Origin of the sequence: Ramlibacter sp. WS9 (genome assembly GCF_003797765.1) — a bacterium.
Taxonomy (GTDB): Bacteria; Pseudomonadota; Gammaproteobacteria; order Burkholderiales; family Burkholderiaceae_C; genus Ramlibacter.
Map to the genome: position 1 here is coordinate 507,714 of NZ_RKMB01000001.1, position 57,671 is coordinate 565,384.

Genomic DNA, 57,671 nt, shown 5'->3' on the forward strand with positions numbered 1-57,671 from the left:
TCAACGGCGCCCATGTGCTGCGCGTGACGATCGAAGGCGGCAATGCGACGGGCGTCGAATACCGCCGCAGTGACGGCAGCACCGTGAAGGCGCGTGCCAACCGCGAAGTCGTGCTGAGCGCGGGTGCGCTGGCATCGCCGAAGCTACTGCAGGTGTCGGGCATCGGCCCCGCTGACCTGCTGCGCGACCTGGGCGTCACGGTGCATCGCGATCTGCCCGGCGTGGGTGAGAACTTCCAGGACCATCTCGAGATCATCGCGCACGGCCGCTGCAAGGAACCGATCAGCCTGCTCGGGCAGGACAAGGGTCTTACGGCCTTGAAGCACGGCATCCAGTGGGAGCTGTTCAAGACGGGCCTGCTCACATCCAACGTGGTGGAGAGCGGTGGCTTTGTCGACACAGCCGGGACAGGTCGTCCCGATGTGCAGTTCCACGTGCTGCCCGTGCTGGTGGGCGATGTGGACCGTCCGATGCCAGAGGTGCATGGCATTTCCATCGACCCCTGCTTCCTGCGCCCGAAGTCGCGAGGCCGCGTTCGGGCCATCAGCGCGAACGCGATGGACCCGGCGCAGTTCGATGGCGGGTTTCTGTCGGAGCAGGAAGACACCGATACGCTCGTGCGCGGCCTCAAGCTGGCCCGCCGCATCATGCGGATGCCTTCGCTGCGCAAGGTCGTTGCCGAAGAGCTCTATCCAGGCCCCCAGGAGCACATGCCCGACAGCGAACTGGAGCAGTTCGTGCGCCAGTACGCCAAGACCGTCTATCACCCCGTGGGCACCTGCCGCATCGGGAACGACCCGTTGGCCGTCGTCGATTCCCAACTGCGCGTGCACGGCGTCGGCCGTCTGCGCGTGTGCGATGCGTCGGTGATGCCCACCATCTGCAGCGGCAACACCAACGCGCCCACCATCATGATCGCCGAGCGCGGCGCCGAGTTCATGCTCGGCCGCTGAGCGGTGCGAGTTTCTCTTCCCCCAACCCATCCCGCACCATGAACCCCAAAGACCTTTCCCAACAGGAGCTGGCACGCATCAGCTTCCTTTCGCGGCGCAGCTTCGGCAATTTCATCGACGGCGAGTTCCGCGAATCCCGCAGCGGCAAGCGCATCGATGTCATCGATCCGGCTTCGGAAATGATCGTGGCCGACACGCCCGACAGCGACCAGGGCGATGTGGATGCCGCCGTCGCCGCCGCGCGCAGGGCGCTGGAAGATTCGGCTTGGTCCCGCATGCGCCCAGCCGACCGCGAGCGCGCGCTGTTCCGCCTTTCGCAACTGATCGAAGAGCACGGCGACGAGCTGAGCGCGATGGAGACGCTGCAAAGCGGCAAGCTGCAAGGCGTCGCACGCATGATCGACGTGGGTTTCTCCGCCGAGTTCGTGCGCTACATGGCAGGCTGGGCCACCAAGCTCGAAGGCAGCACGCTGCAGCCTTCGATCCCGTTCCCTCCGGGCGCCCGCTACCACACCTACACGCAACGCGAACCGGTGGGCGTGGTCGGCGCGGTGGTGCCCTGGAACTTCCCCTTGGCCATCGCGCTGTGGAAGATCGCCCCGGCGCTTGCGGCCGGCTGCACGGTGGTGCTCAAGCCCTCGCCCGAAACGCCGTTGACCGCGCTGCGCCTGGCCGCACTCGCGCTGGAAGCAGGCATCCCTGCCGGTGCCTTGAACGTCGTGTGCGGCGGCAGTACAGCTGGCGCCGCATTGTGCGCACATCCCGGTGTCGACAAGATCAGCTTCACCGGCAGCACCGCAACGGGGCGAGCCATCGGGCACACCGCCGTCGACCGCATGGCGCGTTTCACGCTGGAGCTCGGCGGCAAGTCACCCATGATCGTTTTGCCCGATGCAGATCCTGCCGCAGCCGCGGCCGGCGCCGCCATGGGCATCTTCTTCAACCAGGGCCAGGTCTGCGCCGCGAGTTCGCGGCTGTATGTCCACCGCAGCCTGTTCGACCAGGTCGTGAACGAGGTCGCACGCCAGGCAGAGGGAATGCGTATCGGCTCGGGCTTCGACGCCGCCGCGCAGTTGGGGCCCGTCGTCTCGCGCAGGCACTTCGACCGCGTGATGGGTTTCATCGACGGCGCGCGTCGCGAAGGCGCTACGGCCCTGACCGGTGGCGCCCGCGCACGCGATGCCGGCTGCTTCATCCAACCGACCGTGTTCGTCGACGTGAATCCCGGCATGCAGGTCGTGCGCGAAGAGGTGTTCGGCCCCGTGCTGGTCGCCATGCCGTTCGACGACGTGGAGGACGCCATCCGCCAGGCCAACGATTCACCCTTCGGGCTGACCGCCAGTGTGTGGTCGAACAACCTCTCGGCTGTACACCGGATCATTCCTCGCATCAAGGCCGGAACGGTGTGGGTCAACACCCACAACCTGCTCGACGCGAATTTGCCCTTCGGTGGCTACAAGCAAAGCGGTTTCGGCCGTGACCTCGGCCGCGCGGCGGTCGAGTCCTACACGGAACAGAAGAGCGTCTGCATGTCGGTCTGACGCACCGGCTCAATCTTAAAAAACTGAGGAGACAACATGAGAAAAATGGGAACGCCCACCGCGGCTGCGGTGTTGGCGCTGGCTTGTATCGCGTCCGTGGCGCAAGCCGGCGAAGGCGGCGGCTCCAGCTACAACGGCGGAGTCGAGAACTTCATGGCGGGGGCGGCGCCGCCCCCCGGCTTTTACGTGCTGGAGTACGGCAATGTCTATCACGCCAGCAAGCTGAAAGACAACGCGGGCAATGATGTGCCGCTGCCGACGTTCAAGGTCGGGGCCGTTGCCGCAGCGACCCGCTTCGTCTGGTCCACGCCAACCATCATCGGCGGTGGCAACGTGATCTGGCATGCGATCGTGCCCATCGTGAACCTGGACGTCGAGGTGCCGGGCGCATCGCAGAACAAGACGGGCCTGGGCGACATCACGTTCGGTCCGGCGCTGTCGTTCCACCATTCCCCCAATTTGCACAGCGTGCTCGCGCTCGACTTCGTTGCGCCCGTCGGCAGCTATCGCAAAAACGACCTGGCGAACATCGGACGCAACTATTGGTCCGTGCAGCCGCTGTACACGATGAGCTACCTCGATAAGGCCGGCCTCAATGCCGACTTCAAGCTCACCTTCAACTTCAGCCGCCGCAACTCCGATACCGACTACCGCTCCGGCAACGAGGTCTATCTGGACTATTCCGCCGGCTGGGGCATGGGCAATGGCTGGGTGTTGGGTGTCGGCGGCTATGCGATGCGCCAATTCTCCGACGACGAGAGCGCCGGCGTCTCCTTGCCCGGAAGCAGGGGGCAGGCCTTCGCGATCGGCCCCTCCCTGAAGTACGACAACGGCAAGGGCTGGTTCATTACGGCCAAGTTGCAACGCGAGATGTCTGTGCGCAACCGCCCCGAAGGCAGCGCGCTGTGGATCAAGAGCACCGTTCCTTTCTAACCCGGAGATCACCATGAAGCAGATTTTCAAGACAGTTCTTGTTGGCGCGGTCCTGGTGGCCGCCGGCAGCGCGATGGCGCAAGGCAAGCCCGTTTGCGGCCTCAACAATGGCAAGGCGGCCACGGGCGAGCCGATCGCGGTGGGCGCCGTGGTCGGCAAGACCGGCCCGGACGACTTCAGCGCCTCGGCGCTGGCGGCCCAGGCGTACTTCAAGTGCGTCAATGCCAACGGCGGCATCAACGGCCGGCCGATCGAGTTCACGATCGCCGATGACCAGTGGAATCCCGAAGTTGCGGCCCAGGTCGCGGCCAAACTCGTGAAAGACCGCAAGGTCGTCGCGATGGTGGGTAGTTCCAGCTTCGTCGAGTGCGGTGTCAACGGCAAGATGTACGCCCAGGAAGACGTCATGGTGATCGCCGGCGTCGGCGTGCCGCGCGAGTGCTTCTTCGCGAAGAACTACGTTCCGGTGAATGCCGGGCCGCGCGTTTCCGCCACCGTCGCCGCGATGTACGCCGCACAGCAATACAAGGCCAAGCGCATGGTGTGCGTGATCCCGAACATTCCGAGCCTGGGCAACTGGGCCTGCGACGGCGCGAAGGATTGGGGCAAGGTGAACGGTGTCGAGGTCGACGTGATCACCATCGACCCGGGATCGCCTGATGCAACGTCAACGATGCTGCAGGCCGCGGCGAAGAAGCCGGACGTCATCGTGCTCAACGTTCCCAAGGGCATCATGGTGCCGATGCTGGCGGCTGCGGAACAGCAGGGTCTTGCCAAGAAGATTCACTTCGTCAGCAGCACGCCCGCCTACAACTTCGACGTGCCCAAGACGATCGGCCCGGCATGGAATGGCAACTTCGACATCCACCTGGAGTTCATGCCCGTCGAGTCCGCAGGCAAGGACAACATGAACTGGAAGGCGACGATGGAAGCCTTCGCCGGCAAGAACGATCCGCGCGACTCTTTCGCGCAGGCGGGCTACCTGGCTGCGCGGATCGCGACCGAAGCGCTGCTCAAGCTCGATCCGAAGAAGATCGACCGCGCGACTGTCAGCACGGCGCTGCGCAACGTGAAGGGCTTCCAGAGCGACATCCTGTGCCGGCCGTTCTACGTCGGCACCGGTCCACGCCACAACGCCAACAGCTCGGGCCCCATCGCCCAGGTCAGCGGCAACGGCTTCAAGCAGGTGAGCAACGGCTGCCTGATGGCCGCGGACCCGGAACTGGCCGACCTGCGCGCGCAGGAAAAGCAGATGGGCCTCTGATCCCAACTCGGAACCGCCATGTCTGAAATGCTGCCCTTCCTGGTCTCCGGCCTCGGCGTGGGCGCCGTGTACGCGATGTCGGGCGTGGGCCTGGTGGTGCTGTACCGCTCGTCGGGGGTGCTGAACTTCGCGTTCGGCGCGCTCGGCGCAATCGCCGCGTACGTGGCGTGGTCGGCGCTGGACCATGAATGGCCGCTGGCGCTGGCCGCGCTGGCGGCAGTCTTCACCGCCGTTGCGATCTCTTTCGCCTACGGCCGCTTGCTCGCGCCCGGCCTGGCGGAAAGCGACCCGACGGTGCGCTCGGTTGGCACGCTGGGCCTCGCGCTGGTGCTGCTCGGGTTCACCGAGTGGTTCTGGGGCGAGCAGCCGCGCCGGCTGGTACTGCCGACCGACAGCGGGGCGATCGAGCTCGCGGACGTGCGCCTGACCTACACGCGCGTCGTGGGCTTGGCTCTGGCCATTTCGATGATGACGGCGGTGGGCCTGCTGTTGGCGCGCACCCGCATCGGTCTTGCCATGCGCGCCTTGGCCGACCAGCGCGGACTGAGCGCCATCCTCGGCATCCGCGTGCTGCAGGTCGATACCGCGGCCTGGGTGATCTCAGGCGCGTTCGCGGGCGTCTGCGGCTTGCTGCTGGGCAACATCGTCCGGCTGCAAGCCACCGTGCTGACCTTTCTCGTGATTCCTGCGTTCGCCGCCGCCATCATCGGCCGCCTCTCTTCGTTGCCCGCGACTGTTGCCGCGGGCCTGGCAATCGGGATGCTGGAGGCCGTCGCCGTGCTGGTGCCCGGATTCTCGCCATTCAGGACAGCCACTCCCTTTCTTATCGCGCTCGCCGCCATCGTGTTGTGGCGCGACGCCTCCCGCAAAGCATGACTCCCGATTCTGTCCGGCTCGAGCGGCGTGCCGCCCGCCTTTCGCTCGTTCGCATGGCGCTCCTCGTGCTTGTGCTCGGCGCGCTGCTGCCGTGGATAGCGAACGCGTATTGGGCCAAGACACTGACCTCTTCGCTGGCACTGGCCATCGCTGCCGCGGGCGTGGCCTTGCTCTACGGCCAGCTCGGCCTGGTGAGCCTGTGCCAGTACGCCTTGCTGGGTGCGGGCGGCTGGGTCGCGCTGCGTGTGGGCCATGGACTGCAGTGGCCGTTCGAAGCCTGCGTGCTCGCGGGTGGGCTGTCGGCAGGAGTCCTGGGAATGCTCGCCGGACTACCGGCCTTGCGCTTGAAGGGCCTCTACTTGGCGCTGGTCACGCTGATGCTCGCCGGGGGCTTCCAGGTGGTGATCAGCGCCACGGGGTTTCCCGACGGCGGCCCGGGTTGGCTCGGACGCATCGCCGGCAGTGAAAGGCTGGTGATGCCCCGGCCCGCGATCGCGCAGGAGGAGGGCGCTTACCTCGCCTACGTCGCGGCCTGGCTGGCGACCATGCTCACCGTGATCGAGCTGCACCGCCGCACGCGCGCCGGCCGATCCTGGGCGCTGATTCGCCGGGGCGAAGCAGTCGCCGAGGGCGCGGGGGTCAACGTGCTGCTCTACCAAACATGGGCCTTTGGTCTCGCCGGTGTCTGCGCCGGCGTGGCGGGCGCGCTGCTCGCGGGCGCGGTAGGCCAGCTGGACGGCCGCGCTTTCGCGGCCAGCGAGTCGGTGATGCTCTTTGCGCTCACGCTGATCGGCGGTGCCTATCATTGGGCCGGCGCGCTGGTGGCCGGGCTGCTCCTGCGGGCAGTGCCGTCGTTGCTGGTCGACCTCGGCGTGAACGGTTACCTCGCCATGATCTTCTTCGGCGCGGCACTGCTGCATGCCCTCATCACGGCGCCGCGCGGTCTCGCCGGCCAGTGGATGGCGGCATTCGCCCGCGTGCGTGCGCGCAGGAGAGCGCCATGATCGACATCCGTGGGCTCACCGTCGCTTTCGGCCCCGTCACCGTCATCGATGGGCTCGACGCGGTGTTCGACGCACCGGTATGCGGGCTCATCGGCCCGAACGGCGCGGGCAAAACGACGCTGGTCAATGTGCTCAGCGGTTTTGTTCCTGCCAAGGCCGGTGAGGTGCGCATCAACGGGACGTCCCTTCTCGGCTTGAACACGGCGCGCCGAGTCCGCCTCGGCCTTCGCCGCTCTTTCCAGACCGAGCAGGTGGTCGAAGACCTCAGCGCGTGGGACAACGTGCAGGCCATGCTCGATCACGTGCCGCATTCGCTTGTGGACGCCCAGCGGCAGGTCTATCGCGCGCTGGAGCACACCGGCTTATTGGACTGCGCGGCCACGCCTGGCGGAGAGCTGGATCTGTTCCGGCGCCGCATGGTCGAAGTGGCGAAGGCGCTGGTCGGCAAGCCGCGGCTCATCCTGTTCGACGAGCCGGGCGCCGGGCTGGACGAGCGCGAATCGCGCGTGCTTCGCGACGCTATCGCCGCCATCCCTGAACAGTTCGGCGCACAGGTCGTGCTGATCGACCACGACGTGGACCTGATCGCGAACCTGTGCACGCAGACGCTGGTGCTCGACTTCGGCAAGAAGCTTGCGCTCGGGCCGACGCGCGCCGTGCTCGACGACCCTGCCGTGCAACGGGCCTATCTAGGAAGCTGACCCGCGATGCTCGAAGTTCGTCAACTCCACATATCCCGCGGCGGCAAGCCCGTCGTCCATGGCGTCGATCTCGACGTCGCGCCCGGCGAGATCGTCGCCATGCTCGGCCCCAACGGCGCCGGCAAGTCCAGCATCGTGCTCGCGCTGGCCGGTGCCATCCCGCGGTCGCAGGGGAAAGTCCGCCTGGGTGACCTGACGCTGGATGGCCTCACGCCCGATGCGGTGCGCCGCGCGGGCCTCGCCATCGTGCCCGAAGGCCATCACGTGCTCGGCAACCTCTCTGTCCACGACAACTTGCGTGCCGCGGCCATGGTGCTGCCGGCCAAAGAAGTCGAGTCTGCGATCGAACGCGTGCTGGTCACGTTTTCCGAGCTGAAGCCGAGGCTGGAACATCTCGGGCGCTCGCTCTCCGGCGGGCAGAAGCAGATGGTCTGCATGGCACAGGCACTGCTCGCGCGGCCTCGCATCCTCGTCGTCGACGAACTGTCGCTTGGCCTCGCGCCCTTGGTGGTCAAGCGGCTGGCCGACGTCTTGCAGAGCGTCGCGGCGGACGGCGTGGGCGTGTTGCTGATCGAGCAGTTCACCACGCTGGCGCTGAGGCTGGCCCAACGCGCTGTGGTCCTGCAACGGGGACGGACCGCGTGGTCAGGCCCCGCGCAGACGCTGCGCGACCAGCCCGAAATTCTGCAAGCGAGCTATCTGGCCTGACCGAGAGATCAGTTTTCATACGAACCACCAGGAGACCGAGACATGCCCACCCGCCGGAAATTCGCGAGCCAGCTCGCAGGGGTCGCAGCCTTGACCGCTGCCCCCTTTCACTACGCGCATTCGCAGAGCATTCAGCTCGCAAAGATACTCGTTGGCTTCCCGCCGGGCGGCGCGACCGACACGGTCGCACGGCGACTGGCCGAGAAGATGCGGGGCAGCTACGCCAACACCGTCGTGGTGGAGAACAAGCCGGGCGCGGCGATGCAGATCTCCATTTCGACGCTCAAGGACAGTGCGCCCGACGGGAGCACCTTGTTGCTGTCGCCCACCGCGCCGTTTTCCATCTATCCCTTCACCTACCGCAAGCTTCCTTACGCCCCTGAGGACGTGCTGCCGGTTTCGTCGGTTTGCTCGTTCGCGTTCGGCTTGGCAGTCGGGCCCGCAGTGCCTTCCAACGTTCGCGGCATCAAGGACTTCCTCGCCTGGTGCAAGGCCAATCCGGGCAAAGGCAACTTCGGTTCGCCGGCGGCCGGTTCTACGCCGCATCTGCTGGGCATCCTGCTGTCCAAGCTTTCAGGCACGGAGTTGACTCACGTCGGCTACCGCGGAGATGCGCCCGGCCTGCAAGACCTGATGGGCGGCCAGGTGTCTGCCTATTCGTCGACGGTGGGCAGCTTCCTGCCGCACCTCAAAAGCGGCAGGCTTCGAATCATTGCGGTCTCCGGGAAGGGTCGAAACACGTTCGTGCCTGATGTGCCCACGTACCGTGAGCAGGGATACCCGATCACCGCAACGGAATCGTTCGGCTTGTTCCTTCCGGGGAAGACTCCGCAAAATGTGGTGCGCCGGGCAGCTGCGTACCTTCAACCCGTCTTGGCGCAGCCAGATGTCGTCAGTGCGCTGGGCGACGTCGGCATGACGGCGAAGTCCAGCACCCCGCAAGACCTGGCCGACCTCATCAAGGCCGATACCGAAGAGTGGCGCCGGCTGATCAAGATGATCGGATTCACGGCGGAGTCTTGATGCCAGTGTGCGCTCGTCCACCGGGGCGGCAACGCCGTGCATGGCCGGGCCGCGGCGCGATGGCTACGGCGTCCGGCATCGCTTGCTTTCGCAAGCTCCTGCCGGAGTCCCCGCGCTGAACGGTCTTGCGGCCCCGCGCAAAACAACTCACTCCGCCTTGCTCCGTTCAAACAAGTTTTGCGAGCATGAGACGGTCGCGTCGCAAGCGACGCTGGGCCGCAAGACCGTCCACCGCGGGCGCCTGGGCTTTATTCGCGCCGCGGCCCGGCCATGCACGGCGTTGCGGTGAGTGAGTGGCGTTCCACTGGGGCTCGCCGATGTTGGGGCGGACCCGTGAAGCGTTGGCACTCCACCGGTGGCGCGCCTCGATGGTTTGCGAAGCTGTGCGTGGGCGGGCTGCGGCGCGAATAAAGCCCAGGCGCTTGCGGCGGGTGACTCCGCGACCCAGCACGGCTTCAGCCGTGCGACCGTTTCATGCTCGCGGCACCTGTTTGAGCCCGGAGCGAAGCGCAGGCGAGTTGTGCCGCGCGGGTCGCGGGGTCTCCCGGCGCAAGGAATTCGGCAGGAGACTCGCGAAGCGAGCGATGCCGAACGCCGTAGCCATCGCGCCGCAGCCCGCCCACGCACAGCTTTGCCGCGCGGCCTCAGAACACCAAAAATGAATTCGGAGTCATGGATTGCGGGTCAAGCCGGCAATCACAGCTGTCAAAGGCCAGCACGCATCGCGTGCTAACTCTCAGCTAAGCCAACGCTAAGCCTCGCCTAAATGGCGGCGCCTACAGTTCATTCACGGTTGATGCTGAAGACAAACAAAGACACCAACCGCAAATTTTTTCAACCAAGTCTCTCTTCGCTCACTTTGAAAGGTTCCATCATGAACACCAAGTCCATCCTCGCCGTCGCCGCTTTCGCCGCCATCGCTTCCACCGGTGCTTACGCCGACGAAGCCGACTCGTCGCAATTCGCAGTCAAGTTCGAAGGCAACCGCACCCGCGCTGAAGTCGTCGCCGAAGCCTCCACCGTGTCGGCCACCCGCAGCACCGAGCCGGCCGGTTCGCGCATCGCCGCACCGCTGAAGTCCGGTACCGACGTGAAGGTCGTGCGCGCTCAAGCCGCCGAGGCCGTGCGCCTGGGCCAGATCTCTTTCGGCGAAGCCCGCCCGCTGTAAACAGCGCCGCATTCCTCCAGAGAAACAAAAGCGCTCCTCGGGGCGCTTTTTGCGTTGGGGCGCAACGAACTTAGAAAGCGATGGTGAGCGCCGCGCCGCAGCCCGCCCACGCACAGCTTTGCCGTGCGGCCTCAGAACACAAAGACAGGGTCATGGATTGCGGGTCAAGCACGCGATGACAGCCCCGGGGGGCGGCGCGAGCGGCGTTTACTGAAGCACCGCGCTGCGCCGCGAAGCGACTGCCGATCGCTGGCATTCGCCCGGCGTCACGCCGTACTGCTGTTTGAAAAGGCGGCAGAAGTGGGCGCTGCTCTTGAACCCCCAGGCATAGGCGATCTGCGCTGCGGATCGACCCGCGTTGGCCTCTTGCGTGAGGGCGCCGTGGCAGCGCTCGAGCCTTGCTTGCCAGATGTGCCGCTCGAGGCCGACTGTGTCGTCTTCGAAGACCTTGTGCAGATAGCGCTTGGAGCAGCGCAATGCATCGGCGATGCCTTGAATGCTTAGGTCTGGATCACTGATGTGCGACTGGATGTACTGGCGCACGCGCAGCTTCAAGACGGACGGCAGGGGCACCGGCTCGTCGGTGCGGCGGAAGCTTTCGGTGAGGGTCGAGGCCAGCAGGCCCATCACCGATTCGCTGATCGCCTGGCCGGTGCCATCGGGAAGGCTGGGCAATTGCTCGCTGAGGGCCCGCAGGTACGTGCCGAAAACGCCATGCAGCCCCGCCACATTGCCGTGGCCCGTTTGCCCTGCGAGCGGGCCGGAAAGCTTCAGCCCCGAAAGCAGGGTGCGCGGTACCTGGGTGACGAACAGGCTGCAACGTTCGGGGTTGGTGATCGCGTACGGCGCGCGGGGGTCGTAGAGAATCCATTGGCCTGGCGAAAGGTCGACGCGGCAGTTCTGCTGCTCGACGATTCCATGCCCGGACACCTGCAGAACGAGCTTGTAGAAATCGTCCGTCGGGAGATCGCCACAGGTGCTGTCGCGCTCGACGTGATGCGCCGGCGCCGTGATGCTGATCATGCGCAGGGCGCCAACTTCGTAGGCACTGAGGGATGCATCGAGCGGCGAGTCGCTCAGGCTGGAAACCCTCAGCCGGCCGAAGTACCGCGTGTTGATGCTGCTCCATGCGGCCGCACGCTCGCAGACGAAAACACGGTTGGTGGACCAGTGGTTGTTGTGCATGGTGATCTCCAGGGATCGGGAACGAGGCGGGCTATGTCGCCGGGCGGTGGCCCAGCTGCGTGGATATCTCCGCCGCCGCGCGCTTGACGGCGACGGCCATCGGCGACGACCAGGCGGAGGGCACGTGGTCCTGGTGGCCGAGCACGGTGATGACCAGCGCCGCTTCGCCGTCATGGCCGAACGCCGGCGCGCTGAAGGCGTTGACGCCGGGGATCGGGCGGCCCACCGCACGCGCGCAACCGTGGTTGGCCAACTCGTCGCGCGCAGGCTGCAGCTTGGTGCGCAGACTCGCCGCGCTCACGCGAGCAGGCGCGCTGTTCGCGCCCAGCGCATCGCCGGCCAGCGCGTCGGCGACGCGTTCCGTGCGCAGCACGCCGGCGAATGCCCGGCCGGTGGCCGTGTCGAACATCGACATCACCGTGCCGGCGCGCATCGTCACGTGAAGCGGCTGGCGCGCGTCGATCATCCTGATCACGGTGGGGCCGAAGTTGCCCCAGACCGCAAGCGCCACGGCTTGCCCCGTCTCGGCGGCGAGCGCCTCGGCAACCGGACCGGCGGCGCGCACGGGGTCGTATTGATGAAGGGCGGTGAGACCGAGCTGAAGGGCCGCGGGCCCCAGCGCATAGCGGCCACTGGCGGTGTCCTGGTGCACGAGGCCCAGCCGGCCATAGCTCACGAGATACGGGTGCGCGCGCGAGGGCGGCAGCGCCGCGCTCGCAGCCAGGTCCTTCAACGACATCGGCTCCAGCCGGTGGGCCAGCGCCAACAGCAGGCGCCCGCCCACCTCGACCGATTGAACGGCTCGCTGGGCCTTGTCGCCCGCATCTTCTTGTGTCTCCATGGATGTGCATTCTGACAAATTGATTTGACAATAGCAAATCAGCCCATAAAATGCAAACGCGTTAGTCAATGACAAATTCCATTTCGAATGCCCATGAACACAAAGACCTTTGCCAGCCACGCCGACACGCAGGAGAAGTCGGTCACCTTCGAACAGCTCTCCGAACATGCGTGGGCCTACACGGCCGAGGGCGACCCGAACACGGGGATCGTGATCGGCGACGACGCGGTTCTGGTGGCGGACACGCAAGCCACGCCGGCGATGGCGGCCGACGTGATCCGGCGGATCCGCGAGGTCACCGACAAACCGATCAAGTACGTCGTGCTCACGCACTACCACGCGGTGCGCGTCCTCGGCGCTAGCGAGTACCGCGCAGAACAGGTGCTGGCCAGCCAGGACACCTATGACCTGATCGTCGAGCGCGGCGAGGCCGACAAGGCGAGCGAGATCGGCCGCTTTCCGCGTTTGTTCCGCGATGTGGAGAGCGTGCCGGCCGGCTTGACGTGGCCCACCATGACGTTCACCGGCAAGATGACGCTCTGGCTGGGCAAGCTGGAAGTGCAATTGCTCCAGTTGGGTCGTGGCCACACCAAAGGCGACACGGTCGTCTGGCTTCCGCAGGAGCGCACGCTGCTCTCGGGCGACCTGGTCGAGTTCGACGCAACGCCCTACGCGGGCGACGCGTACTTCAGCGACTGGCCGCAGACGCTGAGCAACATCGCGGCGCTGGAGCCGTTGGCCTTGGTCCCCGGACGAGGCCCGGCGCTCAAGGGTGCTGACCAGGTGAGACAAGGTCTGGACTCGACACGCGCGTTCGTCTCGGATGTTTACGCCAGCGTCAAGGCGGGCGCCGCCGCCGGCAAGGACCTGAAGAGCGTGTACCGCGAAACCTATGAGAAGCTCAAGCCCACCTACGGCGACTGGGTGATCTTCGACCACTGCATGCCTTTCGATGTGACACGGGCCTATGACGAGGCCACGCAGTATCGGGACCCGCGTGTGTGGACGGCTGAGCGCGACCGCCAGATGTGGGAAACGCTGGAAGGTTGAAGCGATGTCCCTCGCGTATGACAGCGGCGGCGCCGCGATCCAGAGCCACGCGTTCGCGTACCAGCGGCATCCGGACCAGGATGCCGCCGCACCGGCACGTCACCCCGTCGTGGTGGTCGGCGCCGGCCCGGTCGGCCTGAGCCTGGCGATCGACCTGGCCCAGCGCGGCCAGCGCGTGCTGCTGCTGGACAACGACGACCGCCTTTCCACCGGATCGCGCGCGATCTGTTTTGCCAAACGCACGCTGGAAATCTGGGACCGCCTCGGCGTGGGCGACGCCATGTGCGCCAAGGGCGTGGAGTGGAATGTGGGCAAGGTCTTCTTCAAGGACGACCTGCTGTATTCCTTCAACCTGTTGCCTGAGCCCGGCCACGAGCGGCCCGCCTTCGTCAACCTGCAGCAGTACTATGCGGAGGCGTACCTCGCGTTGCGCGCCGCGGAGCTGCCGAACATCGAGATTCGCTGGCGCAATACGGTGGCCGCGTGCGAGCGGCAGCCCGAGGGCGTGCTGCTCGGCATCGACACTCCCGACGGGCGTTACAACCTCATGGCCGACTACGTGGCCGCCTGTGACGGATCACGCTCGCCGCTTCGTGCGCTGCTCGGAGAGGAAAGCAAGGGCCGTGTGTTTCGCGACCGCTTCCTGATTGCCGACGTTCGCATGGCAGCAGACTTCCCGGCCGAGCGCTGGTTCTGGTTCGACCCGCCGTTCCACCCGAATCAGAGCGTGCTGCTGCACCGCCAACCCGACGGGGTGTGGCGCATCGACTTCCAGCTCGGCTGGGACGCCGACCCCGAAGCCGAGAAGCAGCCCGAACGCATCAAACCCCGCGTGGACGCGATGATGCGTGCGGCGCTCGGTCACGAAGTGCCTTTCGAGTTGGAGTGGGCGAGCGTCTATACGTTCGCGTGCCTGCGCATGGAAAGCTTCGTGCACGGTCGCGTGTTCTTCGCGGGCGATTCTGCGCATGGTGTGTCGCCTTTCGGCGCCCGCGGCGCCAACTCCGGCGTGCAGGATGCCGAAAACCTGGCCTGGAAGTTGGACCTTGTGCTGCGCGGCGCCGCACCTCCCGCACTGTTGAACACCTACGGGGCCGAACGCGAATACGCGGCCGACGAGAACCTGCTCAACTCCACCCGCGCCACCGACTTCATCACGCCCAAGAGCGCGATCTCGCGCCTGTTTCGCGATGCTGCTCTGGACCTCGCGCGCGCGCACCCATTCGCACGGCGCATCGTCAACAGCGGCCGGCTCTCGGTGCCGGCGACGCTGCACGGCTCGGTGCTCAACACGCCGGACTGCGACAGCTTTGCCGGACCGATGGTCCCGGGCGCACCGGCTTCGGACGCGCCGTTGGGCGACGGTTCGTGGCTGCTTCGCCAATTGCCCGGCCAGCACTTCTCGGCGATCTTGTTCGGCGCCGGCACCAAGGCGGCCGGCCTCGTTCACGCCGGCGCGCAAGGCATCGCACCCATCCAGGTGCTTTCCCTCCCGGCAGACGGCGCGGCGGCCGAACGCTACGACGCCAAGCCGGGCACCGTCTACCTGCTGCGCCCCGACCAGCATGTGTGCGCCCGGTGGCGCTCGCCCAATGCGCAAGACATCGCCGCGGCGCTGAAGCGTGCGCTGGCACAGAGCTGAGGAGACGCGAAGCCATGCCACTGACGATCGATGCGAACCTCGATTCCGCCGACTCCTTCTACGAAGCGCTCATCGACACCCACCGCGACCTGGATGAAGCACAGAGCCACGCGTTGAACGCGCGCCTGCTGCTGCTGCTCGCCAATCACATCGGGCGGATGGACGTGCTGCAGCAAGCGCTGCAAGCCGCGCGCGACAGCGCCCGCCCCACGCCGCAACCGCAACCCTGACACCACTGGAGACAACCATGACCGCATTCAATGCGCGCCGCCGCGCGCTGGCCTTACTCGCCCTGGCCGTCCCGCTCGCCAGCCTCGCCAATGACAAACCGATCGAGTGGGTGGTTGGATACGCCGCCGGCGGCGGCAGCGACGTTGTCGCTCGCACCGTGGCCGAGCAGATGGGACGCACGCTGGGCCGCGCCGTCATCGTCAACAACAAACCCGGCGCGGCCACCAACATCGCCGCCGACTACGTCGCCAAGTCGAAAGACTTCGGCAACGTCATGCTGACCGCCGACTTCGCGACGCTGGCGGCCAACCCGGCCCTGTTCGCGAAGCTGAGCTACAACCCCGAGAAGGACTTCGTTCCTGTCGGACTGCTGGCGCGCTTTCCCCTCATCCTCGTGGTGCCGGAAAAGTCCCCTGTGAAGAACTGGAAGGAGTTCGTCGCCTGGGCGAAGGCGGCGCCGGAAGGCGTGAACTACGCGTCGGCCGGTCTCGGCAGCCCGCACCACCTGGCGACCGAACTGCTGCGCGAGCGTTCCGGCCTGAAGTTCACGCACGTTCCCTACAAGGGCGCAGCGCCGGCGGTGCAAGACCTCATGGGCGGCCAGATTGCGTTCGGCCTGATGGACAGCGCCAGCGTGCAGCAATACATCGCCGCGGGCAAGCTGCGCGCGATCGGCGTGGCCAGCGGCAAGCGGCTCGCCACCTTTCCGCAGATTCCGACGCTGGCCGAACAGGGCGTTTCCGGCTTCGAGGCGTATGCGTGGCAGGGATTGGTGGTGCCTGCGGGCACGCCCGCACCACAGGTGGCCCAGCTCGCCCGGGCGCTGCAGCAAGCGCTGGACTCGACGCCGGTGAAGGCGCGTTTCCAGACGCTCTCGCTCGAAGCCCTGCCGGGGACTCCCGCACAGATGACGGCGTTTGCCAAGGCGGAGCGCGAACGCTGGGGCAAGCTGATCCGTGACAACGGCATCCGGCTGGATTGACGACGCCATGGCCTCGCAAGGGTTAATGCACAAATGAGAATTATTCTCATATAGACTGCCTCCATCAGCGAGCCAGATTCACCTGCCCATCACGCGATCGGGCCCGGCGGACCAGCCAGCGGTTGTCTCAATCACCGTCCAAGGACCGTCATGAACACCGATATCGAAATGAGCGGCGAGGAGGAATACCACCTGCCTTGCGCGGAGGCATTGCTGGCCGGAACCCTCGCCTTGATGACAGGCCATGCCCAGGCCTGTTGCGACAACCATCGCCAGCTGATGAACGCGAAGATCGTCGCCAATCTCTCGCAGCTGGGCGAGCACCCTATCCTCTCGCCGCAGTTCCGCACCGCGCTCTGGAGCCTGCGCACGCACTGGGAGGTGCTGCAACGGCAACGCACCGCGGCGGCCACGGCGAGCGATCCCCGGCTGTGGCATGCCAGCCCATCGTCGTTTCAGTGAAGCAGCATCGCGTGACCGAACTCATGCCCTCGCTGACGGCACCAGGCCTCAGTGCCAGCGAAACCGGCGCGCCCGCCCAGGGCTCGCGCCGCCGCAGGCTCTGGGAACTGGAAGGCCATTTGCATTGCGCGGTGCTGGGCGTCTGCCTCCCCATCGCGGCTTTGCGCCGGCTGGTGGACAAGGCGCTCGGCGGGCAAGCGGTGGCGGACGACTACGAGCTGCACTGCGGCACGGTGGTCGACTGCAAGTTCCGCGGCCCCGTTGCGCAAGCCGTGCAGCGCGAACTGGATCGGCGCTACATGCGCACCCTGAAGCAGGCCGCGGCCATGAAGACGACCGAGGCCCTCGCGGCGTGGTGGAACGATGCGCGCTGCCAGGACATCGCAGGGCCGCTGTGGGCCACGCTGACGCACGCGCGCTGCACCCCCGCCCTGGCCCAGCATGTCGAAGGCGGGGTGCACATGCTGCAGCACCAGGCCGGCATGGCCGCTCGCGTCGACTTCGATCGCTTCGAGGCACTGCTCGACGAGAACGCCGTGCTTTCGCGCGAGCTCGGGGCAGCGCAGCAGCGCAGCACGCACCAAGCCAGCGAACAAAGCCGGCGCATCGAGTCGCAGCAAGGCGAGATCTTGCGGTTGCGCGCCCAGCTGATCGGGCGCGACACCGCCATCGCGGCGCTGGGTGAAGACTTGCGGGTACTGGAAGCCGCGGCGCCCGGCCTGCGAAACCGTGTCGAGCTGGCGCGCGAGTGCGAGCGCCTGCTGGAGCGCCAGCACGAATCGCAGCGGCTGCTTTTGCAATCTCAACAGGAAGCCGAGCGTTGGCGCCGTCGGGCGGATGACCTGGCAGCCGAATTGCACGGGCGCGACGCGCTGTCCATTGATGCGAACGAGGCAGACCGGGCCGGCGAGGAGCCGCTGGCGCGCCTGGACGACCGAGCCGTGTTGTGCGTCGGCGGCCGCCCGGCCAGCGTGCCCATCTACCGGCAGTTGATCGAGCGCACCGGCGGGCGATTCCTCCATCACGACGGCGGCGAGGAAGACAACCCCACCATGCTCGACACGACACTGGCGGCCGCCGACCTGGTCATCTGCCAGACCGGCTGCATCAGCCACGACGCCTATTGGCGCGTGAAGGACCACTGCAAGCGCACGGGCAAGCGCTGCGTGTTCGTCGAAAGTCCCAGCAGCTCCGGCGTCAAGCGCGCGCTGCTCGCGCTTGCCTGATGTGGGCAGGGCAGTGCCCCTGATTGACAACTCGCGCCGATTGCGCCCACAGTTGCCACCCAGGAGGCGAGTCCATGTCAGCGCAGGTACAAGCACCCGGCGGCGCGCCGCGGCAGCCGTTCTTTCACACGCCCGAGCAGCGCATCGCGCTCGCGCGGCAGAAATTTTTCGAAGAAGGAGTCCGGCCCACCGGCGCCGTGGGTGAGGCGGTCATCCAGTCCTGGATGCGCTGCCTGGGCGCCCACCACGTGCCGGGGCGGCGCCCCGAGTTCGAACCGGTGACGCCCAGCCGCGCGCATTCCGCGCTGGCGCGCAGCCGCGAGCTGTTGGAGGCCGCCCGGGACGACCTGGGCACGATGGAAACCGCGCTCGCGGGCACCGAATGCCGCGTCATCCTTACTGACGGCGCGGGCGTCATCGTCCATGCGCCGCTGCGCCTCTCCTTGTCCTGGCAGCCTGTCCTGCGGTGCACGCGCGTGGGCGTGGACCTGGCCGAATCGCTGGTGGGCACCACCGCGCCGGGCGTCGTGGCCAAGACCGGGCAGGCCGTCGCCGTGGTGGCCGGCGAGCATTTCTACGAGGCCCTGTCGGCGGTGCATTGCGCGGCCGCGCCCATCCGTGATGCGCAGGGCCGGCTCGCGGGGGTGCTCGACCTCTCGGGCGAGGGCAGCCCTTTCGGCTTCCACGCCGCCTCGATGGTGGGCCTGTATGCCACCCGCATCGAGAACCGGTTGTTGCAGATGCAGTCACGCGAACACCTGATCGTCCGGTTTCAGGCCGATCCCAGCCTGCTGCACACGCCGCTCGAAGGTCTTGCGGGTGTCGGCCCGGATGGCGAGGTGCGCTGGCTCAACACCGTGGCGGCGCGAATGCTCTCGGCCCCAGCCACCGCGCCGGGCAGCGCACCCGCCCTGTTCGGGCTGCGCCTGCAGGAGTTGCTGGCCCTGACCCGGCAAGCCGCACCCTGCGTGGGCCGGCTGCCCAGTGGGCTGGGCGTGTGGTTGACGGCGCACCTACAGGCGCCGGACGGTGCGGATTTCAATCATGGGCTCGCCATGAGCCCGGCAGCGGGGCCTGTCGCCGGACCGCCCGCACCGTCCGCGCTGTCGAATAGCAGTGATGCGGCCCCCACCCCGGTGGCGACGCTGGATGACCGCAGCATGCAGTTCATCCAGGCCACGCTGGCCGAAAGCGGCGGCAACATCTCTCGCGCGGCCCGCAAGCTGGGCGTGTCGCGCGGCCTGCTCTACCGGCGCCTGAAGTTGGGCGCACAACCGGAAACAGAAAAAAAATCGTTCCACGCTGGAACAGGGAAATCCCGAGGCTGATCCCGGCGCGCCCTTTGGCGATGCTGCTGACAGCCGCGAACTGCGCGGAAAGAGCAAGAGCACGACAGGAGACGACCCATGAGAACCATCCCCCCCTTGCAGGTGGCCGCGGCCCTGCTGGCCGCCCTCGCGCTGGCGTCCTGCACCCTGGTGCCGCAGGCCACGAACGTATCCGCGCAGAAGGTCGACGGCGCCTTCATCCGCGCCAACGCGGCATCCGGCACCGAGTGGCCGAGCCACGGCCTGGACTACGCCGAAACCCGCTTCTCTCGCCTGGACCAGATCAACACGTCGAACGTGAAGGACCTGGGCCTGGCGTGGTCCTACAACCTGGAATCCACTCGCGGGGTCGAAGCCACGCCGCTGGTGGTGGACGGCGTCATGTACGTCACGGCATCGTGGAGCATCGTGCACGCCATCGATGTGCGCACCGGCAAGCGGATCTGGAGCTACGACCCGAAGGTGCCGCGCGAGGGCGGCTACAAAGGCTGCTGCGACGTAGTGAACCGCGGCGTGGCGCTGCACCAGGGCAAGGTGTTCGTCGCCGCCTACGACGGCCGCCTGATCGCGATCGACGCGGCCACCGGCCGCAAAGTGTGGGAAAAGGACACCATCGTCGACCGCAAGTTCAACTACACCATCACAGGCGCACCGCGCGTCTTCAACGGCAAGGTGATCATCGGCAACGGCGGCGCCGAGTACGGCGTGCGTGGCTACATTACGGCCTACGACGCCAACAGCGGCGAGCAGAAGTGGCGCTGGTTCACCGTGCCGGGCGATCCGTCCAAGCCGTTCGAAGACGAGTCGATGGCGCGCGCCGCCAAGACCTGGGACGCGGCCGGCAAGTGGTGGGAGGCCGGCGGCGGCGGCACGGCCTGGGATTCGATGACCTTCGACCCCGAGCTGAACCTGATGTACGTGGGCACCGGCAACGGCTCCCCCTGGGCGCAGAGCAAGCGCAGCCCCAAGGGCGGCGACAACCTGTACCTGGCCTCCATCGTCGCGCTCAACCCCGACACCGGCAAGTACGTGTGGCACTACCAGGAGACGCCCGGCGACAACTGGGACTTCACCTCTACGCAGCCAATGATCCTGGCCGACCTGGCGATCGGCGGCAAGCCGCGCAAGGTCATCATGCACGCGCCCAAGAACGGCTTCTTCTTCGTGATCGACCGCACCAGCGGCGAGTTCATCTCGGCCAAGAATTTCGTCGACGTGAACTGGGCCACGGGCTATGACGCCAAGGGCCGGCCGATCGAAACGCCCATCGCCCGCGTTGTCGACCGGCCGCGCGAAATCATCCCCAGCGCCTTCGGGGCGCGGAACTGGCATTCGATGTCGTTCAACCCGAGCACGGGCCTGGTCTATATGCCGGTGCAGGGCGTCCCGCTGACGCTGATGGACAACAAGAACTGGAAGTTCAACGTGGCCGATCCCGGCGGGCCGCACAGCAACATGGGCTGGAACCTCGCCACCTACGCCAACGTCGAGCCGCCCAAGAGCAAGCCATTTGGCCGGTTGGTCGCCTGGGACCCGGTGCAGCAGAAAGCGGCGTGGACGCACGAGCACGTGTCGCCCTGGAACGGCGGCACGCTGTCGACGGCCGGCAACCTGGTGTTTCAGGGCACCGCCGACGGGCGCTTCATCGCGTTCGACGCGCGCACCGGCAAGACCTTGTGGGAATCGCCCACCGGCACCGGTGTCGTGGCCGCGCCGATGAGCTACATGCTGGACGGCAAGCAGTACGTGTCCATCGCGGTGGGCTGGGGCGGGGTCTACGGCATCGCCAACCGGCACACCGATCGCCAGGGGCCGGGCACGGTCTACACGTTCGTGGTGGGCGGCAAGGCGCCCATGCCCGCGTTCGTCAAGTACCGCATGGACGAGTTGTTGTCCGGCGTGAAGTACAACGCCTCCGATGTGCAAGCTGGCACCATGCTGTATGTGAGCAACTGCGTGTTCTGCCACGGCGTGCCCGGCGTGGACCGCGGCGGCAACGTGCCCAACCTGGCCTACATGAACAAGTCCTACATCGAGAACCTGGACAAGTTCCTCTTCAAGGGGCCGGCCACGTCGCGCGGCATGCCCGATTTCACTGGCAAGCTCAGCGCCGCCGACGTCGAGAAAATCAAGGCCTTCATTCAAGGAACCGCGGATGCCATCAGGCCTAAATAGGCTCCCCCCCGAAGCGCCTTCGGCGCCTCCCCCTCAGGGGGCGCCACCAGCGGCCCGGCGAAGCCGGTTCCGCGGTGGCCACTGGATTGGGTCGGGAGCCACACTGCTGTTGTCTTTCGCGGCCATCGCGCAAACGGACGGCGCGTTGCGGCCGGTGGTCATCACGGGCTCGGCCGAGGACCAGCAGCGCTGGAACGCGCCGGCCTCGATCGACGTGGTGGACGGTGAGGAACTGCGCGCCGGCCAGTTGCAGGTGAACCTGTCGGAGGGCCTGGGCAGCGTGCCGGGCCTGAGCATCCGCAACCGGCAGAACTATGCGCAGGACCTGCAGATTTCCATTCGCGGCTTCGGCGCGCGATCGACCTTCGGCGTGCGCGGCGTGCGGCTCTTTGTGGACGGCATTCCCGCCAGCGCGCCGGACGGGCAGGGGCAGGCGGCGAATTTCCCTATCGGCGCCGCCGCGAGGGTCGAGGTTTTGCGTGGGCCCTATTCCGCCCTCTACGGCAGCTCCGCGGGCGGGGTGATTTCGCTCTACACCGCCGACGGCGGCAAGCCCGAGTGGCGAGCTGGCCTGGCCGCCGGAAACGACGGCGTGTGGCGCGCATCGACCCAGGCCAGCGGGAAGGTAGGCGAGTGGCACTACCTGGCCGATGGCTCCGCCTTCGGCACGGAGGGCTTGCGTCCGCAGTCCGCGGCGCGCCGCGGCACGCTGCACGCGAAGCTCTCGCGCGCGGACGACGATGGGCGCATCGTTCTGCTCGCCAATCGCCACGAAAGCAAGACCGATGATCCGCTGGGCCTGTCGCGCGCGGAGTTCGATGCCGATCCGTACCAGACGACACCGGGCGCGACGCGCTTCAACACCCGCAAGAATGTGGAACAAAGCCAGGTGGGCCTGGCCTGGGAACGCCGGTTGGGCGGCGGCCATCGGATCGAGTTGATGGGCTACGGCGGCCAGCGGGAGCTGGTGCAATACCAGGCGATCGTGCCCGGCGCGCAGAACCCGCCTGGCAGCGGCGGCGGCGTGATCTCGCTGGACCGCGGCTACGGCGGGCTGAACGCACGCTGGCGTTTTGACACGGAATTCGCTCGCGGACGCCTCACCACCACGGCGGGCCTCTCGTCGGACAGGCAAAGCGAAGCGCGGCGCGGCAATGAGAATTTTCTGGGCGCTTCCGGTAACCCCACGGCGGTGGGCGTGATGGGCCGGTTGCGCCGCGACGAAACCAATCGCGCGACCACGCTGGATCCGTATGCGCAGGCCGAATGGTCGCGCAGCGATCTCACGGTGTCCGCCGGTGTGCGGCGTTCACAGGTGCGCCTGCGGTCCACGGACAGCTTCATCGCGGCCGGCAATCCCGACGACAGCGGCTCCCTTCGCTACAGCGGTGTCACGCCCGTGGCCGGCCTGCGCTGGCAACTTGCACCGGAGGTGCAGGCTTACGCCAGTGCCGGCCGCGGACTCGAGACACCGACGCTCAACGAAGTGGCGTACCGCCCGTCCGGGGCAACGGGTTTGAATACTGCGCTGCAGCCCAGCCGCAGCCGCAGCGTCGAGGCCGGGCTGCGCGGCCGTCACGGCAGCGCGGCGTGGTCGGCGGCAGCTTTCGACATCCAGACCCGCGACGAGATCGTGGTGCTCACCAACAGCGGCGGGCGCTCCACCTTCACCAACGCCGGCCGCACCAGCCGCCGCGGCCTGGAGTTTTCGCTGGAGGGCACCTGGAAGCAGTTGCATGTGGTGTCTGCGCTGACGCTCATCGATGCGGTGTACCGCGACGGCTTCAAGACCTGCGAGGCAAGCCCCTGCACCACGCCGAGCGTTGTGGTGGGAGCCGGCAATCGCATGCCCGGCATCGCGCGGCAACAAGCCTACGCGCGCCTGGATTGGGAGCCAGGTCCTCTTGGCGCGGTCTTCAGCGTGGAGTTGCGCCACAGCGGCGCGGTGCCGGTGAACGACCGCAACAGCGATGCGGCGGCCGCGTGGACCACGGCGGGTGTGGCGGCGCGCTTCAAGCAGGACGTCGGCCCGTGGCAGTGGCGCGAATTCATCCGCGTGGACAACGTCACCGACCGCCGCCATGCGGGCGCGGTGATCGTGAATGAAGCGGGCGGGCGCTATTTCGAAACGGCGCCGGGCCGCAACTGGCTGGCCGGCGTCGAGCTCGTGCGCAGCTTCTAAATAGGTCGCGCGCGGACGGCGCTGCGCCGCGCGGGCGGATCAGTGCGGTGCCGGAAAGTACAGCTGCAGGCGGCTCGCGAAGCTGCGTTCCACGCCGCTGACCGGGTCCCGAAAAGCAATGCCGGCGGCCAGCAGCCGCAACGGGTTGTCCGGCTCGTCCCCCCCCTGCTGCAGCAGGCTGGGGTAGATGCGGTCTCCCAGAATGGGCAGCCCCAATGCGGCCATGTGCACCCGCAATTGATGGCGCTTGCCCGTGGCCGGGCGAAGGCCGTAACGCGCCCACGCGCCGCGCGTCTCCATCAGCTCGATGTCGGTCTGGGTGTTGGGCCGTGAACCAGCCGGCGCATCGGCTTCGCGCATCTGCATGAAGTGATCGGCGGGCACCAGGTTGGTGGTGCGGGTCAGCGGAAATCGCAGCTGCGTTTCGCTGGGCGCGATCGCCTCATAGCGCTTCGCGATCTGGCGGCCGGCGAAAAGCTGTTGGTACGCAGCGCGCGTGGCCGGCTGCTTGGCGAACATCACCACGCCAGCGGTTTCGCGATCGAGCCGATGCAAGGGCGCCAGGTCGGGGTGGCCCAATTGGCGGCGCAAGCGGATCAGCAGTGTCTCCTGCAGGTACTGGCCGGACGGCGTCACGGGCAGGAAGTGCGGCTTGTCGGCCACCACCAGTAGTTCATCTTCGAAGAGAACGTTGGCCTGCGCCGCGTTGGGCGCCTCGTTCGCAACCGTGCGGTAGTAGTACAGCTTGCAGTGCGGAACATAGGCCTGCTGCGCCGCCACTGCGCGTCCGGCCGCGTCGACGACGTCGCCGGAATCGATGCGTTCGACCCAGTCGGCCTCAGGGATGGCGGGGAATCTCTCCACCAGGAAGTCGAGCACCGACGTCCACGGGCCGGCCGGCAGTGAAACCTGGCTGGCGGTGACGCCGTCTCGCATGGGCAGCATCGCTATTCCCCGACAGCTTCGGCGAGGCGCAGAGCACGCCGCAGACGCCACTCGCCATCTTGCTCGCCCTGGTACACGTCTTCGAGTGTCGTCGCCGTTTCCTGCAACGCCGTGTCCAGCGCCACCCGGTTGTCGAACACGAAGCACTCGCCTTTCCAGTCCAGTTGCGCATCCGGCATCTGCAGGAAGTAGTTGAGGATGCCGCCTTCGAGCTGGTAGACGGGCAGGTCCATGTCCCGCATCCACGCGCTGGTCTTCTCGCAGCGGATGCCGCCGGTGCAATACATCGCCACGCGCTTGCCCTGGGCTTTCCATTCTGCGACGTGGGTCCGCACGTATTCCGGAAAGTCACGGAAATTGGTGACGCCTGGGTCGACCGCGCCTTCAAAATGCCCCAGCCGGAACTCGAAACTGTTGCGGTTGTCGAGCAGGACGACATCGGGTTGCCGGATCAGCTCGCGCCACTCGGCCGGGCTGACGTCGATGCCCGTCGCGCGCGCGTCCACCCCTTCGATGCCGAGCGGGACGATCTCTTTCTTGACCTGCACCTTCATCTTGCCGAAGGGCTTCGTCGTGCACGCGCTGCGCTTGAACACGATGCCCGTGAACGCACCGTCGAAGACCGCATCCTGCTGGAGGGCTTGTTCGAAGCAATCCACGGCGGCGGCGGTGCCCGCCAGCATGCCGTTGATTCCTTCGGCGGCCACCAGGATGCTGCCGGCCAGCCCTTGCGCTGCCGGCCTCGACACCAATTCGCGCAGGGCCGCGCCAACCTCTTGCGGCTGTGCCAGCGGTGTGAACCTGTAGAAGGAGGTGTGGACGAGGGGCATGCGCTATTTTCCCATGGTCGCAATCCATGGCCCCGAATTCGCTATCCTAGTTCGGTGCTCAGTGACCTCGCGGCAAAGCTGTGCGTGGGCGGGCTGTGGCGCGATGGCTACGGCGTTCGGCATCGCCTGCTTCGCAAGCTCCTGCCGAATTCCTTGCGCCGGGAGACCCCGCGACCCGCGCGAAAAAACTCGCCTCCGCTTCGCTGCGACTCAAACAATTTTCGCGAGCATGAAACGGTCGCACGGCTGAAGCCGTGCTGGGTCGCGGGGTCACCCGCCGCAAGCGCCTGGGCTTATATGGACGCCTCCCGTGTGGCAAGCGGGTTTTGGAAGTTCTGACGCGGCGGGTTCTTGCGGTCTTATATCCGGCCTGTAGTGCAGTGCGGACCTTCGTCCGCTGCTGGCCCTGATGGTCATTCGCGAGGTCGGTGCTTAGTCTTTATTGCGGGCTGTTACGCCCCAAGCCCAGTGCAGCTTTTCCGACCCACGGTCTGACCGCTTTGCCATCACTTCCTTTGCTCGCCTGCACACTCCTTGGGGCGCCTTGCCCGTTGTTCAGTTCATCTGTTGCCGCACAGGTGCGGCCGCTTTTCCGGGGGGATGGGGGCGCAGCCCCCATGTCAACATCGCGAACCGCGAATGCCCGTGGCCGAAGCTGCGAATGTTCCTTGCCCGGTGACGGTATTGGGGCTTCATGCCGCCGCCTTGGCACCGAAGGCGCGAAGGGGGTCGAACTTCTCGCCGTGCGCAGCCATCGACCACGCAATGCGCGCCAGCTTGTTTGCCACGGCAGTCGCCACCACGTTGGGTGGGCGCCGCTTGAGCATCTCGGCGATCCACCGCGGCGGGTTGGCCACGCGTACCAGGTTTCGCGCTCCGTGGATCAGTACCGTGCGCAGGTACGCGTCGCCGCGTTTGCTGATGCCGCCGATGCGCACCTTGCCTCCCGTGCCGCTGTGCCGCGGTGTCAGGCCAAGGCAGCAGGCGAACTCACGCGCGTTGCGCCACGCCCTGGCGTCACCGAGTGTGGCCGCCAGAGCGGTCGAACCCATCAGGCCGATGCCGCTTGCTTTTTCCAGGCGCCTGGCCAGCTCGTTGCTGCGCAGCACTTGCTTCAGCTCGGCTTCAAGCAACGCGATGTTGTTGTCGAGTTCGCGTATGGCCTGCATCTGGGCATCCAGCAGCCGTTGCATCACCGGTGGTAGCTGGACGTCGATCTGCGCACGATGCTCGCCGATCCACTTGCACAAGGTCGATCTCCCCTTGGGCAACACCACGCCGAACTCGTAAAGCAGTCCACGAAGCGAATTGAGCGTGGCCGTTCGCACCGAAACCCAGTGGGAGCGCATCCGATGCACCGACAGGGCAGCCTGCTGATCGACGCTTTTGATAGGCACGCGCCGGATGTCGCCGTGCTGCGCTGCCAGCCACAGCGCTCGTGCATCGGCGGCATCGTCCTTGTTGCCGGTGACGAACATGCGCACGTGCTGAGGCGGCAGCAGCTCGACGTGGTGCCCCAAAGCCGTGAGCGCGCGGCCCCAGTGGTGCGCGCCGCCGCAAGCCTCCATGACGATCCGGGCGGCAGCCCGGTTGGCAAAGAATTCCACGAACTTCGCGCGAGACAGCTTCTTGCGGCGGATTTCGCCGGTCGCAGCATCTACCCAGTGCACTTGAAAGACATTCTTTGCAATGTCCACACCGTATGTCGTAGCATTCATCTCGGGGTCTCCTTCGCAAGTGGTTGGTAAGAACTCCACTTTGGCACTAGATGCCGTTAGATGCGAGACCCCCCTTTGCATCCAGCGCCGCGATTCGAGAAGGTGGGAGGCGTCCATACCATCTTTATTCGCGCCACAGCCCGCCCACGCACAGCTTCGCAGGGACTTTGTTGGCGCGCCACCGGTCGTTGGCCACCGCTTCACCTTTCTGCTGCAACGTCGGCGCGCCACCGCTGCCGCGCCACGCTCTCACTGCAACGCCGTGCATGGCCGGGCCGCGGCGCGAATAAAGCTCAGGCGCCCGCGGTGGACGGTCTTGCGGCCCAGCGTCGCTTGCGACGCGACCGTCTCATGCTCGCGGCACCTGTTTGAGCCGCACATGGTGCGGCGAGTTGTGCCGCGCGGGCCGCAAGAACGTTCAGCGCGGGGACTCCGGCAGGAGCTTGCGAAAGCAAGCGATGCCGGACGCCGTAGCCATCGCGCCGCGGCCCGGCCATGCACGGCGTTGCCGCCCGCGGCCTCTGCGCACAATGAATGAATTCGGGGTCATGGATTGCGGGTCAAGTCCGCAATGACAAGGGGTCCGCGCGACCGCACGCTCCCGCCATCAAATTTCGCGCAAGGCCTCGCGCAGCTGCTCGCCGATCTCCGGGCGATCTCCGAACGGGTCGGCCGGGTTGGTTGCCTGCACGATCGCTTCCACCCGAGCCGCCACGGCGGCCATCCCTTTCGGGTGGCTGAAGATGTAGAACTGGTCTTTCGCCATTGCGTCGAACACCATCCGCGCCACGTCCGCCGCGCTGATGCGGCCGGAGCGCACAGCCTTTTCGCTCATCGCCTTTCCCACGAGCTGGCTGCGCGTGGGTGCCTGGTCGGCCAGCGCGGCCGGACGGTTGCGCTCGCTGCTCACGATCGCGGTCGGAACGAAATGCGGGCAGAGCACGCTGGCGCTTACCTGCGAGGTGACGAGGCGCAAGTCCTGGTAGAGCGTTTCGGTGAACGCGACGACGGCATGCTTGCTGGTGTTGTAGACGCCCATGTTGGGGGGAGTCAGCAGGCCCGCCATGCTCGCGGTGTTGACGATGTGGCCTTGCCACGACGGATCGGAACGGGCCGCCGCCAGCATCATCGGCGCGAAGAGCCGCACGCCGTGGATCACGCCCCAGAGGTTGACGCCCAGCACCCATTCCCACTCGGCAACCGAGTTCTCCCAGATGAGGCCTCCGGTTCCGACGCCCGCATTGTTGAAGACGAAGTGCGGCGCGCCGAAGCGCTCCTGCACCGCGAGCGCCAGTGCCTCCATGTCGGTGGCCGACGCCACATCGGTGCGCCGCGCAAGCACGTCCACGCCGGTGGCGCGCAACTCGGCTTCGGCCTGTGCCAGCGCATCGGCCTGCACATCCACCAGCACGACGTTCATGCCCAGCCGGGCGGCCATGCGCGCGCACTCGAGCCCGAAGCCCGAGCCCGCGCCGGTCAGCACGGCACACTTGCCCTGAAAGTCAGTGATCAAGAGAGGCTCCTTCGTTTGTGAAACAGGTCACCATGTGTCCACGAATCGAGGTCCGCTGGGTTGCGCCGCTCGCTGGCGATGCGCCGAATCCAGGCCCCGCACCAGCCAGCCGCGTGTCTCGGCAGGGTCGATCACGGCGTCGATCTCGAGCGTCGCCGCCATGTTCATCGCCTGGCCGTTTTCGTACTGCTTCGCTACGAGCTGCTCGTATAGCGCGTCGCGTTCGGCGCCCGGCGCGGCGGCTTCGAGTTCCTTGCGAAAGCCCAGCTTCACCGCGCCCTCTAGCCCCATCGCCCCAAACTCGCCCGTGGGCCAGGAAACGGTGAACACCGGCGCGTCGAAGCCACCGGCCGTCATGGCCTGCGCGCCCAGGCCGTAGCCCTTGCGCAGCACCACGGCGAAAAAGGGCACACGCAGGTGCGCCGCCACAACGAACATGCGGCAGACCCGCCGCACCTGCGCCTGCTCCTCGATCTCCGGTCCCACCATGAAGCCAGGCGTGTCGCACAGCGAAACGATGGGCAGGCCATGCGCGTCGCACAGCTGCATGAAACGCGCGGCCTTGTCGGCCGCCTCCGCATCGATCGCGCCGCCGAGGTGGCGCGGGTTGTTGGCGAGCACGCCCACCGGCCGGCCTTCGATGCGCGCCAGTGCCGTGATCATCCCTTCGCCGAAGCCGCCGCGCAGTTCGAGCACCGAGCCTTCGTCGGCCAGCAGGCGCATCGCTTCGCGGATGTCGTACACACGCAAGCGGTTCTCGGGCACTGTGTGGCGCAGCAGGCGCTGGTCGGCGCAGTCCCAGCGCGCCACCGACCCCTGAAAGTACGAGAGGTAACGGCGCGCCGCCGCGACCGCCTCGGGCTCGTCCTTCACCAGGATGTCGATCACGCCATTGCCCCACTGCACGTGGCTCGGGCCAATCTCCTCCGGCCGGAAGCGGCCGAGGCCGCCGCCTTCGATCATGGCGGGACCACCCATGCCGATATTGCTGGATTCCGTGGCAATGATGGCGTCGGCGCATCCGAGCAGCGCGGCGTTGCCGGCGAAGCAGCGGCCATGCACGACACCCACCACCGGCACCTTGCCCGAGAGCGCAGCGAACTGGCTGAAGGTGTGGTTGTTCAGGCCCGCCACGATCGGCATGTCGACGTCGCCTGGCCGGCCGCCGCCGCCCTCGGCGAACAGCACCACCGGCAAGCCCAGCTGGTGCGCGAGTGCCAGCATGCGGTCCTTCTTGTGGTGGTTGCGCATGCCTTGCGTCCCGGCCAGCACGGTGTAGTCGTAGGCCATCACGACGCAGCGCGAGCGCTCGGGGCCGAAGTCCGCGGCGTTCACGGTGCCCATGCCGGTGACCATGCCGTCAGCCGGCGTGTTGGCGATCAGGTCGTCCATGGTGCGGCGCCGTGTCTGCGCCGCGACGGCGAGCGCGCCGTACTCGATGAAGCTGCCTTCGTCGCACAGATCGGCGACGTTCTCGCGCGCGGTGCGGCCGCCCTGCGCGTGGCGTTTCGCCACCGCGTCAGGGCGGGCGGCGTCGTTCGTGAAAGCGTGGCGGTCCAGCACGCGCTGCAGGTCGGGGCGGATGGCGTCGAGGTCTGTCGCCTGCCGCTCGACCTGGAGCGTGCTCGCTTCGTCCGACGGCTCCAGCACCACGATCACCTGGTCCTCGCGCAGCAGCCCACCGGCATGCGCGCGCACCTCCAGCACACGGCCCGATTGCGGTGCGTGCAGCACGTGTTCCATCTTCATCGCTTCGAGCACGGCGAGCTGCGCGCCCGCGGCGACGAGCTGGCCGGGGGACGCATCGACCTGCACCACGCGGCCGGGCATCGGCGCGCGCACGGCCACTGCGCCGTCGGGCACGGTCTCGCGCGTCGCTTGCGCCTGGAGCGCGGTGCCGGCGGGCTCGGCCGGCAGTTCCGGTGACGCATGCCCCTGCGCCTCGGCCAGCAGCGCGGCAAGGTGCTCTTCGACAAAGCGCGTGTGCAGCTCCTGCGACGCGAACTCGGGCCGCGCCGCCAGCGCGCGCAGCAGCGTCAGGTTGGTCGGCAGCCCGGCGATGCGGCATTCGGCCAGGGCGCCGCGGCAGCGCCGCACCGCGTCGGCGAAATCGGCGGATCGCGAATGCACGACCAGCTTGGCGAGCAGAGTGTCGTAGTGCGGCGAAGGCTCCGCTCCGGCGGTGCCGTGCGTGTCGACACGGATACCCGGGCCGGCGGGAAGTTCGAAGCGGTCGAGCCGTCCATGCGCCGGGCGGGCTTGCCCGTGCGCGTCGAGCGTCTCGGCGTTGATGCGCCACTGCACGGCGAAGCCCTGCGGCCGGGGCGGGCGGTGCGGATCCAGCCCGAGTGCGTGCAGTGGCTCGCCGGCCGCGACGCGCAGTTGCAGTTGCACCAGGTCAAGCCCCAGCACCTCCTCGGTCACCGTGTGCTCCACCTGCAGCCGCGGGTTCGCTTCCATGAAGACGAAGGGCAGATCGTCGGATTGCGCATCGACGAGGAACTCGAACGTGCCCAGGCTGCGGTAGTGCACGTGACCGGCCATGCGCAACGCCGCCTCCGTCACGCGCTCGCGCAGCGCCGGGGACAGGCTCGGGCTGGGCGCGATCTCGACCAGTTTCTGGAAGCGGCGCTGCAGCGAGCATTCACGCTCGCCGAGTGCGATCACCGCTTCACCGTCGCCCAGCACCTGCACTTCGATATGGCGCGCGCGCGGCATCAGCCGCTCGACGTACACGCCCTCCACGCCGAAAGCGGCGCGTGCTTCCGAACTGCAGCGCGCGAACGCCTCGGCCACGTCGGCGGCGTCGAACACGGCGCGCATGCCGCGGCCGCCGCCGCCACCGATGGCCTTGATCATCACGCCGGCACCCGCCGGCTGCGCTGAGAAGAAAGCCTGGGCCTCCGGCAGCGTCACCGCGCCGGTGCTGCCCGGCAGCAGCGGCACGCCGCATTCGCGGGCCAGCGCGCGCGCACGGGCCTTGTCGCCGAAGAGGGCGAGCTGCTCCGGCGTCGGCCCGATGAAGGCGACGCCGGCCGCGGCGCAAGCCAATGCGAAGTCAGCGCGTTCGCTCAGGAAGCCATAGCCGGGATGCACTGCGTCGCAGCCGTGTTCGCGCGCGATGGCGACCAGGCGCGCCGCGTCGAGGTACGCGCCCGGCCCGCTCGCGCCCAGCGCCACGGAATGGCCGGCATGGCGCACGTGAGGCGCCGCGACATCGTCCTCGGCATGGACAGCGACGCTGGCCACGCCCAGGTCGCGGCAGGCGCGCACCAGGCGCAATGCGATTTCGCCGCGATTGGCGATCAAGATCCGCTTGAACATCAGGGCAGGTCTTTCAGCAGGCGGCGCAGCACCTTGCCGGCGCCAGTGGCGGGCAGGGCGTCGATGAAGCGAACTTCGCGCGGCGCCTTGTATGCGGACATATTGTCACGGGCCCAGGCGATCAGGCTCTCGGCCGTCACATCCTGGCCGGCCTTGCGCACGATGAAGGCGCGGATGATCTCGCCCTTCGTCGAATCCGGCACGCCGATCACCGCGGCCTGCGCCACGGCCGGGTGCTTGATGAGGATGGTCTCGACCTGCTCGGGGAACACGGCGTAGCCCGAGACCTTGATCATCTCCTTGAAGCGGCCGGTGAAGGTGAGGTAGCCCTCCGCGTCGATGCGGCCCATGTCGCCGGTGTGGACCCAGCCGCCGCGCAACGTCTTCGCCGTGGCCTCGGGATTGTTCCAATAGCCTTTGAAAGCGCCGGCGCTACGCAGCACGATCTCGCCGGGCTCCCCCACCGGCATCGGCGCGAGGGTTTCCGGGTCGAGAATGCGGATCTCATTGCCGGGGACCGGAACACCGTGCGTGCCCCAGTGGATCGCGTCCTTCGGCATGTACGTGTCGACCGTGTGCGTTTCGCTCAGGCCATAGCCGGACTCGAACGACCTGCAGTTGGGCGCATGCTCGCGCCATTGCGTGGCCAAGGTCTCGGTGAAGGTGATGCCGAAGCTGGTGACCGAGTTCATCAGCAGGCTGGACAAGTCGTAGTCTCGCGCGCCCGGCACCTGCATGCACGCGACATTCATGGGCGCGATGCTGTACCAGGAGCTGATGCGGTGCCGCGCGATCGCCTGCAGGGTGGCCACAGGATCGAAACGGTACGTCAATACGCAGGTGGCGCCCGTGTACACCGCGACGTTGACACCCATCACCATGCCCGCGATGTGGTACAGGGGCGCGATGGCGAGCAGCATGTCGCTTCCCCGCAGGCCGTTGCAGTCGGCCGCCGCGGCGGTTTTGTAAACGGCGTTGCGGTAGCTGAGCATCGCGCCCTTGGGCAGACCGGTCGTGCCCGAGGTGTACGTCATGAGGGCTACGTCATCCATCGCGATGGACGCTTCGGGCGAGATCGCTCCGCTGCGGGTGACCGTGAGAAAGTCTTCGCAACCCGCCGGCACCTGGCGCGGCTCCCGCTGCAACGCCAGCAGCTCGGCCGGAATGTCGATGCTCGGCGTTTCGGTGGGCAGCAGTTCGGCATAGCCGGTGGCGAACACGTGCGTGATCGCCGTGCGCGCCCGCACCTGGTCGACGATGGGAACGAGCGTGTCGGCCGCGACGACGACGCGCGCCTTCAAGTCATCGAGCTGGTACTGCAGCTCATGTTCCTTGAACAGCGGGCCGCAAGGGCAGACGATGGCGCCCAGTTTCTGGATGCCGTAGTGCGCCATCACGTACTGCGGGCAGTTGTTCATGAAGAGCGCGACCGGCTCTCCTTTGCGCACGCCCAGCTCTGCCAGCCGGGCGGCGAAGGCATCGCTCGCACGGTCGAGCTCGGCATAGGTGATGGCGCGGCCGTACCAAAGATAGGCGGGTTTGCCGGGCTGTTCGCGCGCGTGCTGGCGCAGGTACTCGTGCAGCGGCTGTTCGATGTAGCGAGGTGTCTCCAGGGTGTCTCTCATACTCGATTCCTAGGGTTTGCCCGGGGCAGTGGGCCGGAAAGAACGCTTGCAGGATATACCGCGTGGTAGAAAAATGCTACCAAATGGTAGAACACATGCGACAGGACACCTCGACGGGCCGCCAGAAGGCGGCCACTCCCTCAACCGACGCGAAGCGCGAGCGCATCCTGCGCGCTGCCGAGCGGCTGTTCCACATGCAGGGCTACGCCGACACCACCATCGATCAGATCGTGCGCGAGCTGGGCGTGACCAAGCCCTACGTCTACTACTATTTCCGCAACAAGCAGGAGATCTTCGAGGTGCTGGCATGGGAGCCTTCGGTGGCCTGTTTCACCGTGCTGGACGGCCCCGGCATGGGCCGGCCGGCCCACGAGCGGGTGGCGCGGGCGCTGCAGGAAGTGATCCGCCTCACCATCGTTTACTACCCCGCGTCATTCTTCGCTTTCCGCGATCCCCAGGCTTTCCGCCCGGAATTCGCGGCCGAGCTGACGCGGCTTGCCAATCACTTCTATACGAAGCTGTGCGTGCTGCTGGATCAAGCGCGCGCGGACGGCACGCTCGACTTCGGCGACACGCGCGTCACGGCGCAGGCGGCATGCAGCATCTCGGGCTACATGTACACCTGGTACCGGCCCGGCGGCCGCCTCGGGCCCGAACAGATGCTTCGCGAACTCGCGCCCCTCGCCTGGCGCGTGATCGGCCTCGATCGCAAGAACTTCCCACCCACCCAGGAGCACACATGAAATTTTCCGCACTCGCGCTCGCCGCCGCATTGGCCGCCGGCGGCGCGCAAGCCCAAAGCAACACCTTCAAGATCGCTTTCATCGACCCGCTTTCGGGCCCGTTCGCCAACGTCGGGATGCTGATGCTGTCGCACGCGCAATTCGCGGTACAGGAAATCAACGCAAACGGCGGTGTGCTCAAGAGCGGCAAGGGCCCCGGCGTGCAGCTGGAGCTGCTGCAGTTCGACAGCAAGCTCTCGGTCCAGGAAAGCCAGAGCGCGCTGCAGGCCGCCATCGACCAGGGTGCGCGTGCCGTGTTCACCGGCGGCTCGGGTTCGTCCGTCGTTGCCGGACTGGTAACGGCAGCCGCGCGCCACAACGAGCGCAACCCCGACAAGGCCATCCTGATACTGAACCACTCGTCGATCGATCCTGACCTGACGGGCAAGGCCTGCAACTTCTGGCATTTCCAGTTCGAGGCCAACTCGGCGATGAAGATGAAGGCCATCGCCAACTACATCAAGAAGCAGCCCGACGTGAAGAACGTGTTCCTGTTCAACCAGGACTACGCGCATGGCAGGCAGTGGGCGAAGTACGGGCAGGAGCTCGTGGGACTGGCGCGCCCGGACGTGAAGTTCGTGGGCTCCGACCTGCACCCGATGGGCCGGGTGAAGGACTTTTCTCCGTACGTGTCCAAGATCAAGGCGACGGGCGCCGACACGCTGATCACGGGCAACTGGGGCCAGGACATGACGCTGCTGGTGAAGGCTGCGGGCGATGCCGGCTACAGCCTGCGCTACTTCAACCACAGTGCGGGCGCCGTCCCCGGCACGGTGCTGGCGGTGTCGCAGGCCAAGGTGGCGCGGCTGACTTGGGTGGCCGAGTGGCACCCGGGCCAGGAAGGCACGCCCAAGGTGGACGCGCTGGGCAAGGCGTACAAGGCGAAGACGGGCAAGGACTTCCTGGGGCCGCGGCTCGACATGACGGCACGCATGCTGGCCGCGTCGATCGACAAGGCCAAGTCGATCGAGCCGGTGAAGATCGCGCGGGCGATGGAAGACCTGAGCTTCGATTCGGTGGTGGGCCCGGTGCGCATGCGCGGCGAAGACCACCAGTTGCTGTTGCCTCAGGTCGTGAACACGATCGCTCCCGTCGACGGCAAGGCCGTGAAGGTCGGCTGGGAGGGCACGAACTACGGCTTCGCGACCGATGCCGTCTACACGGGCAATGAGCTCGCGCAGGGGACGGAGTGCAAGATGCAGCGGCCGTGACCCTGCGGTCGTGCGGCATCAGTCCAGCGTGATCTTCGACGCGGTGACGATTTCGCGATAGGTCGCCGCCTGCAGCGTGACGAAGGCCTTCGCCTGCGAGCCCGACATCGGCGCCGCGGTGATGCCGCCCTCCTGCAGCTTGGCGACGACCTCAGGCGCGGCCAGAGTTTGCATCAAGGCCGCCTCGTACGCGGTGGCCACGGCAGCCGGTGTGCCGGCTTTCACGAACAGCCCTTGCCAGAGCGGTAGGGCCTGGCCTTTGAAGCCATCTTCCTCGCCGATGCGCTTCACGTTCGGTAATTGCGCCACGCGCTCATTGCCCGAAACCGAAAGCGCTTTGATGCGACCTTCCTTCAAATGCGGCAACGCGGTGGAGAGCACCAGCACCGCCCCTTGCAGCTGGCGGCCCACCAGGTCGTTGGCGATCTGCGCGCCGCCGCGGTACGGCACGTGCAGCATCTGCACCTTGGCATACCGGTTGATCAGCTCGCCATACAGGTGCTGCATGGTGCCGACGCCCGGCGTGGCATAGCTGAAATGGTTCGGCCCCTGCTTGCGAAGCGCGGCGACCAGTTCGGCGAAGGTGTTGTACGGCGCATCGGCCGGCACGGCGAGCAACATGGGCACGGTGGTCATCCGGCCGAGGGGTGTGAAGTCCTTCGCCCAGTCGTGCTTGAACCGGGGGTTCACCATGGGGATGACGATGGTGTCGGTGCCGCCCATGTAGATGATGCTGCCGTCGGCCGGCGCATTGAGCGTCTTCTGCACGGCGAGCATGCCGCTCGCGCCAGTGACGTTCTCGACGACCACCGGGCGGCCGAGCCGCTTGCCCAGCTCGTTGGCCACCACGCGGGCCGTGAGGTCCGCGCTGCCGCCGGCGGAGTAGCCCACCACGATCGACAGCGGCTTGTCCGATTGCGCGAGCGCGGCGCCACTGCCCACCCAGGCGGCCGTGGCCGCCATCCATTTGTTCAACTGTCTGCGGTTCATGTCGTGCCCGCTCAGAAGGTGTGCTTCACGCCGAAATCGATCGCCGTCGCGCGCGTCTTGCCGTCCTGCTTGGCCGACCCGAGGTTGGCGTAGAGGGCGGTCCGCTTGCTCAGGCTGTATTCGGTGCCCGCGCCGAACATCGTGGAGTCCAGGCCACTTGCCGGACTGTAGCGCCCCACCTGCGCGTAGACACGGCCGAAGCTCACCGGCACCTTCACGCCCAGGCTGAACGACTTGGCGTCGCCGTTCAGGCCGCCCTTGGCCTTCGCGTAGCTGAATGTCGGCGTGGCGACACCGAAGTCGTAGCCGCCGCCCACCAGTGCAAGATGGTTCTTGCTGTCGAGCCGGTCGAAGGCGGCGCCGAGCCAGAACTTGCCCGGCTTGTACATGACATTGCCGGCGACGTTGTGGCTGCGCGCGTTCTCGCCCAGCGCACCTTGCAACTCGAAGGTCAGCCCGCCGAAGCTGGGCGACTTGTACCCCACGGCATTGGCCCAGCGGATGTTGCTGGCCTCGACCGTCGTCGCCACCGCCGTGTAGTTGGCGTAGGTGTAGGGCGAGCCGAGCTGGCTCACATAGCTCCAATACGTCGGGTCGGCCTCCAGCGCCACCCAGTACGCGGCCGAGTACTCGCGGCCCATGTACACCTCGCCCCAGGATTTGTTGCCGACGGCGACGACCGAACGGCCCAGCCAGAAGACGCCGGCGTTGCTCGGCGCGCCGGTGTCGGACGCGAAGCGGTGTTCGAGCTGGAAGCGTGCGTAGCCGCCGCCGCCCAGGTCTTCGTTGCCGCGGAAGCCCAGGCGCGACGTGTTGCCGGCTTTCATGATCCACGTGTCCGCGGCGGCCTTGCCCGGCAGCAGCGTGGTGGTGCCGTCGTTCGAGTGGGTGAGGCCGGCGTCGATGATCCCGTAGATGGATACCGAAGACTGCGCGTGGGCGGGCGTGACGATCAAAGCCAGCGCCGAAAGCGCTGCGCCGGGCAGCAGAGTCTGCAGGAACGAGGGGTAGGGTTTGTTCTTCAAGGAATGTCTCCGGGGATTACACCAGCACGGCGCTGGTGAATGTATTGTACGAGTACAATATGTATTGTCACATATTAGTTGAAACCCTGCCCCATGTTCAATTCCTTCGTCACCCGGTACTGGTTCAGCAGCGAAGCCAGGAGCCTCTGGAGCGACAGCTCGACGCTGCAGGCTTGGCTCGATGTCGAAGCCGCGCTCGCATCGGCGCAAGCCGAGATCGGCCTCATCCCCGCCGACGCGGCCGCCACCATCGCGAGCAAGGCCGACGCGAAATTCTTCGACACGGAGGCGCTCGCCCATGAGATTGCATTCGCCCAGCATCCGCTGGTGCCGGTGCTGCACCGGTTCGAGTCGCTCTGCGGTGAACCGCACGCCGGCTACTTGCACTTCGGCGCCACCACGCAGAACATCTTCGACACGGCGACGGCGCTGCAGGTGCGGCGCACGCATGCGCTGCTGGCAAGCGACCTGCGCGGTGCGATGGAGGCGCTCGCGCAGCTGGCACGTGCCCACCGGGAAACGCCGATGGCCGGGCGCACGCATGGACAGCATGCGCTGCCGATGACGCTGGGCTTCAAGATCGCGGGCTGGCTGGAGGAACTGGGGCGCGACCTCGAACGTCTGGACGCGCGGCTGGCGCCATCGTTTCCGGCGTGCATGGGCGGCGCCATCGGCACCTTCGCGGCGATGGGCGGGCAGGGCCGCGAGGTCGAGGCGCTGGTGGCGAGCAAACTGGGTCTCGAGCCCGCCGGCCTGCCGAGCCGCGCGTCGTTCGACCGCGCGGCCGACTACATTGGCGCGCTCGCGTTGCTCGCAGGCACCGCTCAGAAGATCGCCGGTGACGTGGTCTTCCTGCAGCGTACCGAGGTGGGCGAATTGTCGGAAGCGTTCCACGTCGGCAAGGTGGGCTCATCGACGATGGCGCAAAAGCGCAATCCGTCGACGGCACTGCTGCTTGTGAGCCTCGCGCGCATGCTGCGCGGCCGCGTGCCGCTCGCCCTCGAAGCGATGGTGCGCATGGACGAGGGCGATTCATCGGCCACCAACGTCACGGACACGCTGTTGCCGGAGCTCGGCATCCTCGCCGCATCGGTCGCGCAGACGCTGTCGCGGCTGGTGCGCGGCCTGGTCGTTCACCCGGAGGCGATGCGGCGCAATCTCGCCGCGACGCAGGGGCTGATCAACGCCGAGGCGGTGATGATGGAACTCACGAAAGTGATGGGCCGCCACGAAGCGCACAAGCTGCTGCTGGAGGCGGCGCAGCGCACGCATACGGAAGGGTGCAGCTTTCTGGCGAGCATCATGGAGCACCCCTCGGCCGCGGCCTATCCCTCGGCGAACCGATTGGCCGAGGCCCTCGATCCCGGCACCTACATCGGCGATTCGGTGAGGCTTACCGACGAAGCCGTTTCACGGATTTCCCCTCGCGCACGGTGACGGGGATGAAGCGCAGGCCATGCGGCGCGGCGGGGTGCGCCCACCGGTTGCGCACGGCCTGGTACAGGTATTCGGCCTGGTCGGCGGCGCTGCAGCCCACCACGTCGAAGAAGTCGCCGTGCTCGTTGGGTAGATCGGTGCGGCCAAGCAACACGACGCTGAGCGCTTGCGGAACGGCCAACCCGACCTGCGCGAGCGCCTCCTTGAATCGGGCGCCGTCCTCAATGCCCCACGCGACCAGCGCGGTGAACTGCGGACGCGCTGTGCCGCCCACACGCTCCCGCACCGCGTCCACCAGCGCTGCCGCATAGTCCTCGTCAGGCAGCTGCGACAGCACGATCTCGTGCAACTTGCAGTCCTCGAGCGAGTTCTGCAGCGACTCGAAGCGCCGTCGCCCCATCTGCACCGCAAACAGCGGTTGCGACGTGGTCGCATACGCGATCGACGTGTGGCCCTGTTGCCGCAACAGCGCAATGGCACGCGACAGCGGCTCGCCCCATTCCATGCCCACGGCCTCGATCTCGGTGCCGACCAGCGCGGCCCCGTCGATGGCCAGCACGTCGCTCTTCTCGCGCAGCAGCGCCAACAGGTCGATGGGGATGGTCCTGAACGTGGACTGGATCACGCAGGCATCGAAGCGCGGCAGGCCTTTCAGCAGCGTGCGCGCATGGTCCGGATCGGTGTACGAGACTTCGAGCACGCGGTGGCCGTCGGCGGCGAACCGGCGCTGGAGCGCCTCGACCAGCACGCGCCCGCGCGCGATGCTGACCGAGCGGCGCAGCAGCAGCACCGAGCGCGAAGCCGCCGCGCGCGCCGAGCCGGATGTTGCCGCCATCGGCTGGTCGGCGCGGTTGCCTCCGCGAAAGTACGTCCCGCGCCCGACTTCGGACTCGATCAGCCCCTGGGCCTTGAGGGCGTCGAATGCCCGCTGCACCACCATCTGCGAAACGCCGAAGCGCCGCATCAGTTCCCGGATCGGCGGCAGGCGCTCCCCCGGCTTGGCGTCGTCGGCGACGCCGCTGAGGAACTGTTCGAGGTCGGAGCGGGAATGGGCCATGTCAATACAATACAACACATCTGGGCGTATGCATCAGCTTGGGCTGATGCAGTCCGCGCCCCGTCGTTCCGGGCCGCCGCAAGCGCCTGTCACGGGTGCGTCATTTGCGTTGCATAACCTCTGCCGCTTTCCACATGACCCCGGGGAGACCTGCAAATGCGAACGAAAACACGCGCCCTGGCGGCAGTGGCGGCCACCGCCGCTGTCGCCGCCAGCCTCATCGGCGGCTGCAGCGGGAGTGATTCCGCGCCCTTCACCGTCAAGATGATCGGCTTCAACGATTACCACGGCAACCTCGAGTCGCCAGGCACCTTCGGCGCCAGCACCGCCGTGCCCGCCGCTGACCGGCCGCCCGTCGGCGGCGCTGAATTCATGGCCGCGCACGTCGCCAAGCTCAAGGCGCAGAACCCGCTCAACGTGGTGGTCGGCGCCGGCGACTCCATCGGCGCCAGCCCGCTGATCTCGGCGCTCTTTCACGACGAGCCCGCCGTCGAAACGCTCAACCGCATCGGCTTGGAATTCAACTCCGTGGGCAACCACGAGTTCGACAAGGGCTCGGCCGAACTGCAGCGCCTGCAGAACGGCGGCTGCAAGACCACCGGCGGCGGCACCGACCCCAACAGCTGCAAGGGTGCCACGGTAGGCACGCCCGTGCCTTTTGAAGGCGCGAAGTTCAAGTGGCTCTCGGCCAACGTGCTTTCCACCGCCACCGGCAAGCCCCTGCTCGCGCCGTACGGCACCAAAGAATTCAACGGCGTGAAGGTCGCCTTCATCGGCATGACGCTCAAGGCCACGCCGACCATCGTCACGCCCACTGGCGTGGCCGGGCTGGAATTCAAGGACGAGGCCGACACCGTGAACGCGCTGGTGCCCGAGCTGCGCGCGCTGGGCATCGAGGCGATCGTCGTGCTGGTGCACGAGGGCGGCTTCCAGAGCGGCACGCTGTCGGACATCAACGGCTGCGACGGCGCGCTGGCCGGCTCGGCGATCGCGGCCATCGTCAAGCGTCTCGACAACGCGGTCGATGCCGTCGTCAGCGGCCACACGCACGCCGCGTACAACTGCAAGCTGCCAAACGCGGCGGGACGCAACATCGCGGTCACCAGCGCGAGCTCGTTCGGGCGCGTGCTGAGCGACATCGACATGACCATCGACCCAGGCACGCGCGACATCACCGCCGTGACGGCAACCAACCGGCTGGTGGTGCGCAACGACGCCACGGTCACGGCCAACGCGGCGGTGGCGGCGGTGGTCAACGGCTACAAGGGCCTGGTGTCGCCGATCGCCAATTCGGTGATCGGCTCGATCACAGCCGACCTGCCCAACACGCGGGTCGACGCGGCCTGCAACATGCCGGCCGGCAACCTGATCGCCGACGCCATGCTCGCCGCCACGGCGCCGGCGACCTTCGGCCAGGCCCAGATCGCGCTGATGAACGGCGGCGGCGTGCGCAACCCGGGGCTGACCTTCGCCTCCAGCGCGGCGGGCGAGGGCAACGGCAACGTCACGTACGGCGAGGCATTCACCACGCAGCCCTTCGGCAACAGCCTGGTCACGATGACGCTGACCGCGCAGAACATCAAGGACGTGCTGGAAGAGCAGTTCGCGGCCTGCAAGGGCCAGTCGGCCACGGCCACGCGCGTGATGCTGCCTTCGGCAGGGTTCAAGTACACCTGGGACGGCGCGCAGGCCTGCAACGCGCGTGTCAGCAACGTCACGCTGCGCTCGGGCAGCACGGTGGAGACGCTGGTCGACGCGAGCGGCGCGGTGCCCAATCCCACCAAGACCTATCGCGTGACCATGAACAACTTCATGGCCGATGGCGGCGACGGCTATTCCACCTTCCTGAAGGGCACCAGCCGCCTGGGCGGCGCGCAGGACATCGACGCGCTGGTGGCCTACATGGCGCTGTTCAAGGCGCCGGCGGCGCCCTACGCGCCCAACGTCCACCCGAGCGATGCGGGCACGGCGCGCATCAACCGCACGGGCGGCACCGCCTGCCCGACCGGCGCCAACATCAACTCGTGAAGCGCCGGTCCCTCGTTTACGCGTTGGCCGCGATGGCGGCGCCCATGGCGCGCGCGCAGCAGGCCGAGTCGGCGTCGCAGCAGCGCCTGCGCCAGGTCATGCAGCAGGCGCGGGACGGCGGTGCTGCCGCGCCGGTGCCGGCGGAGCGCTTGAAGCTGCGCGCCGACCTGCTGGCCGAAGGCGAGGCCGCGCTGGCGCGCGTGGACACCACGGCGGCGCTCTCGGCCTTCGAGCGCGCGGCGGTCATCCTCCACGCGGCCGATACCGAGATGGGGCTGGTGCGCACCTACATGCAGTCCGGCGAATACCGGCGCGCGCTGTCCTTCGGCGCGCACACGGCTGGCGCGCACCTGGACGCGATCGGCGGCACGGCCCTGTATGCGTGGCTGCTGCACGCCGGCGGGCAGGAAGGCATCGCCCGGCAACTGCTGGCGCAGGCGCGCGACCGGGCGCCGGGCCAGCCGCTGGCGGCCCAGGTGGAAGAGGCGCTGCGCGCTTCACCGCCGCGGCCGCTGGGTGCGATGCTGCAGCCGCCCGCCCGGCTGGCGCCGTACAGCCGGCCGCTCGATTTGCCCGCGCATGCCCGTGTGGTGGCCAGCGCCACGCTGGTGGGCAACGGCGCCGCCGCGCTGGTGCCGGCCGCGGCGCTGTCGCCGGGGCGGCGCTACTGGGTGCGCAACGGGCTGGGCCTGGTGAGCGCGGCCACCGCGGCACCCGCGGCGCGCGCCCACTGGCTCGCGCTCTTGAAGCTGGCCGACCCGCTGCCACGGTATCCCGTGATGCGCAGCGCGGCCGACGCTTTCCCCGGCAGCATCGCGTTCGCCGTCGAGTTCGCGGGCCAGCCCGATGCGGCGCCGGCCTGGCCTTTGCTCAAGTCCGGGTTCACCGGCGCGGCGCTGGACAACGCGGGGACGCGCGCACTCGGCGTGGAAATGGCGCCCGGCGGCTTGCGCGGTGGGCCGGTGTTCGATGCGAACGGCCTGCTCACCGGCATCGCGCTGTCGGCCCGCCCCGCCGACCTGCTTGTGCCGGTGTCGCGCCTGCAGCAGGCGTTCGGCGCCGACCTGTTCGCCGCGGCGCCCGCACGCGGCGCGCGGCAAGGTGTCGATGCGGTGTATGAGGCGGCGCTGGGCCCGACGCTGCAACTGCTGCGCGCCTGACGCGCTGCCGCCCTCAGTAGCGCGGCCTCATGCGGGTGGCACCAGCGTTCCGCCGATCGCCGCATCGACGCCGCGGTGGAACCGCAGCACCTCGTGCTCCAACCGCCCCATGTTCAGGTTCGTATTCGCGCCGCTCGCCAAACCGCGCTGGATCGCGGTCGCGCAGGCAATGTCTTCCTGCTGAAAAACCGTTTCCTCGATGAGGCGAAAGGTCTTCTCCCAATGCGGCACCCAGTCGTCGCCGGTGCGATCGGGCGGGATCAGCATGGTGTGCACCCAGCGCACCGCGTCCGGCGCGGGCGAAAACATGCCGATCAGGCTCACGTAGTCGGGGTGCCAGATGACGAAGGTGTTCGGGAAGATCAGCTGGGTGGGCGTTGCCAGCTTGCACAGCGCGTAGCGGTCGCGCGGGGTATCGAACGCCTCCAATGCCTCGAAGGCCGCGCGCCGGATGGCAAGTGTGTCCTGGTGCGGGCCCGCGTGCATGTTCACGGTGAAGGCATCCGCGAAGAAGGGGTAGATCGTGTCGCGGTGCAGCACGCGGATGTGATAGCCCTCCAGGAACGCATCGGCCGTGAGCTTCCAGTTGGCCGGATACACGTGGTCCACTTTGCGAAAGACTCTCATGTCAGCGAGGCCCAGCCAATCCAGGTGCGCGTCGAGCCCCGCCAGAAAGCCCGCCGCCGAAAACGCCGGGCCGGGCGTGCGCTTCACGAAGATCAGCCCGCCGGCTTCGGAGCAGGGCAGTTCCACCAGGTTGAGGGTGGCGGGGTCGAGCCCGTCGAAAGCATCGGCGTGAAGGCGATGCCGCAAGGCGCCGTCGAGTCCGTAAGTCCAGGCGTGGTACGGGCACACCAGCGTCTTGCAGGGTTTGGCCTTGGCGGGCTCCGGCCCGTCGCATTGGACGAGCGTCATGCCGCGGTGGCGGCAGACGTTGAAGAAGGCGCGCGCGAGGCCATCGGCTGAACGGGTGATGACGATGGGCACGCCCAGCGCGTCGAACGGCAGCGCCGAGCCGGCCGGAACTTCGGAGCTGTGGGCCGCGACGATGGGCCATTGCGCGAAGAGCGCGTCCTGTTCCCGCTGCCAGTGCGCCGGGTCGGCGTAGCGGCTGGCCGGTACGGTGCCAGTCTCCGTCCCGGTCTCTCGCACGCCCGTGATGCGCGCCTGATCGAGACGTAGGACGAGGCCGGCCAAGGTGGCTGGCATGGAGGCGGGGGTCGTGTCGGTCATGGTGTCACAAGCTTAGGAGCAATCGGTGCGCGAGGTGTTCGGCTTTGGCGCCGCTGGCGCAATCGCCCGCATTGCGGGTCGATGTTCAGGTTCGGCGCCTTGCACCGGCGCCCCGAAGGCGTGAAACTCCATGGGCCAGCATGAACGCAACCCTCAAGCCCCGCCGGAAACCTTTGCAGCCGCGCGCCTGGATGACTTCCGGCGCGATCCAGGACGCGTTCTTGCAGCTGCTGGTCGCGAACGGCTATGAGAAGGTTTCCATGCGCGATATCGCCGGGCTCGCGGGCGTCGGCCTGGGCACGGTCTACCAGTACTTTCCGGGGAAGGACTCCATCGCGGCGGTCACCATTCGCGGCCGCATGCGCAGGCTGGCCGCAGCCGAGAGAGCCGCGCCCGCTGCTGCCGGCGCACAGACGCTCGCCGAAACCGTGAGTGCCCTTGTGCAAACGCATGTCCGCAGCCTGCTCGGCCAACCTGCCGAATGGACGGCGATCCTGTTCCTGGAGCGGCGCATCTCATCGGAAGCGTCCTACCGCGAGCTGTACAAGGAATTCGTCCACGTGTTCCGAGATGCCTTCGTGGCGGCGGTGGACTGGTCCGCCGAGGAAGACGCCGAGCGCCACGCCTACAACGCTTTCTCGATGGTCGATGCCATGGCCAAGCACGCGCTGGCCGTGCAGGACGTGTGCCCGGACGCGGATCAACTGGTGGGCGATGTGGAATGCGCCGTCAACGGCTATCTGGCTTTGGCGCTGCAAGCTCCGCAGCCGAAAACCTGACCCCGCCGCATGCAGTACCATCGCGCCTTTTTCGCGAAGGCCGCCATGTACTCATCCACCTTCATCTTTGCGGCGGGCAACTACGACGATGAGTTTCATCGGCTGGACCAAGCCATCGCGGCGGCGGCGAAGTCGATCCCCGGCTATCTCGGCGAAGAGACGTGGGAGAACCAGGCGACGGGGTTGATCTCCAACGTGTACTACTGGGACTCGATGGAATCGCTGCAGGCACTCATGCAACATCCCACGCACCTGCAAGCGAAAGCAGCGCAAGCCAAATGGCTCAACGGCTACCAGGTCATCATCTCCGAGGTGCTTCGCACGTATGGGGATGGAAGGCTGGCGCATCCCGCAAGCCAGTTTGCAAAGACGCGCGAAGCGTCTTGACACAGCTTTCGAAAGCGCCTAAATTCCGCCCACTGACAACGCGCTTCCGCAAGGAACCGGTTGTCCCTCAGCAGCATTGCTGACCACATAACGGCTATGAAAGCCCCTGATTTGCGCGAGAGCGCAGTCAGGGGCTTTTTTGTTTTTGGAGTTTCGAATGTCGATCGACAAGCCCTTGGGCGATGCGGATGCGTTCCCGGACATCACGGTGGCGGCCATCCAGATGGAGCCCGAGGTGGGACAGAAGGCGCGCAACCTGCAACGCTCGCTGCAACGCATCGAGCAGGCGGCGGCGCAAGGCGCGCAGATCATCGTGTTGCCTGAGCTGGCCAACACCGGCTATGTGTTCCGCAGCAGGCAGGAAGCCTTCTCGCTGGCCGAAGAAATCCCTTCCGGCGAAAGCGTCGCCGCCTGGATCGAAGCCGCGCGGGACTTGCGCGTTCACATCGTCGCGGGCATCTGCGAGCGGGCCGGCGACAGGCTGTACAACGCTGCCGTCACCATCGGCCCGCGGGGCCATCTCTCGACCTATCGCAAGTTGCACCTGTGGGGCGACGAGCACCTGTTCTTCGAGTCGGGCGACCTGGGCTTGCCCGTGCTCCACACCGAACATGGGCGCATCGCCTGCGTGATCTGCTACGACGGCTGGTTCCCCGAGGTCTATCGCCTGCTGGCAGTGCGCGGCGCGGACATCGTGTGCATGCCGACCAACTGGGTGCCCATGCGCGGTCAGGCCCCCGGAATGCCGGCCATGGCGAACACGCTGGCAATGGCCAATGCGCACAGCAACGGATTGAACATCGTCTGTGCGAACCGCGTGGGCGTGGAGCGTGGCCAGCCGTTCATCGGCCAGAGCGTCATCGTCGGCGCCGACGGTTGGCCACTGGCGGGGCCGGCCAGCGCGGACACGGAGGAAACGCTCTATGCGCGCATCAACCTCAAGCGCTCGCGCCAGGCGCGGCACCTGAACGCATTCAACGACGTGCTTCGCGACCGGCGCGACGACGTCTACGACCCCATGCTGGGCACCGGGTGGCCTCTGCCCAGGCATTGACATTTCCCCAGCGCCCCCTTTCACTTCAACCAGGAGCCATTCATGAGAAGCCTTCAATACATCGCCTCCCAGGGCTGCATCGCAATCGCCGCGCTGCTCGCCATTCACGCCCATGCCGCCGATCCGATCAAGATCGGCGTGGCGGTGGGCCTGTCCGGTGCCAACAGCGTCATCGCACCCGCCGTCGTCCAGTCGTCGCAACTGGCGGTGGACGAGATCAACCAGGCCGGTGGCATCCTCGGGCGCAAGGTCGAGCTGGAGATCGTCGACGATGCATCAGGTGCCGTCGGCGCGCAAAAGGCCTTCGATACGCTGATCTTCCAGAAGAAGGTCAGCGCCATCATTGCGATGGAAACCAGCGCCGCGCGCAACGCCGCGCTGCCCATCGTCTCGCGCGGCAAGGTGCCCTATATCTACACGTCGTTCTACGAAGGGCGTTCGTGCAACAACTACATGTACGTCAACGGCTGGGTGCCCGAACAGCAGGTGGCGCCGGTGGTCGACTACCTGGCCAAGACCAAGGCGGCCAAGACATTCTTCCTGGTCGGGAGCGACTACTCCTTCGGCCGGGGCATGCTCGAGTACACGTCGAAGTACATCCAGAACTCCGGCGGCAAGGTGGTGGGTGAGGAATACCTGCCCATGGACGGCAGCGACTGGACAGCGGTCGTCTCCAAGATCCGCGCGGCCAAGCCGGATGCGCTGATCAGCTCCACGGCGGGCGGCGCGCCCAATGTCTCGCTGGCCAAGCAGCTCAAGGCGGCTGGGCTCACGATGCCCTACGGCAACCTCGCGATCGACGAAGGCACGGCCAAGGCCATGGGCGACACGGCCACAGGCCAGCTCCTGTCGGCGTCATACCTCACGGGCATCGATACGCCGGAGAACCAGGGCTTCCTGAAGAAGATGATGGTGAAGTTCGGCGCCGACGTGAAAGCGCCCAACGAGCTGTCGGTGCCGCAGTACGAAGCCTTCTTCCTTTACAAGGCCGCCGTCGAAAAAGCCAAGTCCACAGATACCGACAAGGTCGTGAAGGCGCTGGCGGAGGCCACCTTCACCGGCCCGCGCGGCCTGGTGCAGATGAACAAGAGCCGGCACACGCCGCTCGCCATGCGGCTCGGCCAGGTGCGCTCCGACGGTTCCATCCGGATCCTGGAGACCTTCGCCAGTGTCGATCCGGGCGCGCAGTGCCCCAACATCAAGTAAGACGGAATACGCATGGCTAGCCGGAGACGCATATGGCCCTGATACTGGATTTTTTGACGACGGCCGCCATGCTGTTCATCGTGACCGCGGGGCTGACGATGATCTTCGGCGTGATGAAGATCGTCAACTTCGCGCACGCTGCATTGCTTACGCTCGGCGGCTACGTGGCCTTCACCGTCACGCAGCTCGGGCTCGATCCGTGGTGGAGCTGGCCGCTGTCGCTTGTCTGCGGCGCGGTGGTGGGCATGGCCGTCGAACTGCTCATCGTGCGCCCGCTGTACAAGCGGCCCCTCGACGCCATCCTGGCGACCTGGGGCCTGGGCATCGTCATCGGGCAGCTGATCGTCATGGCCTTCGGACGTGACATCAAGTTCGCCGGTGCGCCGCTGCAGGGCACATGGTCGCTGGGTGGCATCGACTACTCGGCGTACCGGCTGCTGCTGATCCCGCTCGCGCTCGGCTTGTGCCTCGCGCTGCACGCCTTGCTGAACGGGACGCGCTTCGGCGTGAAGACGCGGGCCGTCATCATGAACGAAGAACTCGCGAGCAGCCTGGGCATCAATTCCGCGCTGGTGCGCTTCGCGACGTTCAGCGTCGGCGCCGGCCTGGGCACGTTCGCGGGCACGGTCATCACGCCGCTGTCGAGCCTCGACCCGATGATGGGCGTGCCCTGGCTCGTGAGCGCCTTCATGCTCGTCATGGTGGCCGGCCATTCCGCCAGCAGCCTGCTTCTGACGTGCGCCGTGTTCGGGGCCTGCCAGGTGCTCGTCAGCACCTACACCAGCCCGGTGCTCGGTGGCTTGACCATTGCGCTGCTGGCCGCCATCACCCTGCGCATCCGCCCCAAGGGATTTGCCCGTGACTGATTCATCCACAACCGCCGCCGCGATCATGCCGCCCAGACTCAAACCGCTGTTCACCGGCAATCGCAGCCTCACCGGCCTTCTGCTCGCGGGCGTCCTGCTCGTCGCCGCCGGCCCGCTGGTGTTCGACACCTACCTGTTGAACATCCTCATCAAGGCCTTCTTCTTCGCCATGGTCGCCGTCACGGTCGACGTGCTCTGGGGCTACACGGGCTATCTCACGTTCGGCCAATCGGCCTTCTTCGGGATGGGCGCGTACGCGGCCGGGCTGGTGTTCACGCACCAGGGCTTTTCCACGGCCACAGTGCTCGCCGGCCTGACGCTCGCCATCGTCGTGCCCGCGGCCTTCGCGCTGTTCGTCGGCTGGCTGTCGTTCTACCGCGGCGCGTCGCCGTTCTTCGCCACCGTCATCTCGCTGGTCGTCCCCATCGTCGCGTCGCAACTGCTGCTGTCGGGCGGGCAATGGACGGGATCGAGTTCGGGCCTGACGGGTTACCCAACCTTCGAATGGTCGCTGGAGGCCTGGTATTGGGTCGCAGGCACGGCCTTGCTCGCCATCGGCGTGCTGGCCTGGCTGCTGGTCAACAGCGACGCGGGCCGCGTCCTCGCGTCCATCCGGGACAACGAGTCGCGCTGCGCCTACCTCGGCATCAGCGTGTCCAAGGTCAAGATCATCGCGCTCGTCGCCGCCAGCACCGTGGCGGGCATGGCGGGCTTCGGCTATGCCTCGTTCAGCGGCGCTGTCGCGCCCGAGCTCTCCGGCTTCGTGCTGGGCACGGAGCTGATCATCTGGGTGGCGCTGGGCGGACGCGGCACTTTGTGGGGGCCGTTGATCGGCGCGATCCTGATCAACGTGGCGACGGCCTATCTCAGCAGCAGCATGCCTTTCGTGTGGCAGCTGGTCCTGGGCAGCGCGTTCGTGCTCGTGATCGTGCTGTTGCCCGCGGGCCTTGTCCCCATGCTGCTGGCGCCGCTGGGCCTGGAATCCGCGGGCCGCAATGCACCACGGCTGGTCGGGCGGGAAACGCGCCCGCTGGACAGCGGCGCGCAGCTGGAACCCGCGCTGGTAATGCAGGACGTGGCCAAGAACTACGGCAGCCTGAAGGTGCTGCAAGGCATCAACCTGCAGGCGAGTGCCGGGGAACTGGTCGGCTTGATCGGCCCCAACGGCGCGGGCAAGACCACGCTGATGCGCTGCATGAGCGATGGACAGGAACGCTCGGCCGGCGTGGTGCGCCTGTGCGGCAACGACATCGGGCTGAAGCCGCCCGAGGCCTGCGTGCGGTACGGCCTGGGGCGCAAGTTCCAGAACGCCAACATCTTCGAATCGCTCACCGTGGCCGAGTGCCTGCGCATGGCGACGACGGCCACGCATCGGCCCTCGTTGTTGCGGCGCGCGGACACGCTGGTGCTGCCCGCCTACGCACTCGAAGTGGCGCACACGACAGGCCTGGACCGCAAGCTGGGCGTGGAGGCCAAGGACCTCTCGCACGGCGAGCAGCAGGCGCTGGAGCTGGCGATGGTGCTGGCCCTGGAGCCGCGCATCGTGCTGCTGGACGAGCCCACGGCGGGCCTGACCAAGACCGAGCGCACGCAGATCGGCCAGGTGCTGTCCGCACTCGCGCGCAAGCACAAGCTGTGCTGCCTGCTGGTCGAGCACGATCTCGATTTCGTGGAAGAGGTGGCTACCCGCATCGTGGTGCTGCATCAAGGAGCTATCGTCATGGAGGGCAGCTTCGATGAAGTGGTGAGTTCTCAACTGGTGCGCAGCATCTATGCGGGCGCGCCCGGGCATGGCGGAGGGGCGGCATGATGCATCCGGCACTCCAAGTCAGCGGCCTCACCAGCGGCTACAAGTCGTCGGTGGTGCTGCGCGACCTGTCGCTGGTCGTCAATGCGGGCGAAGCGCTGGCGCTGCTCGGCAAGAACGGCATGGGCAAGTCGACGCTGCTCAAGTCCATCATGGGCTTCCTGCCCAAGCGGCAAGGCGTCGTGCGCCTCGGCGCGCACGACATTTCGCGCATGGCGCCGCATCGCATCTGCCGTGCCGGCCTGGGCTACGCGGCGCAGGAGCAGGCGCTCTTTGCCGACCTGAGCGTGAGAGACAACCTCTCGCTCGGCCTGGACAAGGAAGAAGCCTTCGACGAACGCTTCGAACCCGTTGCATCGCTGTTCCCGGTGTTCAAGAGCCGCCTCAAGCAGTTGGCCGGCTCGCTTTCGGGCGGCGAGCAGAAGATGCTGCTGGTGGCGCGAACGCTGATGGCGCGGCCTGCGGTGATGCTGTTCGACGAGATCACCGAAGGGCTGCAGCCCACGGTGATCCAGGCGATCGCCACCGCGCTGAAGTGGGAGCGCAAGGAGCGGGGCACCGCGATGCTGCTCGTGGAGCAGAACGTGGGCTTCGCGCTCGATGTGGCCGACCGCTACCTGGTGCTGAAGCAGGGCGAAGTGGTGGACGACGGCAGCACCGCGCACGAAACCGCGACCGGCAAGATCCTGCAGCACCTGAGGGTCTAGCCGTGTTGCAAGCCGTTCGCCCATCCTTGCCAGTCTGCCAGCTCATCGCGACGGGAGGAACCATTGCGATGAGGAAGGACCCGAGCAGCGGTGCGGCCGTGCCCGCCCTGTCCGGGGAAGACCTGATCGCCGCCGTGCCGGGCCTGGAGGGCCTGGCGGCCGTCGAGCTGCTCAACTTCTCGAACGTGCCGTCCGACTACATGGACCCGACGCGCTGGGTGGCCCTTGGTCGCGTCGTGGAGCGCGAACTGCAGCGGCCGGGCATCGCCGGCGCGGTGATCTCGCACGGCACCGACACGCTTGAAGAGGCGGCCTGGTTCCTCGACCAGACACTGGAGACCGACAAGCCCGCCGTAATCGTCGGCGCGCAGCGCAACGCCTCCGAGCCGGACTTCGATGGGCCGCGCAACCTGGAGGCGGGTATCCGCACCTGCATCGCATCGGCCGCGCGCGGGCGCGGCGTGCTGGTCGTCATGAACGACAGCATCCATTCGGCCCGGCACGTCACCAAGAGCCATACGAGCGCGGTGCAGGCCTTCGAGTCCGGCGAGGCCGGAATCGAAGGTTTGGTCGAAGGCGGGCAGGTTCACTTCTACCGACCGGCCGCGAACCGCAAGCCGATCCCGCTGCGATCCGAGCTGCTGCCCCGGGTGGACATCGTCCCCATGTACGCGGGCGCCGACGGTTCCCACGTGCAATCGGCCGTGCAAAGCGGTGCGAAAGGCGTCATCATCGAAGCACTGGGGCTCGGGAACGTGAACATGGACATGTACGCCGCCATCGTCGAAGCCATCCGCGCGCAAGTCGTCGTGGTCATTGCCTCGCGCTGTGGCCGGGGCCGCGTCCGTCCGGCGTACGGGTTCGAGGGCGGCGGCCACAGCCTTCACGAAGCCGGCGCGCTGTTCGCGGGCGACCTCAGTGCGCGCAAGGCGCGGATTTCCACCATGCTCGCGTTGCAGGCGGCGATGGCGCCGGCGGAAATGCAAGCCCATTTCAACAGCTAGCCATCAAGCGCATATGGACACGCAAACTCCTTCCGACACCGGCTGGCGCATCGGCATCTTGTTTTCGCGCTCGGGCGCGACGGGCGTCACCGAGTCCGAGCACTTCTTCGGCACCGCCTTGGCCATCGAGGAGATCAACGCTGCCGGTGGCGTGCTGGACCGGCCGCTCGTGCCCACCGCCTACGACCCCAAGGGCGACTCCGACGAGTACCGGCGCCTGGCCAGCAAGCTGCTGGTCGAAGACGAGATCAACGTCATCTTCGGCTGCTCGCGTTCGTCGAGCCGCAAGGCCGTGCTGCCCGTCATCGAGCGCAACAACGCGCTGCTGTGGTATTGCTCGTTCTACGAAGGCTTCGAGTACTCGCCGAATGTCATCTACACCGGCGCCGTCCCCAACCAGAACAGCGTGCAGCTCGCGGCTTACCTGCTCCAGCATCGCGGCAAGCGCTTGTTCCTGGTCGGCGCCGACTACATCTATCCCCGCGAGTCGAACCGAATCATGCGCGACGTGGTGGAGCAATACGGCGGCGAAATTCTCGACGAGCTGTACCTGCCGATCGAGGCCGGCCGCGAGGAATTGCTGGACGTCATTCGCGCCATTCGCGAGGCGCAACCGGATGTTGTCTTCTCGACCTTGGTGGGCCAGTCGGCGCGCCTGTTCTACCAGCTGTACCGCGAGAACGGTATTGATCCGAAGACCATCCCGATCGCCAGCCTTTCCATGGCCGAAGAGGAGATCCGCCTGATCGGCCCGGCCCTGTGCGAGGGGCACATCACGTCAGCGACGTACTTCTCGTCGCTCAAGAACGAGAGCAATGCGCGCTTTCGCGAGCTGTGGGCGAAACGCTTTGGCGACCGGCCGACGAGCACTTGGTCTGAGATGGCCTATTCGCAGGTGCACTTGTTTGCGCGCGCGCTGCAGCGGGCCGGCAGCCTGGACAGGCGAAAACTGGTCGAGGCCGCGCGGGCTGTGCAGTTCGATTCACCGGAAGGCATCATCTCGGTGGACCCGGAGAACAACCACTGCGCGTTGACGCCGCGCATCGGGGTGTGCAAGAGCGATGGCGAATTCGACGTGGTGTGGGAAAGCAACGCGCCGGTCAAGCCCGAGCCCTACCTCACCACCTTCGGCTTCACGGAGTTCTGGTTGCGCTGATCATGAGCTCGAACCTGCGCCGCCTCTATGAAGACCTACGCAGCATTTGCGTGGTTGTGATCTATCCGCCCGGCGAAGACCGCGACGTGGTGGTGCAGCAACTGCAGCGCATCGGCTGCCGCCTGAAGCTCGTCTGGCCTTTCCCGGCCGAGCCGCCGAAGGACGCGGACGTGATCTTCTTTCGAGTGTCGCAAGAGCTCGAAGGCAACACCGGTTGGTCAGCCACCGCGGTGAACGCCGCGTTCGTCGCGTTGTCCGACTACGAAAGCCCGACGACCTTGAAGCTGCTGCTGGACACGCATGCCCACGGCGTCATCACCAAGCCGTTCCGTTCTGCCGGCATCTTCAGCACGCTCGTGCTCGCGCGTTCGTCGCACAGCTTCCAGGAGCGGCAGCAGGGCAAGATCGACAAGCTGGAAGCGACGATGAAGTCGCGCAGGCAGATCGAGAAGGCCATCCGCGTGCTGATGGACAGCCAGAGCATGAGCGAGACGCAGGCCTATGAGCACATGCGGTCGAAGGCGACGAACCTGCGGATCACGGTGGGCGAGGTGGCGACCATGGTGACCGAGGCGCACGAGACGATGGAGCGTCTGGGCATCGGCAGCCCGGCCGGCGCAAAGGGCGCGAGCAGGAAGCCTTGAAAGGCGTTCGGTAAGCGCAGCGCGGCAAGGCAGCAGCGTTACAACTCCTATCCATTCCTTGACCACGTTCTCCTCCAGTTGGAGGATGCGCCCGCTTGGCGAGACCGCGCAGAGTGGCTTGCCATTGAACAAGCGACTTGACGGGGGGATGAAAAAGTGGCGCCCACCTCTGGTGGGTCCCTTGCCCGTCAAAGCGCCGGCGCCACAAAACGCGGTGCCTGAATGGCGATAGCACGCATCTTGTGCGTTCCACCATTGTTACCAAGGAGGTCATCATGAACCAGGAAGTAACCGGCAAAAAACTGCAGCGCGAAACCGTTCGCGGCGCGCCCATGCGACCCATGAGCGGCGACGCGATGAAAGGGGGCCGGCCATCCGGCATGGCAGTGGTCCGGCTCGTGGGCGAAGCGAGCGGCATCGGAAAGGACAAGGCGGCGGACACGCTCGCCGAGCAGGCCAAGCTGTATCAGTTGAAGGGACTGGCCCATCTGCTGGACAGCGCGGGCTCGCCGCATTCCCACCGGCTGGTGCATTCGATCCCCGCCGAGAAGCTGCTGGAGATGGAGCGCGAAGCGGCGCAGACCAAGTATCCGCCGCTGCACAGCCTGACGCAGTATTGGCGGCTGGACCTGCGCGAACTCGCCCGCGACCAGGTCAGCCGCCTGATCGAGTCGCTGTCGTCGTTGCCGGAGGTGGACAAGGCATGGGAAGAGCCGCTTTCCACCTTGCCGCTGGTGACGCCGGGCGATGACGCGTACAACGCCGGACAGGACTACCAGGACGCCGCGCCGATGGGTATCGACGCCCGCTGGATGTGGACGCAGCCCAACGGCGAGGGCACCGGCATCGGCGTCGTCGACGTCGAGGGCGGCTGGCGCGTGACGCACGAGGACCTCGTGGCCAAGGCGCCCACGGTCATCCACGGTGTGCAGTACGCAAGCTGGGAGGACCACGGCACCGCGGTGCTGGGCGAGATCGTCGCCTCGGACAACATGGCCGGCGTCGTGGGCTCCGCTCCCTCGATCAGTTCTGTCAGGATGAGTTCGATCTACGATGCCGGTGGCGTCCAGCACGTCACCGACGCGCTCGCGGCGGCCGTGGCGGCGATGTCGGTCGGCCAGATCATGTTGATCGAGTTGCAGACTGCGTTCCTGCCCGTCGAGACGCTCGATGACCGGCTCGACGTGATCCGCCTCGCCACGGCGCGCGGCATCATCGTGGTCGAGGCCGCGGGCAACGGCGACAGCGATCTCGACGCGTGGAGCACCGGCGGGCTGCAGCGGCTCAATCGCGCGTCGCCCAACTTCGTGGACTCGGGCGCCATCATGGTCGGCGCCTGCGTGTCCACCGTGCCGCACGACCGCTGGTGGGCTTCCAACTTCGGCAGCCGCATCGACTGCTTCGCCTGGGGCGAGAACGTCACCTCTACCGGCTACGGCGACCTGGACAACGGCGGCGGCAACGCCGACAGGTGGTACACCGACACGTTCCAAGGCACCAGCAGCGCCTCGCCGATCATCGTCAGCGCGGCCGCGCTGGTGCAGTCCAACTACCAGGCGGCGACCGGCACACTGCTGTCGCCGGGCCAGATGCGTTCGCTGCTTTCCAACCCGGCCACCGGCACCGCGCAGGGCGGCGGCGTGGCGGGCGCGATCGGCGTGATGCCCGACCTGAGCGCCATCGTGCCCACGCTGGGCGTGCTGTGCGACATCTACCTGCGCGACGCGGTGGGCGACACAGGCGCCATTCCCTGGGGCGGGTCGATCTCCGGTAGCCCCGACGTCATCGTGCGCCCGTCGCCCGTGGCCGACCCGCAGCTGACCTACGGCGAAGGCAGCGGCACGGAGAACTCCGCAACGTTGGGCTACGAGGTCGAGTCGGGGCAAGAGAACTCCATCTACGTGCGCGTGCGCAACCGCGGCGGCGCAGCGGCGGCCAACGTCGTGGCGACGGTGTACTGGAGCGAAGTGGCAACGCTGATCACGCCTTCGACGTGGAACCTGATCGGCACCGTGACGCTGCCCACGGTTCCTGTCGGCGACGTGCTGACGGTGTCGCCGCGCCTGGCCTGGCCCAACGCGGGCATTCCCGGCATCGGCCACTACTGCTTCGTCGCCACGCTGCAGACCCCGACCGACCCGGCGCCGCCGACGCCCGGGCCGCTGGACTGGGCATCGTTCCAGGACATGATCCGCGCCCACAACAACGTCACGTGGCGCAACTTCAACGTCATCAACGACCTGCCGGATGCGCCCAACGCCACACCGTCATTCGCCTTCAAGATGGCCGGCGCGGACGACCGGGCGCTGCCTTTCGCTTTCGAGATCGAGCGCAAGTTGCCGGCCGACGCGGTGCTTGAACTCGAAGGTCCCTTGGGCTTGCTCGTGGGCCTGAAGGGTGAGAACCCGTGGAAGATCGTGCGTGGCAAGAAGAACGAAAACGCGCGCCTCGTCCTGCCGACGCTCCCGCGCATCAAGCTGGAGCAGGTGCGCATCCCGCGTGGCGGCCGCATCCCGTGCGTGTTCAAGATCCATACGCGCAAGGGAAAGGTAGCCTACGGGCACGGTGTCGCGATCCGGCAGATGTACCGGGGCGAGGAGGTTGGGCGCATCCAGTGGCAGTTCGCGCCCGAGGCTTGCTTGTGCAACGACAAGAAGAAGCATTAGGCGGTCAGTTCCCATGACCTGAGTTGCCTGGGCCGGCGTAGCCGGCCCAGGCGCCAGCGCTATCGGGGAGAATGCAATCCAGTCCGACGGACTCAGCCGATCCAATCCGAACGTCGCATCACTCGTGCCCCTGCAATACCTCGACTTCGACTTCAGCGACGAAGACTCCGGCCGCGGAACTTTCGACGCGATGGCGTCCGTCCTGCCGGATCGACTACCCGCGTTGCTGGCGGAATTGGCGCAGGTGCTGCGATGGGCCTTCGACGCATTCGGTCGCCCTGGCCCGCTGGACGAAGGCGGCGAGTGGGACTGTGAAATGCAGGGCCTCATCGAGCCCGGCACGCCGCTTGCGATCTCCTATGACGAGCGCCGGGGCGAAGTCCAGCTGGCGCCTGCCCCGGGTGGCGAGGCACGCACCACGTTGACGCTCACGCTGAGCGGTTCGCCGGCGTTCTGCGAGGCTTTCCGCGCCGAATTCGAAGTCGACAGTTAGACCGGTGACCGCCTCGGCAGCAGCTTGCCTTACGATGCCACGAAGACTCACCCTCGTGGAGACGCCATGGACCCCGCCATCCGCCGGCAGACGATTGCCGACCTGCTGCACCGCACCGCCAAGCGCAGTCCGCGCAAGGCCGGCCTCGTTTGCGGCGCCACGCACTGGACCTTTGCCGAATTCGACGCGGTGGTCGACCGCGTGGCGGCCGGCCTCGCGGGCATGGGCGTTGGCCACGCCAGCCGCGTGGCCGTGCTGGCGCGCAACTCGCATGGTTTCGCGGCGCTGCGGTTCGCGCTGGCGCGGCTGGGCGCGGTGCTGGTGCCGATCAACTTCATGCTGAAGGCCGAGGAAGTCGCGTACATCCTCAAGCACGCGGGGGCGCAGACCCTGGCCACCGACTCCGGCCTGGCCGACACCGCGCGCGCCGCCGCGGCCATGGGCACGGCCGTAAAGCAGTTCATCTGGCTGCCGTCCGAAGACCCGTCACAACCGGTGGCGGGCATGACATCGTTCGACGACCTGGCCAAGACCGAAGGCGCGCCGCCC

49 protein-coding genes (2 of these 49 cut by a window edge) are annotated in these 57,671 nt (G+C 67.1%); 37 read left to right on the forward strand and 12 right to left on the reverse strand.

Features of this window, described 5'->3' with window-relative positions; genetic code table 11:
- The 10 genes from EEB15_RS02350 to EEB15_RS02395 form a co-directional block, all read left to right on the forward strand.
- On the forward strand, window positions 1-953 hold the 3' portion of the coding sequence (locus tag EEB15_RS02350) for a GMC family oxidoreductase (RefSeq protein WP_141507907.1). 637 nt of this gene lie to the left of the window's left edge; 953 of the gene's 1,590 nt are visible here — the last part of the coding sequence; its start codon lies off the left edge, out of view; its stop codon occupies window positions 951-953.
- Between the two features lie 38 nt (window positions 954-991).
- A complete protein-coding gene (locus EEB15_RS02355; RefSeq protein ID WP_141507908.1) occupies window positions 992-2,494 on the forward strand; it encodes an aldehyde dehydrogenase in 1,503 nt (500 codons plus the stop codon).
- Window positions 2,495-2,530: 36 nt separating this feature from the next.
- A complete protein-coding gene (locus tag EEB15_RS02360; protein WP_370283287.1) occupies window positions 2,531-3,427 on the forward strand; it encodes a transporter in 897 nt (298 codons plus the stop codon).
- A 13-nt stretch (window positions 3,428-3,440) separates the two neighbouring features.
- Window positions 3,441-4,691 (forward strand): ABC transporter substrate-binding protein, encoded by a 1,251-nt coding sequence (locus tag EEB15_RS02365; protein ID WP_141507909.1) that lies wholly within the window; start codon window positions 3,441-3,443, stop codon window positions 4,689-4,691.
- An 18-nt stretch (window positions 4,692-4,709) separates the two neighbouring features.
- The gene (locus tag EEB15_RS02370; protein ID WP_141507910.1) at window positions 4,710-5,567 is read left to right on the forward strand and encodes a branched-chain amino acid ABC transporter permease; all 858 of its coding nucleotides are present in this window, start codon (window positions 4,710-4,712) and stop codon (window positions 5,565-5,567) included.
- On the forward strand, window positions 5,564-6,571 hold the full coding sequence (locus tag EEB15_RS02375) for a branched-chain amino acid ABC transporter permease (RefSeq protein ID WP_141507911.1): 1,008 nt from the start codon (window positions 5,564-5,566) through the stop codon (window positions 6,569-6,571). Before EEB15_RS02370 ends, EEB15_RS02375 begins: the two co-directional genes overlap by 4 nt.
- Window positions 6,568-7,272 (forward strand): ABC transporter ATP-binding protein, encoded by a 705-nt coding sequence (locus EEB15_RS02380; protein WP_141507912.1) that lies wholly within the window; start codon window positions 6,568-6,570, stop codon window positions 7,270-7,272. The genes EEB15_RS02375 and EEB15_RS02380 overlap by 4 nt, the downstream gene beginning before the upstream one ends.
- A gap of 6 nt (window positions 7,273-7,278) precedes the next feature.
- Window positions 7,279-7,980, forward strand: coding sequence for an ABC transporter ATP-binding protein (locus EEB15_RS02385; RefSeq protein WP_141507913.1), 702 nt, complete (start codon window positions 7,279-7,281; stop codon window positions 7,978-7,980).
- 42 nt (window positions 7,981-8,022) lie between these two features.
- Window positions 8,023-9,003 carry a Bug family tripartite tricarboxylate transporter substrate binding protein gene (locus EEB15_RS02390; RefSeq protein WP_141507914.1) on the forward strand — a complete coding sequence of 327 codons (981 nt, stop codon included), beginning with the start codon at window positions 8,023-8,025 and terminating at the stop codon, window positions 9,001-9,003.
- Between the two features lie 874 nt (window positions 9,004-9,877).
- A complete protein-coding gene (locus tag EEB15_RS02395; protein WP_141507915.1) occupies window positions 9,878-10,171 on the forward strand; it encodes a DUF4148 domain-containing protein in 294 nt (97 codons plus the stop codon).
- Between the two features lie 207 nt (window positions 10,172-10,378).
- On the opposite strand, the gene EEB15_RS02400 is transcribed toward EEB15_RS02395, so the two are convergent.
- Window positions 10,379-11,356, reverse strand: a complete 978-nt coding sequence (locus tag EEB15_RS02400) for a helix-turn-helix domain-containing protein (RefSeq protein WP_141507916.1) — start codon at window positions 11,354-11,356, stop codon at window positions 10,379-10,381.
- Window positions 11,357-11,387: 31 nt separating this feature from the next.
- Window positions 11,388-12,197, reverse strand: a complete 810-nt coding sequence (locus EEB15_RS02405) for an IclR family transcriptional regulator (RefSeq protein WP_141507917.1) — start codon at window positions 12,195-12,197, stop codon at window positions 11,388-11,390.
- 93 nt (window positions 12,198-12,290) lie between these two features.
- Between EEB15_RS02405 and EEB15_RS02410 the strand changes: the two genes are divergently transcribed.
- From EEB15_RS02410 to EEB15_RS02450, 9 genes are all read left to right on the forward strand, one after another.
- Window positions 12,291-13,247 (forward strand): MBL fold metallo-hydrolase, encoded by a 957-nt coding sequence (locus EEB15_RS02410; RefSeq protein WP_141507918.1) that lies wholly within the window; start codon window positions 12,291-12,293, stop codon window positions 13,245-13,247.
- Window positions 13,248-13,251: 4 nt separating this feature from the next.
- Entirely contained in the window at window positions 13,252-14,889 is a 1,638-nt protein-coding gene (locus tag EEB15_RS02415) for an FAD-dependent oxidoreductase (protein WP_141507919.1), read from the forward strand.
- A gap of 14 nt (window positions 14,890-14,903) precedes the next feature.
- On the forward strand, window positions 14,904-15,119 hold the full coding sequence (locus tag EEB15_RS02420) for a DUF2783 domain-containing protein (RefSeq protein WP_141507920.1): 216 nt from the start codon (window positions 14,904-14,906) through the stop codon (window positions 15,117-15,119).
- A 17-nt stretch (window positions 15,120-15,136) separates the two neighbouring features.
- A complete protein-coding gene (locus EEB15_RS02425; RefSeq protein ID WP_141507921.1) occupies window positions 15,137-16,102 on the forward strand; it encodes a tripartite tricarboxylate transporter substrate binding protein in 966 nt (321 codons plus the stop codon).
- Window positions 16,103-16,252: 150 nt separating this feature from the next.
- Window positions 16,253-16,564, forward strand: a complete 312-nt coding sequence (locus tag EEB15_RS02430) for a hypothetical protein (RefSeq protein ID WP_141507922.1) — start codon at window positions 16,253-16,255, stop codon at window positions 16,562-16,564.
- 11 nt (window positions 16,565-16,575) lie between these two features.
- Window positions 16,576-17,790 (forward strand): DUF2325 domain-containing protein, encoded by a 1,215-nt coding sequence (locus EEB15_RS02435; RefSeq protein ID WP_233259311.1) that lies wholly within the window; start codon window positions 16,576-16,578, stop codon window positions 17,788-17,790.
- A gap of 74 nt (window positions 17,791-17,864) precedes the next feature.
- Window positions 17,865-19,118: a helix-turn-helix domain-containing protein gene (locus EEB15_RS02440; RefSeq protein ID WP_141507923.1), complete on the forward strand. Its 1,254-nt coding sequence runs from the start codon at window positions 17,865-17,867 to the stop codon at window positions 19,116-19,118.
- Between the two features lie 78 nt (window positions 19,119-19,196).
- Entirely contained in the window at window positions 19,197-21,293 is a 2,097-nt protein-coding gene (locus EEB15_RS02445; RefSeq protein ID WP_141507924.1) for a PQQ-dependent dehydrogenase, methanol/ethanol family, read from the forward strand.
- 109 nt (window positions 21,294-21,402) lie between these two features.
- Window positions 21,403-23,475, forward strand: a complete 2,073-nt coding sequence (locus EEB15_RS02450) for a TonB-dependent receptor (protein WP_233259312.1) — start codon at window positions 21,403-21,405, stop codon at window positions 23,473-23,475.
- Between the two features lie 39 nt (window positions 23,476-23,514).
- Here EEB15_RS02450 and EEB15_RS02455 read toward each other — a convergent pair whose 3' ends face one another.
- From EEB15_RS02455 to EEB15_RS02480, 6 genes are all read right to left on the reverse strand, one after another.
- Window positions 23,515-24,420: a pseudouridine synthase gene (locus EEB15_RS02455; protein WP_233259313.1), complete on the reverse strand. Its 906-nt coding sequence runs from the start codon at window positions 24,418-24,420 to the stop codon at window positions 23,515-23,517.
- A 2-nt stretch (window positions 24,421-24,422) separates the two neighbouring features.
- The gene (locus tag EEB15_RS02460; RefSeq protein ID WP_141507926.1) at window positions 24,423-25,250 is read right to left on the reverse strand and encodes a rhodanese domain-containing protein; all 828 of its coding nucleotides are present in this window, start codon (window positions 25,248-25,250) and stop codon (window positions 24,423-24,425) included.
- A 692-nt stretch (window positions 25,251-25,942) separates the two neighbouring features.
- Entirely contained in the window at window positions 25,943-26,968 is a 1,026-nt protein-coding gene (locus EEB15_RS02465) for an IS110 family transposase (RefSeq protein WP_141507927.1), read from the reverse strand.
- 607 nt (window positions 26,969-27,575) lie between these two features.
- Complete coding sequence (locus EEB15_RS02470; RefSeq protein ID WP_141507928.1) at window positions 27,576-28,481, reverse strand: SDR family oxidoreductase; 906 nt, start codon at window positions 28,479-28,481, stop codon at window positions 27,576-27,578.
- Between the two features lie 27 nt (window positions 28,482-28,508).
- Entirely contained in the window at window positions 28,509-31,805 is a 3,297-nt protein-coding gene (locus EEB15_RS02475) for a carboxyl transferase domain-containing protein (protein WP_141507929.1), read from the reverse strand.
- On the reverse strand, window positions 31,805-33,430 hold the full coding sequence (locus tag EEB15_RS02480) for an AMP-binding protein (RefSeq protein ID WP_199236433.1): 1,626 nt from the start codon (window positions 33,428-33,430) through the stop codon (window positions 31,805-31,807). The genes EEB15_RS02475 and EEB15_RS02480 overlap by 1 nt, the downstream gene beginning before the upstream one ends.
- Before the next feature lie 95 nt (window positions 33,431-33,525).
- Between EEB15_RS02480 and EEB15_RS02485 the strand changes: the two genes are divergently transcribed.
- Both EEB15_RS02485 and EEB15_RS02490 read left to right on the forward strand, forming a co-directional pair.
- Window positions 33,526-34,173, forward strand: a complete 648-nt coding sequence (locus EEB15_RS02485) for a TetR/AcrR family transcriptional regulator (RefSeq protein WP_141507930.1) — start codon at window positions 33,526-33,528, stop codon at window positions 34,171-34,173.
- Window positions 34,170-35,423: a branched-chain amino acid ABC transporter substrate-binding protein gene (locus EEB15_RS02490; RefSeq protein ID WP_141507931.1), complete on the forward strand. Its 1,254-nt coding sequence runs from the start codon at window positions 34,170-34,172 to the stop codon at window positions 35,421-35,423. The genes EEB15_RS02485 and EEB15_RS02490 overlap by 4 nt, the downstream gene beginning before the upstream one ends.
- 18 nt (window positions 35,424-35,441) lie before the next feature.
- On the opposite strand, the gene EEB15_RS02495 is transcribed toward EEB15_RS02490, so the two are convergent.
- Both EEB15_RS02495 and EEB15_RS02500 read right to left on the reverse strand, forming a co-directional pair.
- Entirely contained in the window at window positions 35,442-36,413 is a 972-nt protein-coding gene (locus EEB15_RS02495) for a tripartite tricarboxylate transporter substrate binding protein (protein WP_141507932.1), read from the reverse strand.
- Between the two features lie 11 nt (window positions 36,414-36,424).
- Window positions 36,425-37,438 carry a porin gene (locus EEB15_RS02500; protein WP_141507933.1) on the reverse strand — a complete coding sequence of 338 codons (1,014 nt, stop codon included), beginning with the start codon at window positions 37,436-37,438 and terminating at the stop codon, window positions 36,425-36,427.
- Window positions 37,439-37,531: 93 nt separating this feature from the next.
- On the opposite strand from EEB15_RS02500, the gene EEB15_RS02505 reads away from it, so the two are divergent.
- The gene (locus tag EEB15_RS02505) at window positions 37,532-38,875 is read left to right on the forward strand and encodes an adenylosuccinate lyase family protein (protein ID WP_141507934.1); all 1,344 of its coding nucleotides are present in this window, start codon (window positions 37,532-37,534) and stop codon (window positions 38,873-38,875) included.
- Here the strand turns inward: EEB15_RS02505 and EEB15_RS02510 are convergent.
- Window positions 38,832-39,932: a GntR family transcriptional regulator gene (locus EEB15_RS02510; RefSeq protein WP_141507935.1), complete on the reverse strand. Its 1,101-nt coding sequence runs from the start codon at window positions 39,930-39,932 to the stop codon at window positions 38,832-38,834. The two genes, EEB15_RS02505 and EEB15_RS02510, sit on opposite strands and share 44 nt — an antisense overlap.
- Before the next feature lie 156 nt (window positions 39,933-40,088).
- Between EEB15_RS02510 and EEB15_RS02515 the strand changes: the two genes are divergently transcribed.
- Both EEB15_RS02515 and EEB15_RS02520 read left to right on the forward strand, forming a co-directional pair.
- Window positions 40,089-41,960, forward strand: a complete 1,872-nt coding sequence (locus EEB15_RS02515) for a bifunctional UDP-sugar hydrolase/5'-nucleotidase (RefSeq protein ID WP_141507936.1) — start codon at window positions 40,089-40,091, stop codon at window positions 41,958-41,960.
- Entirely contained in the window at window positions 41,957-43,120 is a 1,164-nt protein-coding gene (locus EEB15_RS02520) for a hypothetical protein (protein WP_141507937.1), read from the forward strand. Before EEB15_RS02515 ends, EEB15_RS02520 begins: the two co-directional genes overlap by 4 nt.
- Window positions 43,121-43,147: 27 nt before the next feature.
- Here the strand turns inward: EEB15_RS02520 and EEB15_RS02525 are convergent, their stop codons facing one another.
- A complete protein-coding gene (locus EEB15_RS02525; protein WP_141507938.1) occupies window positions 43,148-44,353 on the reverse strand; it encodes an aromatic ring-hydroxylating dioxygenase subunit alpha in 1,206 nt (401 codons plus the stop codon).
- A gap of 140 nt (window positions 44,354-44,493) precedes the next feature.
- Between EEB15_RS02525 and EEB15_RS02530 the strand changes: the two genes are divergently transcribed.
- The 13 genes from EEB15_RS02530 to EEB15_RS02590 all read left to right on the forward strand — a co-directional run.
- Window positions 44,494-45,132: a TetR/AcrR family transcriptional regulator gene (locus tag EEB15_RS02530; protein ID WP_141507939.1), complete on the forward strand. Its 639-nt coding sequence runs from the start codon at window positions 44,494-44,496 to the stop codon at window positions 45,130-45,132.
- Between the two features lie 45 nt (window positions 45,133-45,177).
- Complete coding sequence (locus EEB15_RS02535; protein WP_141507940.1) at window positions 45,178-45,519, forward strand: antibiotic biosynthesis monooxygenase; 342 nt, start codon at window positions 45,178-45,180, stop codon at window positions 45,517-45,519.
- A gap of 157 nt (window positions 45,520-45,676) precedes the next feature.
- Window positions 45,677-46,573: a nitrilase family protein gene (locus EEB15_RS02540; RefSeq protein WP_141507941.1), complete on the forward strand. Its 897-nt coding sequence runs from the start codon at window positions 45,677-45,679 to the stop codon at window positions 46,571-46,573.
- Between the two features lie 42 nt (window positions 46,574-46,615).
- Window positions 46,616-47,779: a substrate-binding protein gene (locus EEB15_RS02545; protein ID WP_141507942.1), complete on the forward strand. Its 1,164-nt coding sequence runs from the start codon at window positions 46,616-46,618 to the stop codon at window positions 47,777-47,779.
- A gap of 32 nt (window positions 47,780-47,811) precedes the next feature.
- A complete protein-coding gene (locus EEB15_RS02550) occupies window positions 47,812-48,645 on the forward strand; it encodes a branched-chain amino acid ABC transporter permease (protein WP_141507943.1) in 834 nt (277 codons plus the stop codon).
- Between the two features lie 25 nt (window positions 48,646-48,670).
- On the forward strand, window positions 48,671-50,455 hold the full coding sequence (locus tag EEB15_RS02555) for an ATP-binding cassette domain-containing protein (RefSeq protein WP_141508029.1): 1,785 nt from the start codon (window positions 48,671-48,673) through the stop codon (window positions 50,453-50,455).
- Window positions 50,452-51,159, forward strand: a complete 708-nt coding sequence (locus EEB15_RS02560; RefSeq protein WP_141507944.1) for an ABC transporter ATP-binding protein — start codon at window positions 50,452-50,454, stop codon at window positions 51,157-51,159. The genes EEB15_RS02555 and EEB15_RS02560 overlap by 4 nt, the downstream gene beginning before the upstream one ends.
- A gap of 2 nt (window positions 51,160-51,161) precedes the next feature.
- Complete coding sequence (locus EEB15_RS02565) at window positions 51,162-52,163, forward strand: asparaginase (protein ID WP_255466275.1); 1,002 nt, start codon at window positions 51,162-51,164, stop codon at window positions 52,161-52,163.
- Between the two features lie 13 nt (window positions 52,164-52,176).
- Entirely contained in the window at window positions 52,177-53,319 is a 1,143-nt protein-coding gene (locus EEB15_RS02570; protein ID WP_141507945.1) for a transporter substrate-binding domain-containing protein, read from the forward strand.
- A 2-nt stretch (window positions 53,320-53,321) separates the two neighbouring features.
- A complete protein-coding gene (locus EEB15_RS02575; protein ID WP_141507946.1) occupies window positions 53,322-53,963 on the forward strand; it encodes an ANTAR domain-containing response regulator in 642 nt (213 codons plus the stop codon).
- Between the two features lie 275 nt (window positions 53,964-54,238).
- Window positions 54,239-56,629: a S8 family peptidase gene (locus EEB15_RS02580; RefSeq protein WP_141507947.1), complete on the forward strand. Its 2,391-nt coding sequence runs from the start codon at window positions 54,239-54,241 to the stop codon at window positions 56,627-56,629.
- Between the two features lie 124 nt (window positions 56,630-56,753).
- Window positions 56,754-57,122 carry a hypothetical protein gene (locus tag EEB15_RS02585; RefSeq protein WP_141507948.1) on the forward strand — a complete coding sequence of 123 codons (369 nt, stop codon included), beginning with the start codon at window positions 56,754-56,756 and terminating at the stop codon, window positions 57,120-57,122.
- A 66-nt stretch (window positions 57,123-57,188) separates the two neighbouring features.
- Window positions 57,189-57,671, forward strand: the beginning of a protein-coding gene (locus tag EEB15_RS02590) for an acyl-CoA synthetase (protein WP_141507949.1). 1,074 nt of this gene lie beyond the right edge of the window; 483 of the gene's 1,557 nt are visible here — the first part of the coding sequence; its start codon is at window positions 57,189-57,191; its stop codon lies off the right edge, out of view.

Coding starts and splice junctions, on each gene's coding strand:
- EEB15_RS02355 (WP_141507908.1), top strand. CDS start 992: ATGAACCCCAAAGACCTTTCCCAACAGGAGCTGGCACGCATCAGCTTC.
- EEB15_RS02360 (WP_370283287.1), top strand. CDS start 2,531: ATGAGAAAAATGGGAACGCCCACCGCGGCTGCGGTGTTGGCGCTGGCT.
- EEB15_RS02365 (WP_141507909.1), top strand. CDS start 3,441: ATGAAGCAGATTTTCAAGACAGTTCTTGTTGGCGCGGTCCTGGTGGCC.
- EEB15_RS02370 (WP_141507910.1), top strand. CDS start 4,710: ATGTCTGAAATGCTGCCCTTCCTGGTCTCCGGCCTCGGCGTGGGCGCC.
- EEB15_RS02375 (WP_141507911.1), top strand. CDS start 5,564: ATGACTCCCGATTCTGTCCGGCTCGAGCGGCGTGCCGCCCGCCTTTCG.
- EEB15_RS02380 (WP_141507912.1), top strand. CDS start 6,568: ATGATCGACATCCGTGGGCTCACCGTCGCTTTCGGCCCCGTCACCGTC.
- EEB15_RS02385 (WP_141507913.1), top strand. CDS start 7,279: ATGCTCGAAGTTCGTCAACTCCACATATCCCGCGGCGGCAAGCCCGTC.
- EEB15_RS02390 (WP_141507914.1), top strand. CDS start 8,023: ATGCCCACCCGCCGGAAATTCGCGAGCCAGCTCGCAGGGGTCGCAGCC.
- EEB15_RS02395 (WP_141507915.1), top strand. CDS start 9,878: ATGAACACCAAGTCCATCCTCGCCGTCGCCGCTTTCGCCGCCATCGCT.
- EEB15_RS02400 (WP_141507916.1), bottom strand. CDS start 11,356: ATGCACAACAACCACTGGTCCACCAACCGTGTTTTCGTCTGCGAGCGT.
- EEB15_RS02405 (WP_141507917.1), bottom strand. CDS start 12,197: ATGGAGACACAAGAAGATGCGGGCGACAAGGCCCAGCGAGCCGTTCAA.
- EEB15_RS02410 (WP_141507918.1), top strand. CDS start 12,291: ATGAACACAAAGACCTTTGCCAGCCACGCCGACACGCAGGAGAAGTCG.
- EEB15_RS02415 (WP_141507919.1), top strand. CDS start 13,252: ATGTCCCTCGCGTATGACAGCGGCGGCGCCGCGATCCAGAGCCACGCG.
- EEB15_RS02420 (WP_141507920.1), top strand. CDS start 14,904: ATGCCACTGACGATCGATGCGAACCTCGATTCCGCCGACTCCTTCTAC.
- EEB15_RS02425 (WP_141507921.1), top strand. CDS start 15,137: ATGACCGCATTCAATGCGCGCCGCCGCGCGCTGGCCTTACTCGCCCTG.
- EEB15_RS02430 (WP_141507922.1), top strand. CDS start 16,253: ATGAACACCGATATCGAAATGAGCGGCGAGGAGGAATACCACCTGCCT.
- EEB15_RS02440 (WP_141507923.1), top strand. CDS start 17,865: ATGTCAGCGCAGGTACAAGCACCCGGCGGCGCGCCGCGGCAGCCGTTC.
- EEB15_RS02445 (WP_141507924.1), top strand. CDS start 19,197: ATGAGAACCATCCCCCCCTTGCAGGTGGCCGCGGCCCTGCTGGCCGCC.
- EEB15_RS02455 (WP_233259313.1), bottom strand. CDS start 24,420: ATGCTGCCCATGCGAGACGGCGTCACCGCCAGCCAGGTTTCACTGCCG.
- EEB15_RS02460 (WP_141507926.1), bottom strand. CDS start 25,250: ATGCCCCTCGTCCACACCTCCTTCTACAGGTTCACACCGCTGGCACAG.
- EEB15_RS02465 (WP_141507927.1), bottom strand. CDS start 26,968: ATGAATGCTACGACATACGGTGTGGACATTGCAAAGAATGTCTTTCAA.
- EEB15_RS02475 (WP_141507929.1), bottom strand. CDS start 31,805: ATGTTCAAGCGGATCTTGATCGCCAATCGCGGCGAAATCGCATTGCGC.
- EEB15_RS02480 (WP_199236433.1), bottom strand. CDS start 33,430: ATGAGAGACACCCTGGAGACACCTCGCTACATCGAACAGCCGCTGCAC.
- EEB15_RS02485 (WP_141507930.1), top strand. CDS start 33,526: ATGCGACAGGACACCTCGACGGGCCGCCAGAAGGCGGCCACTCCCTCA.
- EEB15_RS02490 (WP_141507931.1), top strand. CDS start 34,170: ATGAAATTTTCCGCACTCGCGCTCGCCGCCGCATTGGCCGCCGGCGGC.
- EEB15_RS02495 (WP_141507932.1), bottom strand. CDS start 36,413: ATGAACCGCAGACAGTTGAACAAATGGATGGCGGCCACGGCCGCCTGG.
- EEB15_RS02505 (WP_141507934.1), top strand. CDS start 37,532: ATGTTCAATTCCTTCGTCACCCGGTACTGGTTCAGCAGCGAAGCCAGG.
- EEB15_RS02510 (WP_141507935.1), bottom strand. CDS start 39,932: ATGGCCCATTCCCGCTCCGACCTCGAACAGTTCCTCAGCGGCGTCGCC.
- EEB15_RS02515 (WP_141507936.1), top strand. CDS start 40,089: ATGCGAACGAAAACACGCGCCCTGGCGGCAGTGGCGGCCACCGCCGCT.
- EEB15_RS02525 (WP_141507938.1), bottom strand. CDS start 44,353: ATGACCGACACGACCCCCGCCTCCATGCCAGCCACCTTGGCCGGCCTC.
- EEB15_RS02530 (WP_141507939.1), top strand. CDS start 44,494: ATGAACGCAACCCTCAAGCCCCGCCGGAAACCTTTGCAGCCGCGCGCC.
- EEB15_RS02535 (WP_141507940.1), top strand. CDS start 45,178: ATGTACTCATCCACCTTCATCTTTGCGGCGGGCAACTACGACGATGAG.
- EEB15_RS02540 (WP_141507941.1), top strand. CDS start 45,677: ATGTCGATCGACAAGCCCTTGGGCGATGCGGATGCGTTCCCGGACATC.
- EEB15_RS02545 (WP_141507942.1), top strand. CDS start 46,616: ATGAGAAGCCTTCAATACATCGCCTCCCAGGGCTGCATCGCAATCGCC.
- EEB15_RS02550 (WP_141507943.1), top strand. CDS start 47,812: ATGGCCCTGATACTGGATTTTTTGACGACGGCCGCCATGCTGTTCATC.
- EEB15_RS02555 (WP_141508029.1), top strand. CDS start 48,671: ATGCCGCCCAGACTCAAACCGCTGTTCACCGGCAATCGCAGCCTCACC.
- EEB15_RS02560 (WP_141507944.1), top strand. CDS start 50,452: ATGATGCATCCGGCACTCCAAGTCAGCGGCCTCACCAGCGGCTACAAG.
- EEB15_RS02570 (WP_141507945.1), top strand. CDS start 52,177: ATGGACACGCAAACTCCTTCCGACACCGGCTGGCGCATCGGCATCTTG.
- EEB15_RS02575 (WP_141507946.1), top strand. CDS start 53,322: ATGAGCTCGAACCTGCGCCGCCTCTATGAAGACCTACGCAGCATTTGC.
- EEB15_RS02580 (WP_141507947.1), top strand. CDS start 54,239: ATGAACCAGGAAGTAACCGGCAAAAAACTGCAGCGCGAAACCGTTCGC.